The 57671-nt window shown below is 72.8% G+C and carries 41 protein-coding genes, 2 pseudogenes and 1 riboswitch; of the genes and pseudogenes, 8 read left to right on the top strand and 35 right to left on the bottom strand.

The window, feature by feature from the left end; genetic code table 11:
• Nucleotides 1-231: pseudogene (locus ACZ6Z8_RS32670) on the top strand (ATP-binding protein); the annotation flags it as partial.
• 64 nt (nucleotides 232-295) lie between these two features.
• Here the strand turns inward: ACZ6Z8_RS32670 and cimA are convergent.
• From cimA to ACZ6Z8_RS32685, 3 genes are all read right to left on the bottom strand, one after another.
• The gene (gene cimA / locus ACZ6Z8_RS32675) at nucleotides 296-1900 is read right to left on the bottom strand and encodes a citramalate synthase (protein WP_465613657.1); all 1605 of its coding nucleotides are present in this window, start codon (nucleotides 1898-1900) and stop codon (nucleotides 296-298) included.
• Between the two features lie 383 nt (nucleotides 1901-2283).
• Entirely contained in the window at nucleotides 2284-3396 is a 1113-nt protein-coding gene (locus tag ACZ6Z8_RS32680) for a branched-chain amino acid aminotransferase (protein ID WP_402819125.1), read from the bottom strand.
• 246 nt (nucleotides 3397-3642) lie between these two features.
• The gene (locus ACZ6Z8_RS32685; RefSeq protein ID WP_465613658.1) at nucleotides 3643-4680 is read right to left on the bottom strand and encodes a 3-isopropylmalate dehydrogenase; all 1038 of its coding nucleotides are present in this window, start codon (nucleotides 4678-4680) and stop codon (nucleotides 3643-3645) included.
• Between the two features lie 345 nt (nucleotides 4681-5025).
• On the opposite strand from ACZ6Z8_RS32685, the gene ACZ6Z8_RS32690 reads away from it, so the two are divergent.
• Nucleotides 5026-7500: a YfhO family protein gene (locus ACZ6Z8_RS32690; RefSeq protein WP_465613659.1), complete on the top strand. Its 2475-nt coding sequence runs from the start codon at nucleotides 5026-5028 to the stop codon at nucleotides 7498-7500.
• Nucleotides 7501-7535: 35 nt separating this feature from the next.
• On the opposite strand, the gene ACZ6Z8_RS32695 is transcribed toward ACZ6Z8_RS32690, so the two are convergent.
• From ACZ6Z8_RS32695 to ACZ6Z8_RS32795, 21 genes and pseudogenes are all read right to left on the bottom strand, one after another.
• Nucleotides 7536-10877, bottom strand: a complete 3342-nt coding sequence (locus ACZ6Z8_RS32695; protein ID WP_465613660.1) for a S8 family peptidase — start codon at nucleotides 10875-10877, stop codon at nucleotides 7536-7538.
• A 246-nt stretch (nucleotides 10878-11123) separates the two neighbouring features.
• Nucleotides 11124-11285, bottom strand: coding sequence for a hypothetical protein (locus tag ACZ6Z8_RS32700; RefSeq protein ID WP_167344945.1), 162 nt, complete (start codon nucleotides 11283-11285; stop codon nucleotides 11124-11126).
• Nucleotides 11286-11625: 340 nt separating this feature from the next.
• Complete coding sequence (gene serA / locus ACZ6Z8_RS32705; protein WP_465613719.1) at nucleotides 11626-13206, bottom strand: phosphoglycerate dehydrogenase; 1581 nt, start codon at nucleotides 13204-13206, stop codon at nucleotides 11626-11628.
• 242 nt (nucleotides 13207-13448) lie between these two features.
• Nucleotides 13449-14447: a ketol-acid reductoisomerase gene (ilvC, locus tag ACZ6Z8_RS32710; RefSeq protein ID WP_402819107.1), complete on the bottom strand. Its 999-nt coding sequence runs from the start codon at nucleotides 14445-14447 to the stop codon at nucleotides 13449-13451.
• 104 nt (nucleotides 14448-14551) lie between these two features.
• Nucleotides 14552-15076, bottom strand: a complete 525-nt coding sequence (gene ilvN, locus ACZ6Z8_RS32715) for an acetolactate synthase small subunit (protein ID WP_030286969.1) — start codon at nucleotides 15074-15076, stop codon at nucleotides 14552-14554.
• Nucleotides 15077-15107: 31 nt separating this feature from the next.
• Nucleotides 15108-16955 carry an acetolactate synthase large subunit gene (locus tag ACZ6Z8_RS32720; RefSeq protein ID WP_465613661.1) on the bottom strand — a complete coding sequence of 616 codons (1848 nt, stop codon included), beginning with the start codon at nucleotides 16953-16955 and terminating at the stop codon, nucleotides 15108-15110.
• Between the two features lie 330 nt (nucleotides 16956-17285).
• On the bottom strand, nucleotides 17286-20243 hold the full coding sequence (locus ACZ6Z8_RS32725; RefSeq protein ID WP_465613720.1) for a putative bifunctional diguanylate cyclase/phosphodiesterase: 2958 nt from the start codon (nucleotides 20241-20243) through the stop codon (nucleotides 17286-17288).
• A 458-nt stretch (nucleotides 20244-20701) separates the two neighbouring features.
• Nucleotides 20702-23749 carry a helix-turn-helix transcriptional regulator gene (locus ACZ6Z8_RS32730; protein WP_465613662.1) on the bottom strand — a complete coding sequence of 1016 codons (3048 nt, stop codon included), beginning with the start codon at nucleotides 23747-23749 and terminating at the stop codon, nucleotides 20702-20704.
• A gap of 134 nt (nucleotides 23750-23883) precedes the next feature.
• Nucleotides 23884-24042, bottom strand: coding sequence for a hypothetical protein (locus ACZ6Z8_RS32735; RefSeq protein ID WP_465613663.1), 159 nt, complete (start codon nucleotides 24040-24042; stop codon nucleotides 23884-23886).
• A gap of 263 nt (nucleotides 24043-24305) precedes the next feature.
• The gene (gene gatB, locus ACZ6Z8_RS32740; RefSeq protein WP_465613664.1) at nucleotides 24306-25814 is read right to left on the bottom strand and encodes an Asp-tRNA(Asn)/Glu-tRNA(Gln) amidotransferase subunit GatB; all 1509 of its coding nucleotides are present in this window, start codon (nucleotides 25812-25814) and stop codon (nucleotides 24306-24308) included.
• An 86-nt stretch (nucleotides 25815-25900) separates the two neighbouring features.
• Nucleotides 25901-26161, bottom strand: a complete 261-nt coding sequence (locus ACZ6Z8_RS32745; RefSeq protein ID WP_465613665.1) for a hypothetical protein — start codon at nucleotides 26159-26161, stop codon at nucleotides 25901-25903.
• Nucleotides 26158-27657 (bottom strand): Asp-tRNA(Asn)/Glu-tRNA(Gln) amidotransferase subunit GatA, encoded by a 1500-nt coding sequence (gene gatA / locus ACZ6Z8_RS32750; RefSeq protein ID WP_402819167.1) that lies wholly within the window; start codon nucleotides 27655-27657, stop codon nucleotides 26158-26160. Before gatA ends, ACZ6Z8_RS32745 begins: the two co-directional genes overlap by 4 nt.
• A 14-nt stretch (nucleotides 27658-27671) precedes the next feature.
• Nucleotides 27672-27968: an Asp-tRNA(Asn)/Glu-tRNA(Gln) amidotransferase subunit GatC gene (gene gatC / locus ACZ6Z8_RS32755; RefSeq protein WP_030057414.1), complete on the bottom strand. Its 297-nt coding sequence runs from the start codon at nucleotides 27966-27968 to the stop codon at nucleotides 27672-27674.
• A 163-nt stretch (nucleotides 27969-28131) separates the two neighbouring features.
• Nucleotides 28132-29883, bottom strand: a pseudogene (locus ACZ6Z8_RS32760) (putative bifunctional diguanylate cyclase/phosphodiesterase); the annotation flags it as partial.
• Between the two features lie 385 nt (nucleotides 29884-30268).
• The gene (ligA, locus tag ACZ6Z8_RS32765) at nucleotides 30269-32557 is read right to left on the bottom strand and encodes an NAD-dependent DNA ligase LigA (RefSeq protein WP_465613666.1); all 2289 of its coding nucleotides are present in this window, start codon (nucleotides 32555-32557) and stop codon (nucleotides 30269-30271) included.
• A gap of 19 nt (nucleotides 32558-32576) precedes the next feature.
• Nucleotides 32577-33587 carry a methionine synthase gene (locus ACZ6Z8_RS32770; protein ID WP_465613667.1) on the bottom strand — a complete coding sequence of 337 codons (1011 nt, stop codon included), beginning with the start codon at nucleotides 33585-33587 and terminating at the stop codon, nucleotides 32577-32579.
• 48 nt (nucleotides 33588-33635) lie between these two features.
• Nucleotides 33636-34325 carry an SDR family oxidoreductase gene (locus tag ACZ6Z8_RS32775; protein WP_465613668.1) on the bottom strand — a complete coding sequence of 230 codons (690 nt, stop codon included), beginning with the start codon at nucleotides 34323-34325 and terminating at the stop codon, nucleotides 33636-33638.
• 13 nt (nucleotides 34326-34338) lie between these two features.
• A complete protein-coding gene (locus ACZ6Z8_RS32780) occupies nucleotides 34339-34863 on the bottom strand; it encodes an LOG family protein (protein ID WP_465613669.1) in 525 nt (174 codons plus the stop codon).
• A 102-nt stretch (nucleotides 34864-34965) separates the two neighbouring features.
• A complete protein-coding gene (locus ACZ6Z8_RS32785; protein WP_465613670.1) occupies nucleotides 34966-36147 on the bottom strand; it encodes an alpha/beta hydrolase family protein in 1182 nt (393 codons plus the stop codon).
• A 136-nt stretch (nucleotides 36148-36283) separates the two neighbouring features.
• Entirely contained in the window at nucleotides 36284-37420 is a 1137-nt protein-coding gene (mnmA, locus tag ACZ6Z8_RS32790) for a tRNA 2-thiouridine(34) synthase MnmA (RefSeq protein ID WP_465613671.1), read from the bottom strand.
• A gap of 63 nt (nucleotides 37421-37483) precedes the next feature.
• On the bottom strand, nucleotides 37484-38665 hold the full coding sequence (locus tag ACZ6Z8_RS32795) for a cysteine desulfurase family protein (protein ID WP_465613672.1): 1182 nt from the start codon (nucleotides 38663-38665) through the stop codon (nucleotides 37484-37486).
• A gap of 158 nt (nucleotides 38666-38823) precedes the next feature.
• On the opposite strand from ACZ6Z8_RS32795, the gene ACZ6Z8_RS32800 reads away from it, so the two are divergent.
• Nucleotides 38824-39600 (top strand): IclR family transcriptional regulator, encoded by a 777-nt coding sequence (locus tag ACZ6Z8_RS32800; RefSeq protein ID WP_465613673.1) that lies wholly within the window; start codon nucleotides 38824-38826, stop codon nucleotides 39598-39600.
• Here the strand turns inward: ACZ6Z8_RS32800 and ACZ6Z8_RS32805 are convergent.
• The 8 genes from ACZ6Z8_RS32805 to ACZ6Z8_RS32840 form a co-directional block, all read right to left on the bottom strand.
• The gene (locus tag ACZ6Z8_RS32805) at nucleotides 39506-40165 is read right to left on the bottom strand and encodes a trimeric intracellular cation channel family protein (RefSeq protein ID WP_465613674.1); all 660 of its coding nucleotides are present in this window, start codon (nucleotides 40163-40165) and stop codon (nucleotides 39506-39508) included. The two genes, ACZ6Z8_RS32800 and ACZ6Z8_RS32805, sit on opposite strands and share 95 nt — an antisense overlap.
• A gap of 45 nt (nucleotides 40166-40210) precedes the next feature.
• Nucleotides 40211-41281, bottom strand: a complete 1071-nt coding sequence (locus ACZ6Z8_RS32810; RefSeq protein ID WP_465613675.1) for an ABC transporter ATP-binding protein — start codon at nucleotides 41279-41281, stop codon at nucleotides 40211-40213.
• Nucleotides 41282-41315: 34 nt separating this feature from the next.
• Complete coding sequence (locus tag ACZ6Z8_RS32815; protein ID WP_465613676.1) at nucleotides 41316-42386, bottom strand: ABC transporter ATP-binding protein; 1071 nt, start codon at nucleotides 42384-42386, stop codon at nucleotides 41316-41318.
• Complete coding sequence (locus ACZ6Z8_RS32820) at nucleotides 42383-43393, bottom strand: ABC transporter permease (protein ID WP_402819056.1); 1011 nt, start codon at nucleotides 43391-43393, stop codon at nucleotides 42383-42385. Before ACZ6Z8_RS32820 ends, ACZ6Z8_RS32815 begins: the two co-directional genes overlap by 4 nt.
• A 99-nt stretch (nucleotides 43394-43492) precedes the next feature.
• Nucleotides 43493-45265, bottom strand: a complete 1773-nt coding sequence (locus ACZ6Z8_RS32825) for an ABC transporter substrate-binding protein (protein WP_465613677.1) — start codon at nucleotides 45263-45265, stop codon at nucleotides 43493-43495.
• Nucleotides 45266-45316: 51 nt separating this feature from the next.
• Nucleotides 45317-46306 carry an ABC transporter permease gene (locus ACZ6Z8_RS32830; RefSeq protein ID WP_465613678.1) on the bottom strand — a complete coding sequence of 330 codons (990 nt, stop codon included), beginning with the start codon at nucleotides 46304-46306 and terminating at the stop codon, nucleotides 45317-45319.
• 457 nt (nucleotides 46307-46763) lie between these two features.
• Nucleotides 46764-47744: an enhanced serine sensitivity protein SseB C-terminal domain-containing protein gene (locus tag ACZ6Z8_RS32835; protein ID WP_465613679.1), complete on the bottom strand. Its 981-nt coding sequence runs from the start codon at nucleotides 47742-47744 to the stop codon at nucleotides 46764-46766.
• Nucleotides 47745-47859: 115 nt separating this feature from the next.
• Nucleotides 47860-48657 carry an enhanced serine sensitivity protein SseB C-terminal domain-containing protein gene (locus ACZ6Z8_RS32840; RefSeq protein WP_465613680.1) on the bottom strand — a complete coding sequence of 266 codons (798 nt, stop codon included), beginning with the start codon at nucleotides 48655-48657 and terminating at the stop codon, nucleotides 47860-47862.
• A gap of 255 nt (nucleotides 48658-48912) precedes the next feature.
• Nucleotides 48913-49017: riboswitch (glycine riboswitch) on the top strand.
• Nucleotides 49018-49264: 247 nt separating this feature from the next.
• On the opposite strand from ACZ6Z8_RS32840, the gene gcvT reads away from it, so the two are divergent.
• The 4 genes from gcvT (at nucleotide 49265) to ACZ6Z8_RS32860 (ending at nucleotide 53747) form a co-directional block, all read left to right on the top strand.
• On the top strand, nucleotides 49265-50386 hold the full coding sequence (gcvT, locus tag ACZ6Z8_RS32845; RefSeq protein WP_465613681.1) for a glycine cleavage system aminomethyltransferase GcvT: 1122 nt from the start codon (nucleotides 49265-49267) through the stop codon (nucleotides 50384-50386).
• A gap of 100 nt (nucleotides 50387-50486) precedes the next feature.
• Nucleotides 50487-50864, top strand: coding sequence for a glycine cleavage system protein GcvH (gene gcvH / locus ACZ6Z8_RS32850; protein ID WP_465613682.1), 378 nt, complete (start codon nucleotides 50487-50489; stop codon nucleotides 50862-50864).
• Nucleotides 50865-50947: 83 nt separating this feature from the next.
• The gene (gene glyA, locus ACZ6Z8_RS32855; protein ID WP_465613683.1) at nucleotides 50948-52228 is read left to right on the top strand and encodes a serine hydroxymethyltransferase; all 1281 of its coding nucleotides are present in this window, start codon (nucleotides 50948-50950) and stop codon (nucleotides 52226-52228) included.
• A gap of 151 nt (nucleotides 52229-52379) precedes the next feature.
• Nucleotides 52380-53747: an L-serine ammonia-lyase gene (locus tag ACZ6Z8_RS32860; RefSeq protein ID WP_465613684.1), complete on the top strand. Its 1368-nt coding sequence runs from the start codon at nucleotides 52380-52382 to the stop codon at nucleotides 53745-53747.
• A gap of 221 nt (nucleotides 53748-53968) precedes the next feature.
• On the opposite strand, the gene ACZ6Z8_RS32865 is transcribed toward ACZ6Z8_RS32860, so the two are convergent.
• The 3 genes from ACZ6Z8_RS32865 to ACZ6Z8_RS32875 form a co-directional block, all read right to left on the bottom strand.
• On the bottom strand, nucleotides 53969-54418 hold the full coding sequence (locus ACZ6Z8_RS32865; protein WP_465613685.1) for a nuclear transport factor 2 family protein: 450 nt from the start codon (nucleotides 54416-54418) through the stop codon (nucleotides 53969-53971).
• 90 nt (nucleotides 54419-54508) lie between these two features.
• Complete coding sequence (locus tag ACZ6Z8_RS32870) at nucleotides 54509-54925, bottom strand: hypothetical protein (protein ID WP_465613686.1); 417 nt, start codon at nucleotides 54923-54925, stop codon at nucleotides 54509-54511.
• A complete protein-coding gene (locus ACZ6Z8_RS32875) occupies nucleotides 54919-55182 on the bottom strand; it encodes a hypothetical protein (protein ID WP_465613687.1) in 264 nt (87 codons plus the stop codon). The genes ACZ6Z8_RS32870 and ACZ6Z8_RS32875 overlap by 7 nt, the downstream gene beginning before the upstream one ends.
• 579 nt (nucleotides 55183-55761) lie before the next feature.
• Between ACZ6Z8_RS32875 and ACZ6Z8_RS32880 the strand changes: the two genes are divergently transcribed.
• Nucleotides 55762-56826, top strand: coding sequence for an SUKH-4 family immunity protein (locus ACZ6Z8_RS32880; RefSeq protein WP_465613688.1), 1065 nt, complete (start codon nucleotides 55762-55764; stop codon nucleotides 56824-56826).
• Nucleotides 56827-57671 lie beyond the last annotated feature (845 nt).

Here is a 57671-nt window from a genome sequence, read left to right on the forward strand (position 1 = left end):
CTCGCCGACTGCTTCCCCGCCCTCGACTACTTCGAGAACAGCGGCCTGCCCTTCGTCGTCGCCCTCAACGGCTTCGACGGCCACCAGCCGCACACCCCCGACGAGGTCCGCGAAGCCCTCCAGCTCGGCGCCGACACCCCGATCATCACCCTCGACGCCCGCCGTCGGGACAGCGCCAAGAGCGCCCTGATCACCCTGGTCGAGCACGCCCTGCTGGCCCGACTGCGATGACCGACGTGCCTGTGGCCCACGGGACTTCGCCGAGTCCCGCGGGCCGCAGGGGGTTTCGGGACGGCTACTCGGTCGGCTCCAGGCCGGAGCGGATCAGGCCGTAGGTGTACGCGTCCTCAAGTGCCAGCCAGGAGGCCGCGATCACGTTGTCGGCCACGCCGACCGTGGACCAGGTGGCGGTGCCGTCGGTGGACTCGATCAGCACCCGGGTCTTGGAACCGGTGCCGTGCTGCCCCTCCAGGATGCGGACCTTGTAGTCCACCAACTCGAAGGTGGCCAGCGGCGGGTAGATGCCCTCCAGGGCCGTCCGCAGCGCCTGGTCCAGCGCGTTGACGGGGCCGTTGCCCTCGCCGATGGCGATCCGGCGCTCGCCCTTGGCCCACAGCTTGACGGTCGCCTCGTTGCCGGAAACCCCGTGCGGGCCCTGCTCGCTGATGGTGCGCCAGGACTCCAGCCGGTAGAAGCGCTCCCGGCTGCCGCGCACCTCGTCGCGCAGCAGCAGCTCGAAGGAGGCGTCGGCGGACTCGTAGGTGTAGCCGAGGTTCTCCTGCTCCTTCACCTTGGCCACCACCCGGCCGGCCAGGTCCCGGTCGGTGGACAGGTCGTAGCCGAGCTCCTTGCCCTTGAGCTCCACCGAGGCGCGGCCCGCCATGTCGGAGACCAGCATCCGCATGGTGTTGCCGACCAGCTCGGGGTCGGTGTGCTGGTACAGGTCCGGGTCGACCTTGATCGCGGAGGCGTGCAGCCCCGCCTTGTGGGCGAAGGCGGAGAAGCCGACGTACGGCTGGTGGGTGGACGGGGCCAGGTTGACCAGCTCGGCGATCGCGTGCGAGATCCGGGTCATCTCGGCCAGCCGGCCCGCGGGCAGCACCCGGCGGTCGTACTTCAGCTCCAGCGCGCCGACCACCGGGAACAGGTTGGCGTTGCCGACCCGCTCGCCGTACCCGTTCGCGGTGCACTGCACGTGGGTGGCGCCGGCGTCCACCGCGGCCAGGGTGTTGGCCACCGCGCAGCCGGTGTCGTCCTGGGCGTGGATGCCGACCCGGGCCCCGGTCGCCGCGATCACGTCCGCGACGGCGTCCCGGACGCCGGCCGGCAGCATCCCGCCGTTGGTGTCGCACAGCACCACCACGTCCGCCCCGGCCCGGTGCGCGGTGCGGACCACCGCGAGGGCGTACTCGCGGTTCGCCCGGTACCCGTCGAAGAAGTGCTCGCAGTCCAGGAACACCCGGCGGCCCTGGGCGCGCAGGAACTCGACGCTGTCCCGGACCATCTCCAGGTTCTCGTCCAGGGTGGTGCGCAGCGCCAGCTCGACGTGCCGGTCGTGCGACTTGGCGACCAGGGTGACCACGGGGGCGCCGGAGGCGACCAGCGCGGCCAGCTGCGGGTCCTCGGCCGCCTTGCCGCCGGGCCGGCGGGTGGCGCCGAAGGCGACCAGCTGGGCGCTGCGCAGCTCCAGCTCGGCGGCGGCGCGGGCGAAGAACTCGGTGTCCCGGGGGTTGGCGCCGGGCCAGCCGCCCTCGATGAAGCCGACCCCGAAATCGTCCAGGTGCCGGGCGATGGCCAGCTTGTCCGCCACCGTCAGGTTGATGCCCTCCCGCTGCGCGCCGTCGCGCAGGGTGGTGTCGAACACGTGGAAGCTGTCGTCGGTACGGCTGACCTCGGTCATGACCCCTGGTTCTCCGTTCGGGGAGGTTGGTACTGCTCTGCCGGATTCGTCCCGGCTCCACTGTCCAGGATCCCGCGCGCGGCCCCGGTGTCCCCGGGCCCCTCGTGGGGGCCGTCGGCCGGTCCGGGCTGTGCTCAGTGGGGCGGTGCCCAAAAAGCGAAAAGACCCCTCGCGGGTGCGAGAGGTCTGCGCGCGGGTCTGGACGCTCGTGGTCGCTCCGCATCGGGTCCTGCGGAAGCGGTCACTGCGGACCGGCGCGCCTGCTGCTAATAATCAGCGAAAGCGAGGACACGCTCGCAGTCTGGCACAGCCTCCGGAATCCGGCCCGCCCGTCTCGCGATGCGAAACAGGGCAGGCCGGAGGGGGTTCCGGTGTCCGGATGATCAGACGATCTTGTGCAGCCAGTGGTGGGTGTCCGGCTGCTGACCGCCCTGGATGGCCAGCAGGGCGCGGCGCAGCTCCATGGTGATCGGGCCGGGCTCGCCGTCACCGACGGTCCAGTCGGCGGCCGCGGACTTCACCGAGCCGACCGGGGTGATGACGGCGGCGGTGCCGCAGGCGAAAACCTCGGTGAGGGTGCCGTCGGCGTTCGCCTGCTGCCACTCGTCGGTGGAGATCTTCCGCTCCTCGACCGCGTAGCCCAGGTCGGCGGCGAGCTGGAGCAGCGAGTCGCGGGTGATGCCGGGCAGCAGCGCGCCGGACAGCTCCGGGGTGACGATCCTGGCGTCCTTGCCCTCACCGAAGACGAAGTACAGGTTCATGCCGCCCATCTCCTCGACCCACCGGTGCTCGGCGGCGTCGAGCCAGACCACCTGGTCGCAGCCCTTCTCGGCGGCCTGGGCCTGGGCCACCAGCGAGGCCGCGTAGTTGCCCGCGCACTTGGCCGCGCCGGTGCCGCCGGGCGCGGCCCGGACGTACTCCTTGGACAGCCAGACCGAGACCGGCTTGATGCCGCCCTGGAAGTAGGCGCCGGCCGGGGAGGCGATGATCATGAAGAGGTAGGAGTTCGCCGGGCGGACACCCAGGCCGACCTCCGTGGCGAACATGAACGGACGCAGGTAGAGGCTCTGCTCCGGCTCGCTCGGAACCCAGCCCTGCTCCTGCCGGACCAGCAGCTCGACGGCCTCGACGAAGGTCTCCACCGGCAGCTCCGGCATCGCCAGGCGGCGGGCGGAGGCCTGGAAGCGCAGGGCGTTGGCCTCCGGGCGGAAGGTCGCGATCGAGCCGTCGGCCTGGCGGTAGGCCTTCAGGCCCTCGAAGATCGCCTGGCCGTAGTGCAGGGTCATGTTCGCCGGGTCCATCTCCACCGGCGCGTACGGGACCAGCTGGGCGTCGTGCCAACCACGGCCCTCCGTCCAGCGGATGGTGACCATGTGGTCGGTGAAGACGCGGCCGAAGCCGGGGTTGGTCAGCCGGGCCTCGCGCTCCGCAGCGGGCAGCGGGTGGGCGGAGGGCTTGAGGTCGAACGTGATGGGCGCCTGGGTGGGCGTGCTCATGGCTGTTTCCTTCACCGTGGGGTTCGTTCGGGCCGCCACCGCCGAAGGAACGTTACGGCGATCCAACGCCGGAACGCGCGCACAACGGCACGGCCCACTGTCGATACTCGCATCCAGAGGGCCGTGCCGAACAGCTGCCCGCTCCTTGGGGAGCTGCAAGCTGCGGTTATGCGGTCCGGCCCACCTGGGCCGGATCCTTGTCGGGTCCGGCCCCCTCAGCCGGACACCGCTTTCGGTTCCGGCCCGCTAGCCGGATACTCGGCCGGCGAGCGCGTCGCCGACCTGGGAGGTGGAGCGGGTGCCGGCGCGCTCGGCGAGGTCCGCCGCGACGGCGGCCTCGACCTTGGCGGCCTCGGCGGTGAAGCCGAGGTGCTCCAGCAGCATGGCGACCGACAGCACGGTGGCGGTCGGGTCGGCCTTGCCCTGGCCGGCGATGTCCGGGGCCGAGCCGTGCACCGGCTCGAACATGGACGGGAACTCGCCGCTCGGGTTGATGTTGCCGCTCGCGGCCAGGCCGATGCCGCCGGTGACGGCCGCGGCCAGGTCGGTCAGGATGTCGCCGAACAGGTTGTCGGTGACGATGACGTCGAAGCGCTCGGGCTGGGTGACGAAGAAGATCGTGGCCGCGTCGACGTGCAGGTAGTCGGTGGTGACCTCCGGGAACTCCGCGCCGACCTCGGCGAAGATCCGCGACCACAGGTGCCCGGCGTGCACCAGCACGTTGTTCTTGTGCACCAGGGTGAGCTTCTTGCGCGGCCGCGCCTGGGCCCGGCGGTAGGCGTCGCGCACCACGCGCTCGATGCCGTACGCGGTGTTCAGGCTGACCTCGGTGGCCACCTCGTGCGGCGTCCCGGTGCGCAGCGAGCCGCCGTTGCCGACGTACGGGCCCTCGGTGCCCTCGCGGACGACCACGAAGTCGATCTCCGGCTGACCGGCCAGGGGCGACGACACCCCGGGGAAGAGCCGTCCCGGCCGCAGGTTGATGTGGTGGTCGAAGGCGAACCGCAGCTTCAGCAGCAGCCCCCGCTCCAGCACCCCGGACGGCACGCTCGGGTCCCCGATGGCACCCAGCAGGATCGCGTCGAAGGCCTTGAGCTCCGCCAGCACGCTGTCCGGCAGCGTCTCCCCGGTCCGGTGGTAGCGCCGGGCGCCGAGGTCGTACTCGGTGGTCTCCAGCTTCACGTCGGCGGGAAGCGCGGCCCCCAGGACCTTCAGGCCCTCGGCCACCACCTCCTGACCGATGCCGTCACCCGGGACAACTGCGAGACGAATGGTGCGAGACATGCTCGGACCCTACTCCGCCGTCCCAGGTGCTGACACCTCACGTCCAGCATCTGGACTCAGGTCAGGTCGATCTCCACCGGGAACGGCTGATCGACCTTCAACTGCTTGTGGTAGATCCCGGTTGGAAAAAATACCGCCTCGACGCAGGCTCAAGCTCGAACGTGTAGACCACAGGGCGCGATGCTCATGGTTCCTCCCATACGGGCATCCTGACGGCCCTCCCAGGCACTCGGCAAAGCCTCCTCGGACGCCACTCCTTCGAGGGAGCGCGGATGGTCAGTGTTGTGCCGGGGGCGCGCTTAGGGTGGCGTGATCTGGGGTTTCCGGCAGGAACGGGGCGCGTGGGTGAGGGCCGAGCGGCGGCGGGAGGTGCTGGTCTGCGGGAGTGCGGCCGGGCTGGCGACGGGCGGGTTCGCGCTCGCCGCGGGGCTGCGCGGGCGGTGGCCGGCCGGGGCGGGCGCGGTCGCCGTGCCGTACCACGCGCACCTGTGGGACCTGCTGCACGGCCAGGCCGCCGGGGACCTGCTGTTCAACTGGAACAGCGGCTACGGCGTCCCGTTCCTGGCGGACTTCTTCGCCTACCTGATGAATCCGTTCTCCTGGCCGACCGCCCTGCTCCCCCGCGACCAGGGGCAGCTCGCCGTCTTCCTGGTCACCCTGGCCACCATCGGCCTCGGCACCGCCCTGATGGCCCACCTGCTCGGCCGGGTGCACCCCGGCCCCCGGTGGCTGCGGGTGCTCGCCGCCCTCGGGTACGGGCTCTGCGCCTGGGTGCTGGACGTGGGCGGGGCCGCGCCGATGTGGCTCTGGGGCCTGGTCTCGCTGCCGCTGCTCGGCCTGGTCGGGGACTGGTGCCTGCACGAGCGCCGCTGGGTGGCCGGTTCGCTGTGCGTCACCCTGGTCTGGGCGGGCAACCTCTACACCGCCGCGCTGGCCACCCTGATGGCCGGACTCCTGTTCGCCGTACGGCTGTTCGCCACCCCGCGCGCCTTCCGGCACCGGGTCCGGGCGACCGGGCGGGCGATCACCCTGACCGTCACCGGGGTGCTGCTCGCCTCCCCGGTGCTGTTCGTCGCCGTCCGGGCGGCGCGCGGCGCCCAGCCGGAGTCCCCGGTGCAGCCGCTCGGCCCGTCCGGGCTCGGCGGGCACCTCGCCGAGCTGCTGCCCACCACGACGGGCGGGCGGCCGCTGCCGGACATCGCGATCGGGGTGCTCGGGCTGCTGCTGGTGTGCGGGCTGCCGTTCAACCGCCGGGTGCGGGTCCGCGAGCGGGCGGTCTGGTGCGCGGCGCTGGTGCTGATCGTGCTCGGCTTCGTCTGGACCCCGACCGTGCTGGTCTGGCACGGCCTGGCGATCCCGGCCGGCGGGCCGTACCCGGTCGCCTTCGTGCTCAGCGGGCTGCTGGTGCTGGCCGGCTGGGTGTCGCTCGCCCACCGGCCGGACCCGCTCACCCTGCTGGGCGGCGCCGCCCTGGTCGCGCTGGTCGTCGCGCTGGCGGCCGCCCGGCGCCCGGTGCACACCTCGACCTGGGTGCTGCTGGGCGTCGGCGGCGCCGTCGTGCTCGCCGCGCTGTGGGTGCTGGAGCACCGGCACGCCGACCGCCGGGCGAACGCCCTGGCCACCTGGGTGCTCGGCGGCGCGGTGCTCGGCGGCGCCGTCTGGTCCGGGTACGCGTCGCTCGGCGCGGCCCCCGACGACTCCGTCCCCCCGGCCGCCGTCCGGGCCGGGCACGCGGCCGTCCGGGCGGGTGCCGACTGGCCGGACGGGCGCAGCGACCCCGGCCCGCACGCCTTCACCCCCAACGACCCGCTGCTGCTGAACGGCCAGGGCGGCGGCTACTTCAGCGGCTATCTGCCGACCGTCGTCGCCCAGCTGCTGCACGACCTCGGCGCGGGCTGGACCGCCGGCGGGCGGCAGACCGGGAGCGTCACCGACCCGGTCGGGCAGGCGCTGTTCGGGGTCCGCGCCCACCTGGACGACGGCCCCCCGCCGCACGGCTTCACCCCCGGGCGGGCGCCGGCCCCGCCGCTGGTCACCGTGCTGCCGCCGGGCGCCCACCCGGAGACCTCCTCGGTCTGGGCCCGCCAGGAGTCGCTGCTCGGCAGCCAGGTGTACGACGCCCCGCTGCCCGTCCCGGCCGGCGGCCCGGCGCCCACCCTGCACGGCACCAGCGGCTGGTCGGTGCCGGCCGGCGGGGACGGCACGGTGTTCACCGCCGCCTGCACCCCGGGCTCGACCGCCTACTTCCACGGGGTCTGGTACGACGGCACGGTCAGCGGCCTGGGCACCAGCTACCGCAGCGAGGGCGAGCAGCCCACCACGGCGGTGGCCGTCCACCGGCTGGGGACCGTCCCGGCGGACGGGGTGGTGCGGGTGACCCTGCGGTCGGACGTGATCAGCCAGGTCCCGGCCCGCCCGATCGGCTGCCTGCGGGCCGACGCCCTGGCGGCCGCCGTCGCCCGCCTCACCGCCACCGGCGCCACCCGGGTCGAGGCCGGCGGCCACTCCGTCAGGGCCTTCCTCCCGCCGGGTTCCACCGGCACCGCGCTGCTGTCCGTCCCCGCCACCGAAGGCTGGACCTGCGCCGTCGACGGCGGCGCCCCCGCCGCGCCCACCCCGGTCCTGGGCATGATCGGCGTCCCGCTCGGCGGCGGCGCCTCCCGCGTCTCCTGCGCCTTCCGCCCGCCCGGTCTCACCGAGGGCCTCACCGTCACCTCCGGTACGGGCGCGGCCCTCGTCCTGGTCGCCGTCTTCAGCCGCCTCTCCCGCCGCCCCACCCGCACCCCGCGCCGCCGACGCCGCGCCGCCGCCCGGGCGTAGGGCCGGACGGCGGCGCAGGCGGTGGAAGGGGCGGGCTACGGCAGGGTGAGGACCTGGGCCCTCCGGTCCGCCGGGTTGAGGTGGTACAGCAGCAGGAGCCGGGAGTTGTCTCCCGGGGCGCGGTGCACGTCGAGGACGGTGCCGGGGCCGGCCGGGGTCACCATCGCGGTCGGGCCGGTCAGGCCGGCCCGGACGGTGAGGGCCGGGTGCAGGACGTCCACCGGGACGGTGGGGCGGGTGCCGCGCAGGCCGATGGCGGAGTAGGCGCCGGCCGGGTCCGGCGTGCCGGGGGCGGCGGTACCGGCCCAGACGCCGTAGCGGACGGTGCTGTGGCCGGGTCCGACGCCGGGCAGGGCGCTCAGCCGGACCGGCAGGACCACGACGTCGCTGTCCAGCAGCGCGGTGTCGGTGTCGCCCCAGTGGGCGTTGAGCGGCTGGACGTCGAGTTCGGCGCCGGTGCGGGCGTCGAGGGCGCGGGAGACCAGGACGTCGCTGCCGCGCACCCGGTCGGCCTTGAGGATCACGTCGGTGACGCCGTCCCCGTCGGTGTCCAGGGACACCCGCACGCCGTACAGCCCGACCGGGGTGGCCGCCGGGGCCCACGTCCGCGCGCCGACGTACAGCAGGTCGGAGTCGACGGCGGCGCCCGCGGCCCGCAGGTCGGCGACCCGGTCGCCGGGGTGCTCGACGCAGAGGTCCTGCGGCGGGTCGTGCTGCTCCGTCGTGCCCTCGGGCCGGATGCCCGCGCCGGGGCCGACGGCCTTGCCGCTGCCGGGCGGGCAGTCGGGCCAGCGGGGGCCTTCGCCGCCGAGGGCGAGGGCGCTGACCAGTCCGGGCGCCTCGCCGGGGGCGGCGCTGCCGCCGAGGGTGACGAGGGTGCCGTCCCGGGCGGTGCGGGCGGAGGCGGTGACGCCGAGATCGCCGGTCGGGCGCGGGGCGGCGAACACCGGGACCCTCAGCTGCGGCAGGGCCCGGTCGTCGAGCGGGCTGAACAGCACCCGTCCGGAGAGCTCGCCGCGGTAGCTGCGCGCCCGGCCGCCCTGCAGGGTGTCGATGGTCGGGTCGGGCGTGCGCCCCAACTCCCCCGGCACGGACAGCGTCACCCGCACCCGGGCGGTGCCGCCGGCCGGCACGTCGACCCGGGCCGGTGCCACCTGGAAGGCGGCGCCCGGCAGTTGGGTGGCCGCCGCGTAGCCGGTGCGGTAACTCACCGGCGCGGAGGAGTGGTTGCGCAGCTCGATCTCGCGGTCGAGGGCCGTCGGCCCGCCGACCTCGACCGGCCCGTAGGAGACCCCGACGCTGCCCGCCCGGGCGCCCTCCCCCGCCGCGTAGGCGACCACCGGGGTGCGGACGGCCCGGTCGGCCTGGGCCCGTCCGGCGCCGGTGCGCTCGGGTCCGTAGACCGGGCCGCCGTGGTCGTCGCCGAGGTAGGTGTCCGTGCTGGTGTTCATCAGCGCGGCCTTGACCTGCTCGACCGGCCAGTCCGGGTGGGCGGCGCGGACCAGCGCGGCCAGTCCGGTGACGTGCGGGGCCGCCATCGAGGTGCCGTTCTCGCGCTGGCCGCCGCCGCCGCTGCCGACCAGGGCGGACCAGATGGTCTCCCCGGGGGCGGCGAGATCGGGCTTGACCACTCCGGGCAGCCCGATGCCCCGGGAGGTGAAGTCGGTGAGGGTGTCGGCCCGGGCCGGCTGGTTCTGCGCGACGGAACCGTGCAGCGGGTTGCCGGGCGCGGCGAGCCGGACCTGTGCGCCGCCCTCGGCGGCGGCCTTCCGCAGCCGTTCGCCGTCCGCGCGGCCGAGCAGGACGGCGGGGATCCGGTCGTCGCCGGAAATCTCGGCGAGGTGGTCGGTGTCGGCGGCGTAGAGCGCGCCGATCGCCCCGGCGTCGGCGGCGTGGTCGGCACGCGGGCCGGAGTTGCAGGCCCGGTCGGCGTCCCGGGTCGCCCAGGTGAGCACCGCGATCCTTCCCTTCAGCCGCTGCTTGTCGGCCTCGCTGAAGTCCGCGCAGCCGTCCGTCTGGTCGACGGGCGCGGCGAGTGCGCCGCTCACCTCGGTGGTGGACCAGCCCCGGTAGCGCTCGCTCCAGTGGCCGGGCACGACCCCGGCCAGCGCGGCGGGGGCGACCACGGTGATGCCGTCCACGTCGGCGTGCCCGTGCACGGAGGCGGCGACGGTGATCGCCCGGACGGCGGTGCCGGGGCTGCCGCCGACGCCGTACACGTCGCCCTCGTTGCCCGCGGCCGCGACCACCACGGTGCCCAGTTCGGCGAGCCGGTCGACGGCGACCGCGTCGGCGTCCTCCGGGCTGCCGAAGCGGCTGCCGAGGGACAGGTTGACCACGTCGAGCCGGTCGCCGAGGTCGCCGTCGCCGTTGGGGTCGGCGGCCAGGTCGAGCGCCTGGGCGAGCCGGTCGGTGGAGCCGTCGCAGCCGAAGACCCGGATCGCGTACAGCTGCGCGCCGGGGGCGGCGCCGGGGCCGATCCGGAACGAGGCCGGGTCGAGCCCGGGCCGGTAGGGGCCGGTGTACGGGTGGCCGTCGGCGGTGACGCCGTACCCGGCGGCCGTCCCGGCGACGTGGGTGCCGTGCCCGTTGCGCACGCAGTCGAGCGGGTTGTCGCTGGGGTGCGGGACGGGCTGGTGGTTCGGGGCGGTCGGGTCGGGGTTGTAGTCGTCGCCGACCAGGTCCTTGCCGCCGACCACCTTGGCGTTGGGGAACAGCGCGGCCGGCGCGGGCTTGCCGCGCTCGACCGAGCGGAAGGCCTCCTCGGTGCCCGGGCCGCCGAAGTCGGCGTGGGTGTAGTCGATGCCGCTGTCGATGATGCCGATCCGCATGCCCTGGCCGGTGTTTCCGGCCACCGCCGCGTCTCCGGTCCAGACCTGCGGGGCGCCGGTCAGCGGGACGGAGTAGGCGTTGTCGCGCTGCTTGTTCACGATCGGGTGGACGGCCCGGACGCCGGGCAGCGCCCGTAGCGCGGGCAGCCGCTCGGCGGGGGCGTCGACCGCCAGTCCGGTGAGCAGGGCGTGGGTGCGGTAGAGCTCGCGGGCGGCGGGGGCCGACCGGTGGACGGCCTCGGCGAGCCGGTCCAGCGCGTCCGCGGCCCGGGTGCGCTGGGCGGCTCCGGCCTCGGCGGCGTCCCGGCGGACGGCCTCCGGCGAGCGCTGCGCCCGCCGGGCGCTGTCGGCGGCGCGCCGCCAGGCCGGGCCGGCCGCCTCGGTGGTGAGTTCGAGCAGGACGGCGGCCGTACGGCCCTGGCCGGGCACTCCGGCGCTGGACGGGCCGCCCGCGGCCGGGGTGGCGGCGAGCGCCGTGCCCCCGGCCAGCAGGGTCAGGGTGAGGCCGATCCGGACGAGCGGTCGGCGGACGGGTGGCAGGCGCACGAGGGACCCTCTCCCCCGGCAGGGGGGAATGATCCGCACACCGAGGAGGTCGCTGGCGCCCGCCCACACGGACGTCGATCACCCTTCCGGGGGCCCCAAATTAGGATGATCGCGCCACCCGGGGCGAGCAACTTCCCTCGGACGGACCTCAGTTGCACTCCACGGGGTGACACGGCGCCAACCCGATCGGCCCAGTAGCCCGATGAACGCCACCCGCGGCGCCCCGCGCGGTGGAGCGGTCCGCGCTCAGTGGTGACCGGTGGCCCCGCCGTTGTCCCGGCGGTCCAGCGAGCGCTGCAGCGCGGCGGCGGCGAAGGGGTTCCGCTCGGCGGCCCGGCGGCGGCGCGGGGCGCGGACGGGGGTGGCGGCGGGGGCGGGGGTGGCGTGGCGGTCGGCGGTGGTGGGCATACCGGGCTCCTTGGAAGCGGCGCGCGTCAAGCGCGGTATGAGAAAGGGAAACCAGGGATGTCGCGCGCAGCGCGCCCCGAGAAGGGTGGTGGCGGGCGACGGGAGGGAACGCGCGGGAGCAGGGATCGCCTGCCCGTGGGCGCACGCACACACGGGCCGCGCGCCCTGGCTACAGGGGCGGCACACCGTATGGCCCTTCCACGGTACGACCCCGCCCCGGCCGTGTCTGCACGAATACTTGGATTTCCTAGTATCTGAGACGGCCGTCACCCGGGGGAACGCAGCAGGGCCCGGACCGCCGTCGAACGGCGGTCCGGGCCCTGCTGCGAGGGCGGGTTTCTCAGCCCAGGTCGACCGAGCGCGCGAAGCGGGCGCCGATCTCGGCGGCGATCGCCGTCAGGACGTCCTGCGGGATCTCGCTGTCCACGGTGATGGAGGCGAGGGCGCTGCCGCCGTCCCGGGCGACCTGCATGCCCGCGATGTTGATGCCCGCGTCGCCGAGGTGGCGGCCGAGCACGCCGACCACGCCGGGGCGGTCCTCGTACTTGAAGAAGGCCATGTGGTCGGTGAGCGCCACGTCGACGTCGAAGGTGTCCACCCCGACGATCTTCTGGGTCTGCTTCGGGCCGGCCAGCGTGCCGGAGATGGCGATCTCCTCGCCGTTCCCCAGCGTGCCGCGCACGGTGATCACGTTGCGGTGCTCGGGGCTCTCGCTGGAGGTGGTCAGCCGGACCTCGACGCCGCGCTCCTGGGCGAACAGCGGGGCGTTGACGTAGGACACCGTCTCGGCCACGACGTCCTCGAACACGCCCTTCAGCGCGGACAGTTCGAGCACCTTCACATCGTGCTGGGTGATCTCGCCACGGACCTCGACGTCCAGGCGGACGGCCACCTCGCCGGCCAGCGCGGTGAAGATCCGGCCGAGCTTCTCGGCCAGCGGCAGGCCCGGGCGGACGTCCTCGGCGATCACGCCGCCCTGGACGTTGACGGCGTCCGGCACCAGCTCGCCGGCCAGCGCCAGGCGCACCGACCTGGCGACCGCGATGCCGGCCTTCTCCTGCGCCTCGTCGGTGGAGGCGCCCAGGTGCGGGGTGGCGACCACGTTGTCGAAGGCGAACAGCGGGGAGTCGGTGCAGGGCTCCTTGGCGTACACGTCCAGGCCCGCGCCGGCCACCCGGCCCTCGCGCAGGGCGCTGGCGAGCGCCTCCTCGTCCACGATGCCGCCGCGGGCGGCGTTGACGATGCGCACGCTCGGCTTGACCTTGTGCAGCGCCTCGTCGCCGATCAGGCCGATCGTCTCGGGGGTCTTGGGGAGGTGGACGGTGATGAAGTCCGAGACCTCCAGCAGCTCCTCCAGCGAGACCAGCTTGACGCCCATCTGCGCGGCGCGGGCGGCCTGGATGTAGGGGTCGTACGCGACGATCTTCATCCCGAACGCGGACATCCGCTGGGCGACCAGGACGCCGATCCGGCCGAGGCCGACCACGCCGAGGGTCTTCTCGCTCAGCTCGACGCCGGTGTACTTGTTGCGCTTCCACTCGCCCTGCTTGAGCGCCGCGTTGGCCGGGGCGATGTTGCGGGCGACGGAGATCAGCAGACCGCAGGCCAGCTCGGCGGCGGTGACGATGTTGGAGGTCGGCGCGTTGACGACCATCACACCGGCCTTGGTGGCGGCGGCGACGTCCACGTTGTCCAGGCCGACGCCGGCCCGGGCGACCACCTTGAGCTTGCGGGCGGCGGCCAGCGCCTCCGCGTCGACCTTGGTGGCGGAGCGGATCAGGATCGCGTCCACGTCGGCGATCGCGGTGAGCAGCTCGGTGCGGTCGGCGCCGTTGCAGTGGCGGATCTCGAAGTCGGGGCCGAGGGCGTCGACGGTGGCGGGCGAAAGCTCTTCGGCGATCAGTACTACGCCAGTTTTCACAGTTGTGGCAGCGCTCACGACAGTGGGTCCTTAACTGTCCGGTTCCCCCGGGCACGTAGGTGGCGTGGCGGGCGGGGGAAGGTGGCATGGCCGCGTAGGTAGACGCACGACGCTGTGGGCCTGACGCGCACTCGGGAGTGTATCGGCGGGCAGGGTACGGGGCTGCTCCCGTCCGGCGAAATCACCCGGACGAGAGCAGCCTACTTGTACAAGGGAGTTGCTGGATTCCGGAGCGGGAAGGCTCAGGCCTTCTCGTTGACCCAGCTCATCAGCGAGCGCAGCTTCTTGCCGGTGGTCTCCAGCAGGTGGTCCTCGTCGGCCTTCTTGTACTCGTTGTACTTGGGCAGGCCCGCCTTGTACTCGGCGATCCAGGTCTTGGCGAAGGTGCCGTCCTGGATCTCGGCGAGGACCTTCTTCATCTCGGCCTTGGTGTCGGCGGTGATGATGCGCGGACCGGTGACGTAGTCGCCCCACTCGGCGGTCTCGGAGACCGACCAGCGCATCTTCTCCAGGCCGCCCTCGTACATCAGGTCGACGATCAGCTTCAGCTCGTGCAGGCACTCGAAGTAGGCGATCTCCGGCTGGTAGCCGGCCTCGACCAGGGTCTCGAACCCGGCCTTCACCAGGGCGGCGGTGCCACCGCAGAGGACGGCCTGCTCACCGAACAGGTCGGTCTCGGTCTCCTCGGTGAAGGTGGTCTTGATGACGCCGGCCTTGGTGGCGCCCAGGCCCTTGGCGTACGACAGGGCCAGGTCGAAGGCCTTGCCGGAGGCGTTCTGCTCGACCGCGACGATCGCGGGGACGCCGCGGCCCTCCTCGTACTGGCGGCGGACCAGGTGGCCCGGGCCCTTCGGGGCGACCATGCAGACGTCGACGTCCGCCGGGGGCTTGATGAAGCCGTAGCGGATGTTCAGGCCGTGGCCGAAGAACAGGGCGTCGCCGGCCTTCAGGTGCGGGGCGATGTCGGCCTCGTAGACGTCGGCCTGGATCGGGTCCGGGACCAGGATCATGATGACGTCGGCCTCGGCCGCGGCCTCGGCCGGGGTGACCACGCGCAGGCCGGCCTCCTCGGCCTTGGCGCGGGACTTGGACTCGGGCTTCAGGCCGACCCGGACGTCGGCGCCGGAGTCGCGCAGGGACAGCGCGTGGGCGTGGCCCTGGCTGCCGTAGCCGATGACCGCGACCTTGCGGCCCTGGATGATGGACAGGTCGGCGTCGTCTTCGTAGAACAGCTCGGCCACGGGGGCACATCTCCTTGCGTGTTGGTGCCGGGTGCGCGGTATCCACCGTATGTGCACCCGGCGTGGGTGCGGATCTTTGCTACTGACGAACTGAGAAGCGCGGGTCAGGCGCTGCGGTCGAGGGCGCGCAGCGAGCGGTCCGTGATGGAACGCGCGCCGCGGCCGATGGCGACCAGGCCGGACTGGACCAACTCCTTGATGCCGTAAGGCTCCAGCATCCGGAGCATGGCCTCCAGCTTGTCCGAACTGCCGGTGGCCTCGATGGTCACCGCTTCGGGCGACACGTCGACGGTCTTGGCACGGAACAGCTGGACGATCTCGACGATCTGCGACCGGGTCTCGTTGTCGGCGCGGACCTTCACCAGGACCAGTTCCCGCTGGATCGCAGCGGACTGGTCGAGTTCGACGATCTTTATCACGTTCACGAGCTTGTTGAGCTGCTTGGTGACCTGTTCCAGCGGGAGGTCCTCGACGTTGACCACGATCGTCATCCGGGACACGTCCGGGTGCTCGGTCGGGCCGACGGCGAGGGAGTCGATGTTGAAGCCCCGACGGGAGAACAGCGCGGCGATGCGGGCGAGCACGCCGGGCTTGTTCTCGACCAGGACGGAGAGGGTGTGCTTGGACATGTGGTTCCTCAGTCGTTCTGGATCGGGGTGGTCAGTCGAGGTCGTCGCCGAAGTCGGGGCGGACGCCCTTGGCGAACTGGATCTCGTCGTTGCTGGTGCCGGCCGCGACCATCGGCCACACCATCGCGTCCTGGTGGACGATGAAGTCGATGACCACCGGGCGGTCGTTGATCGCCATCGCCTGCTGGATGACCGCGTCCAGGTCCTCGGGGCGCTCGCAGCGCAGGCCGACGCAGCCCATCGCCTCGGACAGCTTGACGAAGTCGGGGATCCGGGTGCCCTGGGCCGGCGGCGCGATGCCGTCATGGCCGGGGCCGGAGTGCAGCACGGTGTTGGAGTAGCGCTGGTTGTAGAACAGCGTCTGCCACTGCCGGACCATGCCCAGCGAGCCGTTGTTGATGACCGCGACCTTGATCGGGATGTCGTTCAGGGCGCAGGTGACCAGTTCCTGGTTGGTCATCTGGAAGCAGCCGTCGCCGTCGATGGCCCAGACCGCCGCCTCCGGGCGGCCCGCCTTGGCGCCCATCGCCGCCGGGACGGCGTAGCCCATGGTCCCGGCGCCGCCGGAGTTGAGCCAGGTGCCGGGCTTCTCGAAGCGGATGTACTGCGAGCTCCACATCTGGTGCTGGCCGACGCCCGCGGCGTAGATCGCGTCCGGTCCGACCAGTTGGCCGATCCGCTCGATGACCTGCTGCGGGGAGAGCTGGCCGTTCGGGGCCGGCTCGAAGCCCAGCGGGTAGGTCTTCTTCCACTCGTCGAGCTTCTCCCACCACTCGGCGTAGTCGCCCTTGTGGCCGGCGTCGAACTCGGCCTGGACGGCGACGATCAGGTCGGCGAGCACCTCGCGGGCGTCGCCGACGATCGGGACGTCCGCCGGGCGGTTCTTGCCGATCTCGGCCGGGTCGATGTCCGCGTGCACGATCTTGGCGTACGGGGCGAAGCTGTCCAGCTTGCCGGTGACCCGGTCGTCGAAGCGGGCGCCGAGGGTGAACAGCAGGTCCGACTTCTGCAGCGCGGTGACGGCCGGGACGGAGCCGTGCATCCCGGGCATGCCCAGGTGCTGCGGGTGGCTGTCCGGGAAGGCGCCGAGCGCCATCAGGGTGGTGACGACCGGGGCGCCGGTCAGCTCGGCCAGGATCCGCAGCTCGGCGGTGGCCTGCGCCTTGATCACGCCGCCGCCGACGTAGAGCACCGGCCGCTTGCTGCTGACCAGCATCTTCGCGGCCTCGCGGATCTGCTTGGCGTGCGGCTTGGTGACCGGCCGGTAGCCGGGCAGCGCCGTCTCGACCGGCCAGCGGAAGGTGGTGGTGGCCTGCAGGGCGTCCTTGGCGATGTCGACCAGGACCGGGCCGGGACGGCCGGTGGCGGCGATGTGGAAGGCCTCGGCGATCACCCGGGGGATCTCGGCCGGGTCGGTGACCAGGTAGTTGTGCTTGGTGATCGGCATCGTGATGCCGCAGATGTCCGCCTCCTGGAAGGCGTCGGTGCCGATCGCCTTGGAGGAGACCTGGCCGGTGATCGCGACCATCGGCACGGAGTCCATGTAGGCGTCCGCGATCGGGGTGACCAGGTTGGTCGCGCCGGGGCCGGAGGTGGCCATGCAGACCCCGACCCTGCCGGTGGCCTGGGCGTAGCCGGTGGCGGCGTGGCCGGCGCCCTGCTCGTGGCGGACCAGGATGTGGCGCACCTTGACCGAGTCCATCAGCGGGTCGTACGCGGGAAGGATGGCCCCGCCCGGGATGCCGAAGACGGTGTCCGCGCCCACGGCTTCGAGCGAGCGGATGAGCGACTGGGCGCCGGTCATGGTCTCGGCGACGTGCTGGGGAGCGTGGGCGGCCGGGTTGTCCCCGCGGCGGGGGGATGCGGCGTGCTCGGTCATCTGCCTGTCTCTTCTCGGGTTTTGCCGGTCCGGTGCTGCGGGCCCCGGTGGTGCGAGGGTGGGGGTCCCGGTCCGGGCCGATCGCCGGCTCTGCCTCAATCGTCCCGCTCGATCCGACGAGTCGGACCCTCCGGGGCGGTCGGGGCCAGGGGTCTTGCGGTGGGAACAGCGTCAGTGCAACAAAAAACCCCTCGTGCCCAAGGGCATGCGAGGGGTGGCGCGTCGGTCTGTCACGAGCGGGGCGTGCGAGCCCACTCAGCCGACGCGCCCGCCAAGTACGAGAATTCGGGTGCGCATGGCAACGACCTTCCTCCCGTCCGGGGTGGCGTGTCAAGCAGGTGGGATGACCGTCTCGCCATGCGGACCGGCTGCCGGACCGGCGGCGGCCGGGTGTTCGGGCAGGTCGGAGGCCCCGTGGTGAGGTACGGCACGTCCTCCCGCGGCGTCCGCTCGGCCACTCGTACGGGTGTCCGCGGCGAGGTGGGCGCGGCGGGCGGACAGCGAGCCGAGCGGCTTGGGCAGCGGGTAGCCGCGGCGGGCCAGCGCCCGGCGCAGCCGGGTCTCGTCCAGCGGCGGGGCGAAGGCCGAGCCCTGGGCCAGCCGGCAGCCCAGCTCCTGGAGCGCGGCCACCTGCCGGGGCAGGTCCACCCCCTCGGCGGCGGTGGCCATCCCGAGGTCCCGGCCGAGCCGCAGGGCGTGTCCGGCCAGGGTGCGGCTGAGCGCGGACTCGCCGAGGTCCTGGACCAGCGTGCGGTCCAGCTTGAGCCCGTCGAGCGGCAACCGGGCGAGCGCGCCCAGCGAGCCGCCGCCGGCGCCGTATCCGGCCAGCCAGGTGGAGACGCCGAGTCCGCGCAGGGCGGTCAGCCGGCGGCCGAGTTCGTCGGCGAGCCGGTCCGGGCCCATCCGGGCCACCTCGATCACCAGCTCGCCGGCCGGCAGCCCGGTGTCGCGCAGCGCCGCGGCCACCGTCTCGTACAGGCCGGGTGAGCAGAGCCGCTCGGCGGAGAGCCGGACGGCCACCGGGACGGCCGGCGGCACACCGCCGCGGCCCCGGCCGGACACCGCGCGCCGGTCGGCGGCGGCCGTGACCGCCTCCTGCACCAGCCAGCGGGAGAACCGGGTGGCCGCGTCGCCGTGTTCGGCCGAGCGGAGGAACTCGGCCGGGGTGAGCAGCAGGCCGCCCGCCGAGCGCCAGCGGGCCTGGGCCTCGACGGCGGTCACCGCGCCGCTCACGAGGTCCACCACGGGCTGGTGGAGCAGGGTGAAGCCGCCCTCCCGGACGGCCACCCGCAGCCGCTCCTCCAGCTCGGTGCGGCGCTCCAGGTCGGCGCGCATCGCGGGGGCGTAGAGCACCACCCGGCCCTTGCCCTCGGACTTGGCCCGGTACATCGCGAGGTCGGCGTTGCGCATCAGCTCGTCGGCGGCGGCTCTCGGGTCGGCGGCCGGGCCGCGTTCGGGGGTCCCGAAGGCGATGCCGATGCTGGCGGCGACGCCGAGTTCGACGCCGCCGATCCAGTACGGCTCGGAGAGCGCGATCCGCAGCCGCTCGGCCAGCTCCTGGACCTGCAGCCTGCCCAGCGGGCCGCAGACCAGCGCGGCGAACTCGTCGCCGCCGAACCGGGCGACGGTGTCCCCGCAGCGGACGGCGCCCTGCAGCCGGCGGGCGGCCTGCACCAGCAGTTCGTCGCCGACCTGGTGGCCCGCGGTGTCGTTGACCGCCTTGAAGCCGTCCAGGTCGAGGAAGAGCACGGCGATGCCGGCGCCCGTCCCGTCCTGCTGGCCGCGGCTGCCGAGGGCGGCGCGCAGCCGCTGGGCGAACAGCGCGCGGTTGGGCAGGTCGGTGAGCGGGTCGTGGAAGGCGTTGTGCTGCAACTGGGCCTGGAGCATGACGCGTTCGGTGACGTCCCGGCTGTTGAGCAGCAGGCCGTCGCGGTGCCGGCTGACCGTCGACTCGACGTGCAGCCACTCGCCGACGCCGGAGCTGATCCGGCACTCCACCCGGGCCGAGGCCTCGACGGTGCCCGGGGTGCGGTGGGCGGCCAGCCGGACCCGGGCGAGGTAGCGGCGGACCTCGGAGAGCACCCGGCCGACGTCCTCGGGGTGGACTAGGTCCAGCAGGTTGCCGCCGACCAGTTCCTCCGGGTCCCGCCCGTAGACGCCGAGCGCCGCCGGGGAGACGTACGAGAGCACGCCGTTGGCCCCGGCGATCATGATGACGTCGCTGGACCCCTGCACCAGGGAGCGGAAGTGCGCCTCCTTGTGGGCGAGTTCCTGGGCCAGCGACAGGTTGTCGAGCAGCATCACGCCTTGCCTGAGGATCAGTGCCAGCCCGACGGTGCAGGCGGCCGCGGCCACCACGCGGTCCAACTGGCGCCCGCCGAGGGCGTTGTAGAGGATTCCGGCGGTGCACACCGCGGCGGCCGCGTACGGGGTCAGCGCGCTGAAGGTGGTGGCCACCCGGCGGCGCGGCAGCCCGCCGGCCGAGGGGTGCTCGCGCAGCGGGCGGCGCCAGCGCGGGGACCACGGCGCCCAGGCGAGCAGCAGGCTGCCGGAGAACCAGCCCGCGTCCAGCAGTTCGCCGGAGTGGTAGGTGTTGTGCAGCTCCGGGGAGGTGAACAGGGCGTCGCAGGTCACGGTCACGGCGAGCGCGAGCATCGCGGTGTGCACGGCGGCCCGGTTGCCGTCCCGGCCGCCGAAGCGCAGCCCCACCACCAGGCTGACCAGCAGGATGTCCAGCACCGGGTAGGCCAGGTTGAGGGCCAGCCGCAGCGGGGAGCCGCCCTCACCGGCCGCGATCCGGCCGAGCGCCAGGCTCCAGCTGAGGGTGAACAGCGAGCCGGCGATCAGCCAGCCGTCGAGCAGCAGGCACAGCCAGCCGGCCGCCGAGCGGGGGTGCTGGGCGAGCACCAGCACGCCGGTGATGGCGAGCGGGGCGAACAGCAGGAAGGCGTAGTCGGCGAGCGAGTCCCGCGGCGGCTGGGTCCGCACGACCAGTTCGTACCAGCCCCAGGCGCCGTTGCCGAGGGCGACCATGGACGAGGAGAGGCCGAACAGCAGCCAGGCCGGGCGGGCGTGGCCGCCGACCGTGCAGCCGTACACCAGGCAGGACAGGGCGGCCGCGAGGGCGGCCGCGGCCAGCCCGAAGTCGCCCATGAAGATGGAGAGTTGACGCGATCCCCAGCCGGCGGCGGCGCCCAGCGCATAGGCCAGGCAGAGCCCGCCGAGGGCGAGCCCGGGCAGCGCGCGGCTCTCCCTGAGCCGGCGCAGCGGGCCGCGCCCGGCGGGCATCGGCGGCTCGGCGGCGGACGTGTCGGCAGCAGGAGGCGCGCCCGGTCGTCCGGATCCGGGCAGCACCGTATCGGTGGAGCTCACTCGGCCTCTCCCCCTCCGGCCCGGGGCCTGGCGCCCCGGCCACGGACCACCGGCCGCGCGCCTCTCGGCCGTACGCGGTGGCCTGGCGCCCCGTCAGGACGGTGGCCCAGGGGGTGGACGGCCGTCCGGCCGCCGCACCGCACCGATGCTCCCGTTCGGGACCCTACACCAAATCCGTCACTCAATGACACGCACACTCAACTTAGAGTAATGGCGACAGAGCGGGGAAATGCACCCGATTCCGACCGGGAGGCCCGGTTGGCGGCGGCGCGCGGGCAGGGGCTCACGCGGCGCGCACGGGAGCACGCGACGGCGCCCGCCCCCGCGGCCGCCCTGGTCGCCGACCGTACGGGTACGGTCGGCGACCTGCGGGTTCACCGTCCCGAGGGGACCAGGTCGTCGGGGAACAGCCGCAATCGGTGGGTCAGCGCGGCCGCCTCGCCCCGGCCGCCGACTTCGAGCTTGCCGAGGATGTTGGACACGTGCACGCTTGCGGTCTTCGGAGAGATGTACAACTCCTCGGCGATCTGCCGGTTGGTCCACCCCCGCGCGAGCAACCGGAGCACGTCCCGCTCACGGGGGGTGAGCCCGAAGGAGTCCCCGACGGCCGGCGCCGGGGCGGCCGCGGCGGCCGGGCGCGCGGCCGGGGTCAGGGTGAGCCCGGCCCGCTCCGCCAGAGCGGCGATCCGCGCCCCGAGCGGCCGGTCGCCCCGGGCGTCCGCCAGTTCGGCCGCCTCGCGCAGCAGTTCGGTCGCGGTGTCCCGTCGGCCGGCCCGCACCTGCGCCTCGGCGCCGCGCAGCAGCGCGAGGGCCAGCGGGTACGGCAGGCCGGTCGGCCGCAGCTCGGTGACCGCCCGCGCCCACTGCTCCGGCGTGTCCGCGGCCGCCGCGCGGGCCAGTTCGGCCTCCAGCAGCCTGCTCCAGCCGTGGTGCAGCGGCGACCGGGGCCGCAGATCGGCGGCCGCGGCGGCGATCGCGGCCAGCACCTCGGCCCGGCCCGCCTCGGCCTCCGGCAGCCCCAGGCTGTCCGCCTCCACCCCGGCGGCCTCCACCAGCAGCGGGTAGACGTCAAAGTCGTAGCCGAGCCGCCCCTCCTCGGCGAGCGCGGCGAGCAGTTCGGCCCGGGCGTCCAGCGGCCGCCCGCCGTACGCGGCGAGCCGGACGGCCAGCAGGCTGATCGGGACGCTGTGCTGTGGCTGGCCGACCCGGTTCGCCGCCCGGGCCTGCGCCAGCAGCGTCGCCGCGCCGGCGAAGTCCCCCCGCAGCAGGGCGAGGTCACCGCGCATCCGGTCCAGGAACTCGGCGTGGGAGCCGGGCAGGCCGATCAGCTCGCTGGCGGCGAGCACTTCCTCGGCCTCCCGGACCCGCCCGAGGTCGGCCAGCGCCTCGACCAGGTTGCCGGTCAGGATGTTGCCGATGTTGCGCTGCAGCCCGTTGCCGTCCGCGTACTCCAGGCCCTCCCGGGCCAGCCGGACGGCCTCCTCGGCCCGGCCCAGTCCGCGCTGCATGCTGGCCAGGTTGTTGATGCCGCGCAGCAGGAGGTCCGGCACGCCCAGCTGCCGGGCGCGCTCGACGGCCGCGGTCAGCTCGGCCAGCCCGCCCTCGGCGTCGCCCAGGAGGTCGTGGCGCAGGCTGCCGAGGGTCATCCGGGCGTGCACCTCGACCGAGTGCGCGCCGACCTGTTCGGCGATCCGGATCGCCCGCTCGGCCAGTTCCAGGTGTTCGAGGCGGGGCGACCTGACCACCGCGACCCCGGCGGCCAGGGCGAACACCTCGGCCTGCACGGCGGACGGCGGCAGGCCGTCCACCAGCCGGTGGGCGCGGGCGATCTCCTCGTCGTCGCCGGAGCGGCGCAGATTGCCCAGCATCCGGGCCCGGTTGATCCGGAACCAGGCCGAGCGCACCGGGTGCTCTGCCTCGTCGACCAGCCGCAGACCGCGCTTGGCCAGGCTCAGGCCGCGCTCCCGGTCGCCGCAGCGCCGGGCCGCGACCACCGCCTCGGCCAGCACGTCGACCAGCTGGATCCGGTCGCACTCGGCGCCGGCCGGGCTGTGGTCGCAGGAGCCGGGCGGGTAGGTCTCGGCCCAGTCGTACGGGCGCAGGGTGTGCGCCAGGACGTCCTCGGAGACCTGGTCCCACAGCTCCAGGGCGCGCTCCAGCATGCCGAGTTGCTCGGCGAAGGCGTTGCGGCGCCGGGCGGCGCGGGCGGCGTCCAGGGCCGTCGGCAGGGCACGCGCCGGGTCGTGCGCGTGGTACCAGTAGTTGGCCAGCCGGGCGGGCAGCGCGTCGGCGGGGACGAGTTGCGGCCGGGCCTCCACGGCGAGCGCGAACTTGCGGTTGATCCGGTGCCGTTCGCCGGGCAGCAGGTCGTCCGAGACCGCCTCGCGGACCAGCGCGTGCCGGAAGCGGTAGCCCTCGCCCTCGCTGTCCGGGCGCAGGATGTTGGCGCCGACGGCCGCCCGCAGCGCCTCGATCAGCGCCTCCTCGTCATCCTCCAGGACGGCGGCCAGCAGGGCGTGTTCGACGTGCGAGCCGCCCTCGGCGGCGATCCGCACCACCCGCTGGGCCTCCTCGTCCAGCCCCTCGACCCGGACCAGCAGGATGTCCCGCAGCGAGTCGGTCAGCCCGGCGCCGCAGCCGTCCTCGAAGGCGGTGGCCAGCTCCTCGACGAAGAACGGGTTGCCCTCCGAGCGGCGGAGGATGCGGTCCACCAGCTGGCGGTCGGGGGCGGCGGTGCCGAGGATGCCGGCCAGCTGGGCCGCGACCTCGCGGCGGCCGAACCGCTCCAGCTCCAGCCGTTGGACGGTGCGCAGCCGTTCGAGCTCGGCCAGGAAGGGGCGCAGCGGGTGGCGGCGGTGCAGGTCGTCGGTGCGGTAGGTGGCGACCAGCAGCACCCGGGAGCGGTGCAGGGTGCGCACCAGGAAGGCGAGCAGTTCCCGGGTGGAGCGGTCGGACCAGTGCAGGTCCTCGACGGCGAGGACGAGGGTACGGTCCGCGCCGAACCGTTCGAACAGTCTCGCGGTGTGCTCGAACAGTCGGGCCCGGCCGTACTCGTCGTTGGGTTCGCCGTCCGCCTCGCCGAACTCGGAGAGCAGCCGGGCGAGATGGCCCTCACTGCCGGCCGCAGCGGCCTCGAACTCGGCGCCCAGCGAGCGGTGCAGCCGGCGCAGCGCGGCGGCCAGCGGAGCGTACGGGAGTCCCTCGGCGCCGACCTCCAGACAGCTGCCGAGCGTGGTGACCGCTCCGCCGTCGCAGGCCCGCTGGAGGAACTCCTCCAGCAGCCGGGTCTTGCCGATGCCGGCCTCGCCGCCGATCAGCACGGCCTGCGGGCTGCCGGTGCCCGCGCGGCGCAGCGCGTCGGTCAGTTCGGTGATCTCGCTGCCGCGGCCGACGAAGACGGGACTGACCGATATCTGCTGCATGGAGGCGAGCATGCCATAGCCGGAGCCGCCGGTGAGAGGGGTTATCTCCCCCGGCGAACGCCCGGAGGGGGAGGCGCTCTCCCGCGGCGCCTCCCCCTCCGGAACTCCTTCGGCACCGTCGAGGTGCCGCACCGTCAGCATTCCGGCTGACGCACGGGGCGCCGCTGGAAGCGGGCGGCCACCGGGCGGCGGCGGAGGCGGCCGGCCTCCTTGGCCTCGCGGACCAGACGCTCGTGCTCGGCGCGCAGTTCGAGCTCGTGGGCCTGCTGCTGGATGAGCTGGTACTCGATCACTTCGGGTTCCCCTTCGGGTTTCACCTTCGTTTCCCTGACGAGTAAGAGCTTCCTCCCCCAGAGGGGGGTGCCACATCGGGAGCGTGCCCCATCTTCCGAAGGTCTGATGCCTTAGATGGGGCGCCAGAAAAGGCTTAAGGCCCCGTCTCACCTAGATACATAGGTGAGACGGGGCCTTAGGCCTTACTTAGAGGGCCTTAGACGCCTTAGATGCCTTAGGAAGGCGGGCTTGACCGCCCAGGACCCCGACAGCTCTCGACCGCTCAGGCGGAGACGCCCAGCTTCTCAAGGATCAGATCCTTGACCCGGGCGGCGTCCGCCTGGCCACGGGTGGCCTTCATGACCGCGCCGACCAGCGCGCCCACGGCCGCGACCTTGCCGTCGCGGATCTTGGCGGCCACGGCCTCGTTCTCGGCGATCGCCTGGTCGACGGCCGCGCCCAGGGCGGAGTCGTCCGAGACCACGGCCAGGCCGCGCTTCTCGACGACCTCGTCCGGCTCGCCCTCGCCGGCCAGCACGGCCTCGATGACCTGACGGGCCAGCTTGTCGTTCAGCTTGCCCTCGGCGACCAGCGCGGTGACCCGGGCGACCTGCGCCGGGGTGATCGGCTGCTCGGCCAGCTCGGTGCCGGTCTCGTTGGCGCGGCGGGCCAGCTCGCCCATCCACCACTTGCGGGCCTGGTCGGCCGGGGCACCGGCCGCGATGGTCTCCTGGATCGGCTCGACCGCACCGGCGTTGAGCACGGACTGCATGTCCTTGTCGGACAGGCCCCACTCGGCCTGCAGCCGGGCGCGACGCACCCGCGGCAGCTCCGGCAGCGCGGCGCGCAGCTCCTCGACCCACTCGCGGGAGGGGGCCACCGGCACCAGGTCCGGCTCCGGGAAGTAGCGGTAGTCCTCGGCGTTGTCCTTGATCCGGCCCGAGGTGGTGGTGCCGTCGTCCTCGTGGAAGTGGCGGGTCTCCTGGACGATGGTGCCGCCGTCGGTCAGCACGGTGGCGTGGCGCTGGATCTCGAACCGGGCGGCCCGCTCCACGCTGCGCAGCGAGTTGACGTTCTTGGTCTCGGAACGGGTGCCGAAGGTCTCGGTGCCGTTCGGGCGCAGCGACAGGTTGACGTCGCAGCGCATCTGGCCCTTGTCCATCCGGGCCTCGGAGACGCCCAGGGACTTGATCAGCTCGCGCAGCTCGGCGACGTACGCCTTGGCGACCTCGGGGGCGCGCTCGCCGGCGCCGACGATCGGCTTGGTGACGATCTCGATCAGCGGGATGCCGGCCCGGTTGTAGTCGAGCAGCGAGTGGGTGGCCCCGTGGATGCGGCCGGTGGCGCCGCCGACGTGGCTGGACTTGCCGGTGTCCTCCTCCATGTGGGCGCGCTCGATCTCCACGCGGAAGGTCGAGCCGTCCTCCAGCTGCACGTCGAGGTAGCCGTTGAAGGCGATCGGCTCGTCGTACTGCGAGGTCTGGAAGTTCTTGGGCATGTCCGGGTAGAAGTAGTTCTTCCGCGCGAACCGGCACCACTCGGCGATCTCGCAGTTCAGCGCCAGGCCGATCTTGACCGCGGACTCCACGCCCACCGCGTTGACCACCGGCAGCGAGCCGGGCAGGCCCAGGCAGGTCGGGCAGGTCTGGCTGTTCGGCTCGGCGCCCAGCTCGGTCGAGCAACCGCAGAACATCTTGGTCTTGGTACCGAGCTCGACGTGGACCTCAAGGCCCATCACCGGGTCGTACGACGCGAGAGCGTCCTCGTAGGAGACCAGGTTCATGACGCTCACAGCGTCCCTTCTCAATTCTGAAGACTCGGGAGGTACGGGCCCGGCCGCCGCGTGGCGCGGGGCCGGGCCGGGGCACTCGGCTCGGCTCAGCCCAGCAGCACGTCGTCGGAGCCCAGCTGACGGAGCTCCCGCACCAGCAGGGCGGTGCCGGTGATCAGCGCGGCGGCGCCGACCAGGGCGTTGACCAGCTTGAGGGTGTCGTTCTCCTCGCGGGCCTTGCGGACGTCCTTGACGACGGAGACCGCACCGAACGCGCTGGTGCCGATGGACAGCCAGAGGCCGGCCTTCGAATGCTTCCACCCCTTGAGCGAAGCAGTCTGGGCCTTGGCCTTCTCGATCTTGCTCACAGTGCCGGTACCTCCTCCAGCAGGGTGTGCCCCCACTTGTCGTTGAGTGCGGCCTCGACGGCGCCGCCCACTCGGTACAGGCGGTCGTCCGCCATCGCGGGAGCGATGATCTGCAGGCCGACCGGGAGATTGTCCTCCGGGGCCAGGCCGACCGGCAGCGACATGGCCGCGTTGCCCGCCAGGTTCGACGGAATCGTGCACAGGTCGGCCAGGTACATCGCCATCGGGTCGTCGGCGCGTTCGCCGATCGGGAAGGCGGTGGTCGGCGTGGTCGGCGAGACCAGGACGTCCACACCGGCGAAGGCGGCGTCAAAGTCGCGCGAGATCAGCGTGCGCACCTTCTGGGCCGAGCCGTAGTAGGCGTCGTAGTAGCCCGAGGAGAGGGCGTAGGTGCCCAGGATGATGCGGCGCTTGACCTCGTCGCCGAAGCCGGCCTCGCGGGTCAGCGCGGTGACCTCCTCGGCCGAGCGCGAGCCGTCGTCGCCGACCCGCAGGCCGTAGCGCATGGCGTCGAAGCGGGCCAGGTTGGAGGAGCACTCCGACGGGGCGATCAGGTAGTACGCCGGCAGCGCCAGGGTGAAGGACGGGCAGGACACCTCGACGACCTCGGCGCCCAGCTCGCGCAGCACCTCCACCGACTCGTTGAAGCGCTGCATCACGCCGGCCTGGTAGCCCTCGCCGGCGAACTCCTTGACGACGCCGATCCGCATGCCGCGGATGTCGCGCATCTTCGCGGCCTCGACCACGGCCGGGACGGGCGCGTCGATCGAGGTGGAGTCCAGCGGGTCGTGCCCGGCGATGGCCTCGTGCAGCAGCGCCGCGTCCAGCACCGTCCGGGCGCACGGGCCGCCCTGGTCCAGGCTGCTGGAGAAGGCGACCAGGCCGTAGCGGGACACCGAGCCGTAGGTCGGCTTGACGCCGACGGTGCCGGTGACGGCGCCGGGCTGGCGGATCGAGCCGCCGGTGTCGGTGCCGATCGCCAGCGGGGCCTCGAAGGCGGCCAGCGCGGCGGCCGAACCGCCGCCGGAGCCGCCGGGGATGCGGGTGAGGTCCCACGGGTTGCCGGTCGGGCCGTAGGCGGAGTTCTCGGTGGAGGAGCCCATCGCGAACTCGTCCATGTTGGTCTTGCCGAGGATGACGACACCGGCGTCCTTGAGACGGCTGGTCAGGGTGGCGTCGTAGGGCGGGATCCAGCCCTCCAGCATCTTCGACCCGCAGGTGGTCGGGATGCCCTTGGTGGTGAAGACGTCCTTGAGCGCGAGCGGGACGCCGGCCAGCGGGCCCAGCTCCTCGCCCTTGGCGCGCTTCTCGTCGACGGCCCGGGCGGCGGCCAGCGCACCCTCGGTGTCGACGTGCAGGAAGGCGTTGACCTTCTTGTCGACGGCCTCGATGCGGTCCAGGTGCGCCTGGGCGACCTCGACGGCGGACACCTCGCCCTTGGCGATGGCGCCGGCGGTGTCGGCGGCCGTCCACTTAATGATCGACGTGGGGATCATCTCGGTCATCTCGGTCAGTCCTCCCCGAGGATCTGCGGCACACGGAAACGCTGCTCCTCGGCGGCGGGGGCGCCGGACAGCGCCTGCTCCGGGGTGAGCGACGGCCGCACCTCGTCCGCGCGCATGACGTTGGTCAGCGGCAGCGGGTGGGAGGTCGGCGGGACGTCCTGTCCGGCGACCTCGGAAACGCGGGCGACCGCGCCGATGATCACGTCGAGCTGCTCGGCGAAGTGGTCCAGCTCTTCGGGCTTCAGCTCAAGACGCGACAGCCGGGCGAGGTGGGCGACCTCCTCGCGCGTGATGCCAGGCATGCAGCGATCCTCAGGGTGAGTTCTGGTGAGACCCGGCGACGCCTGCGGCGGTGCCGGGCCCGGGCAGGAGCGGCCGGGTTCGGCGCTCCGTCCTCATGGTCTTTGGACCCCATCCTATGGGGCCCGACCCGGCCACCGGCCAACGAGTAACCGCGCAGCCGCGTCACTGGGGCCTGGTACGGGCCCAACCCTGGGTGCCGGGCGCCGTGACGCCCAGCGGCGCGGCCGGGATCGCCTGGCTGCGCTGCACGGCCTGGACGGCCTGCGGCAGCACCGGCGGAAGGGTCGGCGGCAGCACCGGCGGCCGCGCGGCGGGCTGGACCGCCGGCTTGATCGCGGAGGGCTGGGCGACCGGCTTGATGATCGAGGGGAGCTGCGGCGGGGCGCCCAGGCGCTCCACGGGCGGGGCGCCGGTGGTGCGGTGCACCCGCAGCCAGGCGGTGGCCTGCTCGGCGGGCAGCGCGGCCGACACCAGCCAGCCCTGGACGGCGTCCACGCCCATGCGGTGCAGCCGCTCCCAGGTCTCGTCGTCCTCGACGCCCTCGGCGACCACGGTCAGGCCGAGCGAGTGGGCCAGCTCCACCGAGCAGCGGACCACCGCCGCGTCGTGGTCGTCGGCGACCATCCGGGAGACGAAGGAGCGGTCGATCTTCAGCTCGCCGACCGGCAGGCTGCGCAGCCGCACCAGCGAGGAGTGGCCGGTGCCGAAGTCGTCCAGGGACATCCCCACGCCGTAGCCGCGCAGCTCGGCCAGGGTGTCGGCGGCGCGCCGGGAGTCGTCCAGCAGCAGCCGCTCGGTGATCTCCAGCTGGAGCGCGTGGGCCGGCACCTGGTGGCGGACCAGGTGCCCGGCGACGCGCTGGGCGAAGCCGGGGTTGAGCACGTCGCGCGGTGAGACGTTGACCGCGACCTGCACCTGCAGGCCCTGGTCGCGCCAGTAGGCGAGCTGGCCCACCGCCGCCTCCAGCACGTAGTCGGTGAGCCGCGGCATCAGGCCGCTGGACTCGGCGAGCCCGACGAACTCGTCCGGCGAGACCTTCCCCTGCCCGGGCCGCTCCCAGCGCAGCAGCGCCTCCAGGCCGACCACCCGGCCGTCGAAGGCCACCTTCGGCTGGTAGTGCAGCTGCACCTCGCCGGTCTCCAGGGCCCGGCGCAGGTCCCCGAGCAGGCCGATCCGGTACGGGGTGTCGGCGTCCTGGGTCTCGTCGTACTGGGCCACCCCGCTGCACTCTCGCTGGGCGTGGCCCATCGCCACGTCGGCGCGGCGCAGCAGCGACTCGGCATCCTGGGCGCCCTGCGGGTACACGCAGACGCCGGCGCTGGCCTCCAGCACCAGCAGCAGCCCGTCCAGGCGGATCGGCGCGGCGAGTTCGGCGATCAGCGCCTTGGCCACCCGCTCCAGGCTGTCGGGGCAGTTGATGCCGGGCATCAGGACGGCGAACTCGTCGCCGCCCATCCGGGCCACCATCGGGCGGCCGCGACGGTAGTGCCGGGGCAGGCCGACGAAGACGTCGTCGATGGACTCCCGGGTGGCGCTGCCGGCCGGGCCGCCGGAGCGCAGCGCCCGGTGGAGTCGGCGGGCGATGTGAACCAGCAGCCGGTCACCCGCCGTGTGACCAAGTGTGTCGTTGAGCGATCGGAACCGATCGAGGTCAAGCAGGATGAGACCGACGCTGTACCCCTCCTCGCGCTCGACGATCGCCTCCTGGGCGGCCAGCAGTAAGGCCTGACGGTTGGGCAGGTCCGTCAGCGGGTCGGTCAGCTGGTCGCGGGCGCGGTCGCGGGCGATCCGCCAGGCCGCCACCAGGACGGCCAGCGGCACCGCGAACAGCGGCAGCAGTTCGGGTTCGTACCGGTAGACCAGGACGGCCAGCGGGATGAGCGGCGCGGCTCCGGCCAGCAGCACGCCGAGCAGCAGGACCGCACCCGCCACCCCCTGCGGCGGGCGTGTGGGCGCGCCGCCGGTCGTACGATCCATAAGCCCTGTCCTCCGTCGGGCCCGCCCCGTCAGGCCGCCTTACGGTGAGGCACCGTGCTGGTACCGACAGCTGCCGGGCATGGAGCGACCCCGAGGAGCACCGGCTCAGCCGGTGCCCCCACCCCTGCTGACACTCTGTTGCGCTCCAGGGTATGCCGGGGTCCACCCGGTGGGCAGACTTTCGGACAACCGGAAACGCGCCACCGCGCCCGGGTGTCACACAGTGACACAATGCCCGCTTTCACTGAACGGCACCCGGTGACGTTGCATCAGGACGATAACAACACGGATCCGGCCACCGGCCGCTCGGGTCCGTTCCGGATCAGCCCTCGGCGGGGGTGTCGGCCGGCCCGGCGGCCTCCTCGGGCTCCGGAAGTCCCAGGTGGGCGCGGGCCGCCGACGGTCCGTCGGCCAGCAGCACGGCGAAGCCCGCATCGTCCAGGACCGGCAGTCCGAGCTGAACGGCCTTGTCGTACTTGGACCCCGGGTTGTCACCGACGACCACAAAATCGGTCTTCTTCGAAACCGAACCGGTCACCTTCGCTCCGCGCGAGGTCAGCGCCTCCTTGGCGCCGTCCCGGGTGTGGCCGGACAGCGTCCCCGTCACGACCACGGTCAGGCCCTCCAGCGGGCGCTCCGCCGCCTCCTCGTCCGCGAACTCCTCGGTGAAGCGGACGCCCGCGGCGCGCCACTTCTCCAGGATGTCCCGGTGCCACTCCTCCTCGAACCACTCCTTGATCGAGCGGGCGATGGTCGGCCCGACCCCCTCGACCGCGGCCAGCTCCTCCTCGGTGGCCGAGAAGACCCGGTCCAGGTCACGGAACTCCCGGGCCAGCTCCTGGGCCGCGACCGGGCCGACGTGCCGGATCGACAGGCCGTTGAGGAAGCGCCACAGCGGACGCTCCTTCGCCCCCTCCAGGTTGTCCAGCAGCGTCCGGAGCGACTTCTTCGGCTCGCCCTTGGTGGTCGCGAAGAAGAACACCTCCTTCTCCTTGCCGGTCCGGTCGTCCAGCTTGGGCATGCCGGTCTTCTGGTCGCGCACCAGCACCTTGATCGGCAGCAGCTGCTCCTCCGTCAGCCCGAAGACGTCGCCCTCGTTGCGCACCGGCGCCTCGGCCGGCTCCAGCGGCTGGGTCAGCGCCGTGGCCGCGACGTACCCGAGCCCCTCGACGTCCAGGCAGGAGCGCCCGCCGAGGAAGGCGATCCGCTCCCGGATCTGGGCCGGGCAGTGCTGGGCGTTGGGGCAGCGCAGGTCGATGTCCCCCTCGGACATCGGACGCAGCTCGGTGCCGCACTCCGGGCAGTGCGAGGGCATCACGAAGGCCTGCTCGGTGCCGTCCCGCAGGTCGTAGACCGGACCGAGGATCTCCGGGATGACGTCGCCGGCCTTGCGCAGCACCACGGTGTCGCCCAGGAGCACGTCCTTGGCCTTGACGATCTCCTGGTTGTGCAGCGTCGCGTACTGCACCATCGAGCCGGCCACCTTCACCGGCTCGGCCAGCACCGCGTACGGGGTGGCCCGGCCGGTGCGGCCGATGCCGACCTTGATCTCGGCGAGCTTGCCGGTCACCTCCTCCGGCGGGTACTTCCAGGCGATCGCCCAGCGCGGGGACTTGGAGGTGGTGCCGAGCCGGCCCTGCAGGGCGATCTCGTCCACCTTGACCACGACGCCGTCGATCTCGTGCTCGACCGAGTGCCGCTGCTCGCCGAAGTGCTTGATGAAGGCCCGGACCTCGGCCAGGCTCCCGACCACCTTGTTGTGCCGGGCGGTGGGCAGGCCCCAGTCGTGCAGCAGCCGGTAGGCGTGCGACTGGTTGTCGATGTCGAAGCCGACCCGGGCGCCGATGCCGTGCACCACCATGTGCAGCGGGCGGGAGGCGGTGACGTGCGGGTCCTTCTGGCGCAGCGAACCGGCGGCCGCGTTGCGGGGGTTCATGAACAGCCGGATCATCGCCCGGGGCCGCTTGCCCTCCTTGGCGCGCTCCTCGTTCTCCTGCCGGCGGCGCTCGTTCTCCTCCGAGAAGGAGGCGTTGAGCGCGAGGAACTCCTCGGTCGGGAAGTAGACCTCGCCGCGGATCTCCACCAGCTCGGGCACGTGGTCGCCCTTGAGCCGGTGCGGGATCTCCTTGATGGTGCGGATGTTGGCGGTGATGTCCTCGCCGACCCGGCCGTCGCCGCGGGTCGCCGCCTGCACCAACTGGCCCTTCTCGTAGGTGAGGTTGACGGCCAGGCCGTCCACCTTGAGCTCGCACAGGTAGTGGTAGTCGATGCCGTGCAGCTCGGTGGCGACCCGGTCCGCCCAGGCGCCCAACTCCTCGTCGTCCATGGCGTTGTCGAGGCTGAGCAGGCGCTCGCGGTGCTCGACCGCGGCGAACAGCGCGGTGGGGGCGCCGCCGACCCGCTGGGTCGGCGACTCCGGCGTCACCAGGGCAGGGTGCTCGGCCTCGATCGCCTCCAGCTCACGCATCAGCGCGTCGAACTCGGCGTCGCTGACGACCGGCGCGTCCTGCTCGTAGTACCGGGCGCGGTGGTCGGTGATCTCCTGCGCCAGCTCGGCGTGCCGTCGGCGCACCTCCGCCGGAACGTCCTCCCAGCCCTCGACAGCCGTCACCGCAAGCCCTCCTACGTTCTCATTCCGGGTTGTCCACCAGGCTCCGCGCCGCCCGCGCCGCGAGCGACAGCGCCCTGCGCGCGTACGCCGGGGAGGCCCCGGCCAGCCCGCAGGCCGGCGTCACCAGCACACGGCGGCCCAGCAGCTCCGGAGCGAACCCGAGCCTGCGCCACAAGGTCCTGACTCCCTGGACACTACCGGCCGGGTCGGACACCGCCTGGTCAGTGGCGGGGACGACACCAGCGAGGATCACCGTGCCGCCCTCCACCGCCTCGCCGAGGTCGTCGTCCTGGCGCTCGGTGAGGAGGGAGAAGTCCAGCGAGATCCCGGCGACCCCGGCCCGGCGCAGCAGCGGGACCGGAACGTCCGGGGCGCAGGAGTGCACGACGACGGGCGCGTCCAGGCCTCGGATCAGCTCCCGCAGCACCTCCTCGGCGACCTGCCGGTCCACGGCGCGCAGCCGCTGGAAGCCGCTGGCGGTCCTCACCTGCCCGGCCAGCACGGCGGGCAGGGAGGGCTCGTCCAGCTGGAGGACCACCTCGGCGCCCGGCACCCGCTTGCGGACCCCCGCCAGGTGGCGGCGCAGGCCCTCGGTGAGCGAGCCGGCGATGTCCCGGCAGGCGCCCGGGTCGGCGAGCGCCTTCTCGCCGTGCTTGAGCTCGATGTTCGCCGCCAGCGTCCACGGCCCGACGGCCTGGACCTTCAGCGCGCCCTGGTGGCCCTGGGTGAACTCCTCCAGGGCGTCCAGGTCCTCGCCGAGCCAGGAGTGGGCGCGGCGGGTGTCCCGGCCGGGGCGGTCGGCGAACCGCCAGCCGCTGGGCTCGGTCTGCGCGAACAGCTCGACCAGCAGCCCGGCGCTGCGGCCGATCATGTCGGCGCCCGGGCCGCGCGCGGGCAGCTCGGGCAGGAACGGCAGGTGCTCCAGCGCGCCGGTGGAGGTCCTGGCGGCCTCCCGGGCGTCGGTGCCGGGCAGCGAGCCGACGCCGGTGGCGGCGCCGTGCAGGTCGGGGAAGGGGTGTCCGGTGCTCACCCGTCCGAGCCTAGTGCGCGGCGCCGCCTCCGTTCCTCGGAGCCCCGTTCAGTGCCCCGGGCGGACGGTGAGGTCGGTGATCTCGGCGTCCCGGGAGGCGTCCAGGGCGGCGAGGACGGCCTTCGCGACGGACTCCGGCTCGATCCAGCGGCCGGCGTCGTACTCCTTGCCCTCCTGCTGGTGCACCTTGGCCTGCATCGCGGTGGCGGTGCGGCCGGGGTAGACCGAGGTGACCCGGACGCCGTTGGCGTGCTCCTCGTGGCGCAGCGAGTCGGCCAGCGCCTTCAGGCCGTGCTTGCTGGCCGCGTACGCCGACCACTCCGCGTGGGCGGTGAGGCCCGCGCCGGAGTTGACGAACACCACGTGGCCCTTGGACTGCCGCAGCGAGGGCAGCAGCAGGCGGGTCAGCTCGGCGGGGGCGAGCAGGTTGACGTTCAGCGTCTCCTGCCAGGCCTTCACCGGCAGTTCGCCGACCGGGCCGAGTTCGACCACGCCCGCGACGTGCAGCAGCGAGTCGAGGGCGACGGGCAGCGCCTGGTGCCCGAACGCCCAGGACAGCTTGCCGGGGTCGCCGAGGTCCCCGACCAGGGTGCGGGCGCCCGGGAAGCGGTCGCGCAGCTCGGCGGCCCGGCGGGCGTCACGGGCGAGCAGCCAGAGCTCGTCCCCGCGCTCGGCGAGCTTCGCGGTCAGGACTGCGCCGATGCCGGATCCGGCGCCGGTGATCAGATGTACGGCCATGGTTCCGATCCTCTCAGGCCTTGAGCTGCACGAACACCTCGGCGGGCGTCTCGGCGAAGGTGACCAGCTCGGTGAGCGGGCGCGGCAGGAAGCCCTCGGCGTCCATCCGCTCCAGCTGGGTGCGCAGACCCGTGTAGAAGCCCTCGGTGTCCAGGACCACGACCGGCTTGTCGAACATCCCGTGCTTCTTGAGCTCCACCACCTCGGTGACCTCGTCCAGGGTCCCCATCCCGCCGACCAGGACGACGATGGCGTCCGCGCGGGCCGCGAGCTCCGCCTTCCGCTCGGCGAGATCGCGGGTCATCACCAGCTCGTCCGCGCCGACGTACCCCTTGTGCTTCAGCATCTCGACCAGCACTCCGACGAGCTTGCCCCCGGCGGCCTTCACCTCGTCGGCGAGCAGCCCCATCAGTCCGGCGTTCGAGCCACCCCAGACCAGGGTGTGCCCGCCCTCCCCGAGGAGCCGGGCGAACTCGGCGGCGGGGGCGGAGTAGCGGTCGTCGAGCGAGTACGCGGAGCAGAAGACGCAGATATTCATAGTGCCGTCTGGTCTATCACGACCCACCGCCCCCGCGTTCCCCGCCCGCGGCGCCGGGCCGGCGGCGTGGGCGGGATCACCGACATCCGCGAGGACGATCGATCACGGGTGCTGGAAGGACACCTCCGGGTTCGCCGCCGACGGGCCGTCGAGCAGGGGTTGGTGAATGCCCTTCAGGGTCCGGTCGAAGAAGGCTCCGACGTACTGCCGGGTCAGCTGCATCCCGCGCGCAGGCGAGGTGGTCGTCCCCGGGGGGAGCGGAAGGCCGGCCGCGGCGGCCAGGACCGGGACGTCGGTGAAGCTGGCGTGGTTGGCGCCCGCGACGGCCAGCCAGGGCTTGTACCCCTCCCAACCCGCCCAGGTCTGCCCCCAGGACTCGTCCCCGCCGCCGGCGGCGTGGTTGCTCTGCTTCCCGAACAGGAGGAACGAGCGCCCGTTGAGCTTGTCGGTCGGGATCGGCGGCCAGAACGTGCCGTCCATGTTCACCCCGGCCAGGATCCGCTGGTCCTCGGCCATCGCCGTCAGCGCCGACGCGCCGCCGATCGAGTGCCCGGCCATGCCGATGCGGTCGTGGTCGATCAGGTGGGTCAGGCGCCAGGCCGGGTGGTGCCCGGCCAGTTGGTCCAGGACGAAGGAGACGTCCTTCGCCCGGCTGTCCTGGAGCGAGTCCGGAGCGCCGGTGTCGCACAGCGCGCAGCCCGGGGTGCTGCCGTCGGCGAGCGTCTCACCGGAGTCCTCGTAGGTGTGACCGACCAGGGCCACGACGTAGCCGTGGCTGGCCAGGTCGGTCGCCAGACCGGTCAGCGTGGCGCGGGGGTTCTCGAAGCCCGGGGAGAGGACCACCAGCGGGAACTTCCCGCCGGCGGCCTTCGCGCCGGTGTAGGCGTGGGTGTCGATGTTCACGACGTCCTGCGGCTGGAGGCCGGTTCCGGCCGGGACCCGCGTCGCCACGAAGCCCTGCGCCTCGCCGAGGGTCATGTACGGAGCGGGCTGCCCGGTACCCGGCCGGGCCGGGTAGAACATCGACACCGCCAGCTGCCGCGGCCCGGCCGACGGCACCCAGGGGTCGGTACGGCTGTGGTCGGTCAGGCGCAGCACCTCCTCACCGGCCGCGTACTGTCCGGTCGGGCGGGGCAGTTCGGCGTGGAAGGCGGCGGGAGCAACCGCCTTGGACGCGAAGGAAGTTGCGGACGGCGACGGCGCGGCCGTCGCGGCCCCGGCCAGCGGAAGCGGCAGAGCGAGCACAAGGGCGGCGACGGCCGCGATGCGGCGGGATCGGTTCATGCCCCTGACGTTAGGTGCGCGGCCCGCACCCTCGAATCAGCCCGATGGATGCCTTCTCCGGCCGTGGTCATCCCGGCGGTTCAGCGGCGTCATCCGTGCGGATGACGCCGCCATGGCCCGTTCAGGCAGGCCCCGCTCAGGCGCGGACGGCCGGCCGCTCGGTGGTGGCGATGGTGGCGGAGCCGATGACGCGGGTGCCGTCGTAGAGGACGACGGCCTGGCCGGGGGCGATGCCGCGGGCCGGGGTGTCGAGGCGGACGTGGAGGGTGTCGTCGACCATCGAGGCGGAGACGGGCACCTCCTCGCCGTGGGCGCGGAGCTGGGCGGTGTAGCGCCCCTCGGTGAGGGGCTCGGTGCCGCACCAGCGGGGGCGGATGGCGGTCAGGGCGGTGACGTCGAGGCCCTCGACGGGGCCGACGGTGACGGTGTTGTTCACCGGGGAGATGTCGAGGACGTAGCGCGGCTTGCCGTCGGCGGCCGGGCGGCCGATCCGCAGGCCCTTGCGCTGGCCGATGGTGAAGCCGTAGGCGCCGTCGTGCTCGCCGAGCTTGGTGCCGTCGACGTCGAGGATGTCGCCGGTGGCGGTGCCGAGATGGCGGGCCAGGAAGCCCTGGGTGTCGCCGTCGGCGATGAAGCAGATGTCGTGGCTGTCGGGCTTCTTGGCGACGGCCAGGCCGCGGCGCTCGGCCTCCGCCCGGATCTCCTCCTTGGTGGTGTCACCGAGCGGGAAGAGGGAGTGGGCGAGCTGCTCGGCGTCGAGCACGCCGAGGACGTAGGACTGGTCCTTGGCGCCGTCCACCGCGCGGTGCAGCTCGCGCTCGCCGGAGGGCAGGTCGACGATCCGGGCGTAGTGGCCGGTGCAGACGGCGTCGAAGCCGAGGGCGATCGCCTTGTCCAGCAGCGCGGCGAACTTGATCTTCTCGTTGCAGCGCAGGCAGGGGTTGGGGGTCCGCCCGGCCGCGTACTCGGCGACGAAGTCGTCGATGACGTCCTCGCGGAAGCGCTCGGCGAGGTCCCAGACGTAGAAGGGGATGCCGATCACGTCGGCGGCCCGCCAGGCGTCCCGGGAGTCCTCGATGGTGCAGCAGCCGCGCGCGCCGGTGCGGAAGGACTGCGGGTTGGCGGAGAGCGCCAGGTGGACGCCGGTCACCTCGTGCCCGGCTTCGACGGCGCGGGCGGCGGCGACGGCGGAGTCGACTCCGCCGGACATCGCCGCGAGCACGCGCAGACGGCCGGTGGACGGAGTGGTCGGGGCACCCGGGAAGTCAGTCATGGTGAGTACAAGCGTACGGGGCCGCCGGACATGCCCGAGGCGGACCCTGACCCCGTACGGCGCCTACCGGCGTACCGTCGCCAGCCCCGCGTTGCGGGCCCGCTGCACCGCCGGGCCGATCGCGGCCGCCAGCGCCGTGCCGTCCTCGCGCACCGAGGTGTGCCCGAGCGAGAACCGCAGCGAGGCACGCGCCAGCAGCGGGTCGACGCCCATCGCGAGCAGCACGTGGCTGGGCTGCGGCACCCCGGCCGAGCAGGCCGAGCCGGTGGAGCACTCGATGCCCTGGGCGTCCAGCAGCATCAGCAGGGCGTCGCCCTCGCAGCCGGGGAAGGAGAAGTGGGCGTTGGCGGGCAGCCTGCCCTCCGCGGTCGGGTCGCCGTTGAGCACCGCGTCCGGGACGGCCGCCAGCACCCCGGCCACCAGCTCGTCGCGCAGCGCGCCCAGCGTCACCGCGTGCTCGGCCCGCCGCTCCACGGCGAGCGCCGCGGCGGCCGCGAAGCCGGCGGCGGCGGGGGCGTCCAGGGTGCCGGAACGCACGTCGCGCTCCTGGCCGCCGCCGTGCAGCAGCGGGACGGGCGTGGCGCCGCGGGAGAGCAGCAGCGCGCCGATGCCGAACGGGCCGCCGATCTTGTGGCCGGTCACGGTGAGCGCGGTGAGTCCCGACTCGGCGAAGGAGACCGGGACCTGGCCGAGCGCCTGCACCGCGTCAGCGTGCATCGGGATGCCGTACTCGGCTGCCACGGCGGCGAGTTCGCGCACCGGCTGGACGGTGCCGACCTCGTTGTTGGCCCACATCACGGTGACCAGGGCCACCGATGCCGGGTCGCGCTCGATGGCCGCCCGCAGTTCGGCGGGGTGCACCCGGCCGTACCCGTCCACCGGCAGGTACTCGACCGTCGCGCCCTCGTGCTCGGAGAGCCAGTGCACCGCGTCCAGCACCGCGTGGTGCTCGACCGGGCTGGACAGCACCCGGGTGCGGGCCGGATCGGCGTCCCGGCGGGACCAGTACAGGCCCTTGACCGCCAGGTTGTCCGACTCGGTGCCGCCGCCGGTGAACACGATCTCGCTCGGGCGGGCGCCCAACGACTCGGCCAGCGACTCGCGGGACTCCTCGACCACCCGGCGGGCCCGGCGGCCGGCCGCGTGCAGGGCCGAGGCGTTGCCGACCACCCCCAGGTGCGCCGTCATCGCGGCGATCGCCTCGGGCAGCATCGGCGTGGTCGCCGCATGGTCCAGGTATGGCATAACCATCCGATTGTAGAGGCCGTGCCCCGGGGCCCCGCCCGGTGCGCACCGATCCGGCCACCGGTGCGCACACCGGCGTCCGGCACTGGTTTGTACCACTGCACCGCCCAGCGGTTAGCCTGACGAACACTTCTCGAACGAGTTCCAGGGGGGCGTCCATGTCGCAGTCGGTCGACCGCGCACTGACGCTGCTCGGCTCGCTCGGCGACGGGCCGCTCTCGCTGGAGCAGGCCGCGGGCACCCTCGGGGTGCACAAGTCCACCGCGCTGCGGCTGCTGCGCACCCTGGAGGAGCACGGGTTCGTCCTCCGGCAGCCCGACCTGCGCTACCGGGTCGGCGGCCGGGTGCTCTCGCTGGCCCACCGCGCGCTGGAGGACTTCGACGTCCGGCAGGTCGCCGCGCCCTACCTGGCCGCGCTCAACGCCCGCTGCGGCTACACCGTCCAGCTGGCCGTGCTGCACGACGGCGAGGTGCTCTACCTGGACGAGGTGGGCCCGCCGCCGACCGCCCTGCCGCCCCGGATCGGGCGCCGCGCGCCGGTGACCGGGACGGCCGTCGGGCGGGTGCTGCTCGCCGGGCTGCCGGAGGACGGCACCCCCGAGGAGGAGCTGCCGGCCGAGCTGGCGGCGGTGCGCCGCCGGGGCTGGGCGGTTGAGTCGGCCGAGCACCGGGAGCCGGTGACCTGTGTGGCCGCGCCGGTCGCGGGCAGCGGCGGCCGGACGGTCGCGGCCTGCGCGCTGAGCGCCCCGGCCGGCCAGGTGCGGCCGGCCGAACTGGCCCGGATGCTGCCGGAGCTGCTCTGCACGGCCGAGGCGATCTCGCTCGCGTGCGGCGGCTCGCCTACTCCTCGCTGGTGCGAGAACCGTTGCGGTGCCAGGCCCGCGGGGCGCGCCAGCCGTACTTCAGGGCGAGCATCCGCAGCCCGAAGGCGGTGAGCGCGGCGGCGGTGCCGGTGGCGCCGGTGAGCCGGTGGGCGGCGATCAGCGCGGCCACCAGGGCGGCGCCGACCAGGGCCGGGACGGCGTAGATCTCGCGGTCCCAGCGCAGCAGCGAGGGGATCTCCCCGGCCAGCACGTCTCGGATCACGCCGCCGCCCGCCGCGGTCACCATGCCGAGCGCGACCGCGGCGACCGCGCCCAGCCCGTAGTCGTGCGCCTTGGCGGTGCCGGTGACGCAGAACAGCCCGAGGCCGAGGGCGTCCAGGGTCTGCACCGCGCGGTTGATCCGCTCGACCTCGGGGTGCAGGAAGAACACCACCAGCGCGGCCGCGAGCGGGGTCACGAAGTACCCGAAGTTGCTGAAGGCGGCCACCGGTGTCGCCCCGATGACCAGGTCGCGGATCACCCCGCCGCCCAGGGCGGTGGCCTCCGCGAGCACACAGATCCCGAAGATGTCCATGTTCTTGCGGACAGCGAGCAGCCCTCCGGAGAGGGCGAAGACGAAGATGCCGGCCAGGTCGAGCGATTGCTGCACGTCGGAGGGGAAGATCTGCGAGGTCACCACACAACTATGACCTGCCGCGGAACCTTCCCCTCCGCTACGGCCTCAGGCCTCCGGGTTCTCGGGGCCGTGCTCGGGGAAGTGACAAGCCACCTGGTGGCCGGTCTTCAGGGCCGTCAGCGGCGGCTCCTGGCTCGCGCACACGTCCTGGGCCTTCCAGCAGCGGGTGCGGAAGCGGCAGCCGCTCGGCGGGTTGATCGGCGAGGGCACGTCGCCCTTGAGCAGGATCCGCTCGCGGCCGCCGCTCTGGCGCCGGCGCGGGTCCGGCACCGGGACGGCCGACATCAGGGCGTTGGTGTACGGGTGCATCGGGCTGCGGTAGAGCGAGTCGCGGTCGGCGATCTCGACGATCTTGCCGAGGTACATCACCGCCACCCGGTCGGAGACGTGCCGGACCACCGAGAGGTCGTGCGCGATGATCAGGTAGGTCAGGCCGAGCTCCTGCTGGAGGTCGTCCAGCAGGTTGACCACCTGCGCCTGGATCGACACGTCGAGCGCCGAGACCGGCTCGTCCGCGACGATCATCTTCGGCTTCAGCGCGAGCGCCCGGGCGATGCCGATGCGCTGGCGCTGGCCGCCGGAGAACTCGTGCGGGTAGCGGTTGTAGTGCTCGGGGCTGAGCCCGCAGAGCTCCAGCAGGTCCTGGACGGCCTTCTTGACGCCGCCCTCCGGCTGGACGCCCTGGAGCCTGAACGGCGCGCTGACGATGGTGCCGACGGTGTGCCGCGGGTTCAGCGAGGAGTACGGGTCCTGGAAGATCATCTGGATGTCGCGGCGCAGCGGCCGCATCGCGCCGACGCCCAGGTGGCTGATGTCGGTGCCCTCGAACTCAATCTTCCCGCCGGTGGGTTCGTCGAGCCGGGTGATCAGCCGCCCCATGGTGGACTTGCCGCAGCCGGACTCGCCGACGACGCCCAGCGTCTCACCGGCGTTGACGGTGAAGTCGATGCCGTCGACGGCCCGCACCGCGCCGGTCTGGCGCCGCATCAGCCCGCCGCGGATCGGGAAGTGCCGGGTGAGGCCGGCCACCTTCAGCAGCGGCTCGCGCTCGGGCGCGGGCGCCGGGGAAGCCCCGTCTCCGTTCGAGAGCTGCGTGGCCCCCTGAGTGTCCGTCATCGGTTCTCTCCAGAATGGTGGTACGGGGCCGGGCTCACAGCCGGGGCGCGATCTCGTCGGCGAAGATGCGGTGCCGCTCGTCGGCCGGCAGGTGGCAGGCCGCGAGGTGCCCGGGAGTGGCCTCGGCCAGCACCGGGGCCTCGCTCGTGGAGCGTCCGCCGGTCAGGGCGGCGTACGGGCAGCGCGGGTGGAAGGCGCAGCCGGACGGCACGTTGATCAGGCTGGGCGGGGTGCCCTTCACCGGGACGAGCCGGTCCTGCAGCTCCCGGTCCAGTCGCGGCATCGACCCCAACAGGCCCCAGGTGTAGGGGTGTTCGGGCGCGTCGAAGAGACTCTCGGCGGGGCCGCGCTCGACGCACTTGCCGCCGTACATGACCAGGATGTCGTCGGCGAGCTCGGCGACCACCCCGAGGTCGTGGGTGATGATGATGACGGCGGAGCCGAACTCCTGCTGGAGGTCGCGGATGAGGTCCAGGATCTGCGCCTGGACGGTGACGTCCAGGGCGGTGGTCGGCTCGTCGGCGATCAGCAGCGAGGGGTCGTTGACCAGGGCCATGGCGATCATCGCGCGCTGGCGCATGCCGCCGGAGAACTGGTGCGGGTAGTCGTCCAGCCGGCGGTCCGGCTGCGGGATGCCGACCCGGTCGAGCATCTCGATCGCCCGCGCCCTGGCCTCCTTCTTGGTGGCCTTGGGGTGGTGCACCCGGTACGCCTCGATGATCTGGGCGCCGACCGTGTAGTACGGGTGCATCGCGGTCAGCGGGTCCTGGAAGATCATCGCCAGTTCGCGGCCGCGCAGTTGGCGCACCCGGTCCGGTCCGGCCGCGATCAGGTCCTCGCCGTCGAGCAGGATCTCGCCGCTGATCCGGGCCCGCTTGGAGCGGTGCAGGCCCATGATGCCGAGCGAGGTGACGGACTTCCCGGAGCCGGACTCGCCGACGATGCCCAGGGTGCGGCCCTTGTGCAGGTCGAAGCTGACCCCGTCCACCGAGCGGACCAGGCCGTCGTCGGTGTCGAAGTGGATCCGCAGGTCGCGGACGGACAGGAACGGGTCTCCCAGAGGAGCGGGAGCGGAGTCCGCCGGGGTCTTCTGGAGGTCGGTCACGAGAGCCTCACGCGGGGGTCGACGAGGGCGTACAGGAGGTCGACCACGAGGTTGCAGGCGACGATGAAGAAGGCGGCGAGCAGCGTGACGCCGAGGACCTTGGGCAGGTCGTTGTCGGTGATCGCCTGGACGGCGAACTGGCCGACGCCGTTGAGCGAGAACACCTGCTCGGTGATCAGGGCTCCGCCGAGCAGCAGGCCGAGGTCCATGCCGAAGATGGTGACGATCGGGGTGAGCGCGGAGCGCAGTCCGTGCTTGACGACGACCTTGCGCTCGACCAGGCCCTTGGCCCGGGCGGTGCGGATGTAGTCCTCGCTCATCGTCTCCAGCATGCCGGCGCGGGTGAGGCGGGCGTAGAGCGCGGAGTAGAGGAAGGCCAGCGAGATCCACGGGAGGATCAGGTTGCGGGCCCACATCAGCGGGTCGTCGGTGAAGTTGACGTAGTGCAGGTTGTCCAGGATCGGCCACTCGTAGCTGAACACCGTCAGCAGCAGGGCGCCGGTGAAGAAGACCGGCAGCGAGACGCCCGCCAGGGCGACGCCCATGGAGAGCCGGTCGAAGATCGACCGCGGCTTGAGCGCGGAGATCACGCCGGTGGTGATGCCGGAGATCAGCCAGAGCACCGCCGCGCCGATGGCGAGCGAGATGGTGACCGGGATCCGGCTGGTCATCTCCGGCCAGACCTCCAGGTGGTTCTTGAAGGAGTAGCCGAAGCAGGGCACGTGGCAGGTGGCCGGTTCCGGCCCGAACTTGTACTCGGCGCCGCTGACCAGCGCCTTCAGGAAGTTCCAGTACTGGGTGTACAGCGGCTGGTCGAAACCGAGGTTCTTCTTGACCGCCGCGATCGCCTCGGGCGACGGGTTCTTCCCGATGTACTGCGCGGCCAGCTGGTCGGTGGTCTCGCCGGCGATGCGCGGGAGCAGGAAGAAGATCGCGAAGGTGACCGCGCTGACGACCAGCAGCAGCACCGCGGCCGCGAGGATCCTGCGAACGATGTAGGCAAACACAGTTGGGCGGCTCCGGCGGCCCGCCGCCGTCCGGGATCTTCCGGACGGCGGCGGGCGCCGCTGCCTTCACCTGCCTTCAGGGATGCGGAGCCAGGCTCTTTACTTGGTGGTGCCGATGTTCAGGTAGTCGTACTCACCCGAGAAGGCCGGGGTGGAGGCGACGTTGGTGGCGCTGTCCGGGCGGTACAGGAAGACCTTGAAGTCGGTCAGCGGGACGTACACCGCGGACTCCATGACCTTCTTGTCGATGTCGCCGTAGATCTTCTCGCGGGCGGCCTTGTCCGGGTTGACGGCGGCGTCGTCGATCATCTTGTTGACGGCCGGGTCGTTCAGCTGGGCCAGGTTGCTGTTGCCGGACGGCTTGATCGCGCGGCCGTCGACGATCTGCTGCAGGAAGCCGTAGCCGGTCGGCCAGTCGGCGCCCCACTGCATCATCATCAGACCGATGTTGTGGTCCTGGGTGTACTGCGGCGCGCCGGCCGAGTCGGTCAGGTACTTGCCCTGCGGGAACTGCTGGATCTCGACGTTGATGCCGACGTTCTTCAGCTGCGCCTGGATCTGGGTGGCCGCGGCGACCTCGGTCGCGCGCTCGGTGCGGGCGGTCAGGACGGTGTTGAAGCCGCCGTCCTTGCCGCAGGCCTTCAGGGAGTCCTTGGCCTTGGCCTGGTCGCCCTTGTTGTCCTTGGTCTCGTACAGGTTGAAGTCCTGGTGGCCCGGGATGTCCGGCGGGAGGACGGTGCTGGCCACCTGGCCGCGGATCGGGCCGCCGAGCGCGGTCTGCACCGCGACCTTGTCGATCGCGTACTGGACGGCCTTGCGGCAGTCGATGTTGTCGAACGGCGCGACCTTGGTGTTGATCGCCATGTAGACCAGGCGGCCGCCGTAGGCGTTGTCGGTCTTGGCCTTGAGCTTCGGGTCGCGCAGGATCTGCGCCTGGGTCTGCGGGTCGACGCCGCCGCCGACCAGGTCGACCTGGGCGTTGCCGGCCAGCAGGTCCTTGTCGATGGTGGCCTGGTCGATGTTCATCTTGAGCACGATCTTGTCCGCCAGCTGCTTGCGGATCGGGTCGCTGCTCTTGTCCCAGTTGGTGTTCGGCACCAGGACGGCCTGCTTGCCGTCCTCGTAGGTCTCGAACTTGTAGCTGCCCGAGGACACGATGTGCTTCACGTAGTCGGCACCGGTGTCCTTGGCCTGCGGGACCGGCGCGGTCTGCGGGGCGCTGACCAGGTAGTCGAAGTCGGCGAAGGGGTGCTGCAGGTGGAAGACGACCGTGGTGTCGTCCGGGGTCTCGATCGACTTCAGGTCGCCGGTCTTGTCCTTGTACGGGCCCTGGTACGGCGTCGGGTTGTCGACCAGCAGGTCGTGGAAGTACGTCGGGCCGTTGGAGTTCACCTCGGGCGCGTAGTTCGAGCGCTCCACGGCGTACTTGACGTCCTTGGAGGTGATCGGGGTGCCGTCGTCGTACTTCAGGCCCGCACGCAGCTTGTACGTCCAGGTCAGGCCGTCCGCGCTGGGCTGGCCCATCGACTCGGCGAGGTCCGGGACCAGCTTGTTGCCGTCCGCGCCGGCGGCCGGGTTGAAGGTGGTCAGCGGACGGCCGTACAGGCGCGAGAAGTTGTAGATGTACGCGTAGTACGTGTTGCCCGGGTCGAGGGAGTCCGGGGTGCCCTTCATCTCGTAGGTGACCGTCCCGCCCTTCTTGTCCGAGGCGTTGACGATCTGCTTGGTGGCCGCGTCGGCACCGCCGCCACTCGCGTTGCCGGAGGAGGAAGAGGAGCCGTCGCTGCTCTTCGAGCTGGACGAACAGCCGGTGACGACCAGGACCGCGGCGGCGGCCGCGGCGGTCAGTGCGACGGTACGGGACCTACGCATGGGTGAGATCAACCCCTTGAGGTGTGGAGGAAGGAGGGTTCTGACGCAGGGTCAGTTGCTCTTGGGATCGAGGGCGTCACGCAGCCCGTCGCCGAGCAGGTTGAACGCGAGCACGGTGATGAAGATCGCCAGGCCGGGGACCACCATGTACTGGGGGTCCACCTGGTAGTAGTTCTTCGCGTCGGCGAGCATGCCGCCCCACGAGGACTGCGGGGGCTGGATGCCGACGCCGAGGAAGCTCAGACCGGCCTCGAAGAGGATGTTGGTCGGGATCAGCAGGGTCGAGTAGACCAGGATCGGGCCGACCAGGTTCGGCAGCAGCTCCTTGAACAGGATGAACGGGCCGCGGGCGCCGAGGCTGCGGGCCGCGTGGACGAACTCCCGCTCGCGCAGCGAGAGGGTCTGTCCGCGCACGATCCGGCCCATATAGGGCCAGTTGAAGAAGCCGATCACGAAGATCAGCACCATGATGTGCAGCGGGAGGCCGTGCAGGCCGAACGCGCCGCCCTGGAGCGAGGCGGAGATCGCGATGGCGAACAGCAGCAGCGGGAACGCCAGGAAGACGTCCATCAGCCGGCTGATCACGGTGTCCACCCAGCCGCCGTAGTAGCCGGCCATCACGCCGAGCACGGTGCCGAGGGTGTTGGACAGGACGGTCGCGCCGAAGGCGACCAGCAGGGAGACCCAGGAGCCGTCGACCACGCGGGCGAGCAGGTCGCGGCCCTGCAGCGGGTCGATGCCGAGCGGGTGGTCCGCGCTCATCCCGCCCCAGTCGCCGAGCGGGAGTCCACCGAGGTCGGCGTCCAGCAGGTCGGTGTTCGGCTGGTCGGGGTCGAGCCCGAACACGGACTCCAGGGGCCCGGCCAGGACGGCCAGGAGGATCAGCAGGATCACCACGATGCCGCCGGCGACGGCGGCCTTGTCCCGCTTGAAGCGGGTCCAGGCGATCCGACCGAGGGAGCGGCCCTCGATCGTCTTGGCCGGGCCCGGGGAGGCGAGTGCCTCGGGTTCGTTCCCGGCGGTGGTCATGGGTGCGGTCATGGTCAGTTGGTCCCCTCGCCGACGGTGGCCGGCCCACGGGTGCCGGGCGCCGGTTCGGCGGTACGGCTGCGGACGTGCGGAGGTGCTAGGTGCAGGTGTTCGCGGCAGTACGTCGTGCACGGGTACTGCCTCCACGCGGGATGGGCGTCGCGTGGATCGAGCGGTCGGCGTGCGCGTTCACCTTCGTGGGGTTTCCAGTACGCGCGATGCGTTGCGCAGAACTCTCTGCCATCCGAACAGGCTTGCGCCAGCCCTGACAACCGACAGATGCCCAACTGTGATCTGCCCGCATGCACCTCCCCGATCTTCGGCATATACCTCTTCACATGGCTGTAACTGCCATGTCAAGATGTGCCTGCGCCGAGATCGGAAATTCGTCCCGAAAGCACCGAAGCCGACCTGATCAGGGATCAAGTCGGCTTCGTGCCAGAGGGTTTGACAACAGCGGTTTCGACAATCAGCGGCCGGGGTATCCGGGCCACGGCGGCTGGGCCTGCTGCCCCCAACCCGGCGCGGGCGGCTGGGTGCCGTACGCGTAACCGGGCATCGACTGTCCGGGCATCGGCTGTCCGGGCATCGACTGCCCCGGGACCGGTCGGCCCGGCATCGACTGCCCGGGGTACGGCGGCGGCACCGGCGGGTACGGGCCCGTCGGCGGTCGGCCCGCCTCCCGGTCGAAGAACGGCCGCGCGTTGGCGCGCATCCACAGCGCCACCGGGTCGTACTCGTCCGACATCGCCACGGTGGACACCGCGAGCCCCTCCGGGGCCACCGCGATCGCCCGCTGCATCAGCGCCCTGACCGCCTCCACCGCCGGCGGCGAACTCTCGTACAGGTCGAGGCCGATCGCCAGGTACGGCTCCCCCACCGACGGCTGCACCCAGGCCCGGCGCAGCGCCCGGACCGCGCGCACCTCGCCCGCCTGCCGCTCCAGCAGCGCGAAGAACTGCTGGGCGTTCACCTGCGGCTCGCTCAGCTTCAACGGACCGGCCGGCAGCCGGTCCAGGCCCGCGGCGATCCGCCGCAGGTCCGCCCACGGCACCCCGACCCCGCCGCCCGGCGCGTGCGGGTTGAGCCACAGGCCCCAGCGGGTGCGGTACAGCGAAGCGGCGATCTCCCGCCCGGAGATGACCTCGTGCGCCCGGGCCCAGCCGGAGGCCGTCAGCTGCTCGGGCGAGGTGACGGCCGGCGCGTAGCCGTGACCGCCGATCTCCATGTTCCCGTACTGGGCGTCCGGACTGCCCGGGCTGCCGTGCCACAGCAGCATCCAGACCTGGCCCTCGGCCAGCGCGTGCAGCAGCCGCTCGTACGCGTCCCAGCGCTCCGGCGCGACCTCGCGCAGAGCCTGCTCCAACGCGCCCGGATCCGCGCCCGGGCGCCCGGCCGGTGCCTGGCCCCAGGGCCCCGGCACCCCGCCCGCTCCCGTTCCCGCACTCATGCGCCCACCTCGCCGCGCCTCTTTCCTGAACCCGCCGGCCCGTCAGCCGCCTGCACGCACCCTATGGCGCGGCACCGGCCACCGCCACGGCGACGTGCCTGTGAAGAATCCCCGCTCACACCCGCGAGTAGAAGGGCATGACCCGGGTCAGCAGCCACTCGACCACCGGGTCGTCGGCGAGGTCGAGCAGCACGAGGTGGACGCCGCCCGGCAGCGGCGCGGTTCCCAGCGCCCGCCCGAGCGCCTCGTTCACCGCCCCCGGGTCGGCCGGGGCCACCGGATCCAGCTGGACGCCCACGAACATCACGGTCGGTTCGCCCTCGATGCTGGCCAGCGCCCGGCGCGCGGTCACGACCCCCGTCAGGGCCGACAGTTCGGCCCTGCAAGCGGCCAGGAAATGCTCCGGGTCCTCGCCCGGCACGGGCTCGCGCAGCGCCACCCGGCCGCCGGTCGGCGCCTCCGGCTGCTGCTCCCAGCGCTCCTCCCGGGGGCCGCGGCGCAGCTCCGCCACACCCTGCGGGGGCACCGGGATGCCCACCGCCGCCTCCGGGTTGACCGCGATGCCCACGCCCAGCGGCAGTCCGCGGGCGAACTCCCAGGCCGGTGCGACCGCGAAGGCCATCCCCGGTGCCTGCTGCAGGAACACCTCCTGCGAGGAGAACACCGGCACGTACGGGGAGCCGGCCAGCTCGACGGTCGGCAGGTCCAGCGACTGCCCGTTCGGGTCGCCCCCGGCCGGCAGCGGGATCCACACCTGGCTGCGGGCCAGCACCTCGATCACCCGCGGCGTCGCCCCCGGGTCGCCCAGCGCGGCCGTCAGCACCTGCTCCAGCTCGTTCGCCGGCCACGCGCCGCCCGACGGCGCCGCCTGCGGCCCGTCCCACCCCTGCTGCTGCTCCACCGGGTACTCCATGCGCCGCCGTCCGCCCTCGTGCCGGGTCGGCCGCCCACTGCTGCACCGACGCGGAGAAGTTTAGGGCTCGGCTTCGAACGCGCGTCGTCCCCCCGGAGGGCGCCCGGCGGCGTGCGACGGGGCGCGCCGTGGCACGTGACCGGGCGCTCCGTGCCGTGTGACCGGGTCCCCTCTCCCCTCCTCCGCGCGGACGTGCCATGATGTGCGCGTCCGACGGCATGCGCCGCGGGCCCCCACAACTCCACACCGGCCGCTCGAACCCGCGCGGGAGAGCCCGGAGTGCCCCTCGGGGGGCACAGCCGGCGCCGAAGGAGCAAGTCCTCCCCGGAATCTCTCAGGCCCCCCTACCGCGCGGGTTAGGCACATCTGGAAAGCGGCGCACGGCCCTGTCGCGCGCCCACCCACGGTGCAAGCCGCCGTCCTGTCCCCGATGCTGGAACCAGCTGATGCTGGCACCAGCTGCGGGCAGGCGGGCGGTGAAGCTCTCAGGTTCGACGACAGATGGGGAGACCCACGCCGCCGCATGCCCGCGCGCAGGGTCGGTCCCCGAGCGGGTCCGGTCCCGGCGCGCGCACCCCTGAGTGCCCCGACCGAGGAGTTCCTGGCCATGTCGTCCCTCCGCCTCACCGCGCTCGACGCGCTGCACCGCGCCCTCGGCGCGACCATGACCGACTTCGCCGGCTGGGACATGCCGCTGCGCTACGGCAGCGAGCGCGAGGAGCACCTCGCCGTCCGCACCAAGGCCGGCCTGTTCGACCTCTCGCACATGGGCGAGATCACCGTCACCGGCCCGCAGGCCGGCGAGATGCTGGACCACGCCCTGGTCGGCTTCGTCTCCGCGCTCGGCGTGCTGCGCGCCCGCTACACCATGATCTGCGCCGAGGACGGCGGCATCCTGGACGACCTGATCGTCTACCGCCTGCGCGAGGACGCCTTCCTGGTGGTCGCCAACGCCTCCAACGCCCAGCTGGTGCTGGACGAGCTGATCGCCCGCGCCAAGGGCTTCGACGCCGTCGTCACCGACGACCGCGACACCTACGCGCTGATCGCCGTCCAGGGCCCGGAGGCCACCGCCGTCCTGGCGAAGACCACCGACGCCGACCTGCCCGGCCTGAAGTACTACGCGATCCTCCCGGCCCAGGTGGCCGGCCGCGAGGTGCTGCTGGCCCGGACCGGCTACACCGGCGAGGACGGCTTCGAGATCTTCTGCCACCCGGTCGACGCCGAGCCGGTCTGGCAGGCCCTGACCGCCGCCGGCGAGGGCCACGGCCTGGTCCCGTGCGGCCTGTCCTGCCGCGACACGCTGCGCCTGGAGGCGGGCATGCCGCTGTACGGGCACGAGCTGTCCACCGACCTGACCCCGTTCGACGCGGGCCTGGGCCGGGTCGTCCGCTTCGACAAGACCACCAACGACGGCGCGTTCGTCGGCCGCAAGGCGCTGGAGCAGGCCGCCGCCGCGGCCGAGACCAACCCGCCGAAGGTCCTGGTCGGCCTGGTCTCCGAGGGCAAGCGTGTGCCGCGCGCCGAGTACACCGTGGTCTCCACCGACGGCGCCCCGATCGGCCGGATCACCTCCGGCGCGCCGTCCCCGACGCTGGGGAAGCCGATCGCGATGGCCTACGTCGACGCGGCCCACGCCGAGCCGGGCACCACCGTCGCGGTGGACGTGCGCGGCAAGCACGAGCCCGTCCAGGTCGTGGCGCTGCCGTTCTACAAGCGCGCCCGCTGAGGCCTCGCAGGACCCCTCGATTTCCCATACACGCACGTCGGAGCCGTCCGTGCGGCGGCCCGCTGCGTCGTACCCGCTTCCCATCCTGGAGAATGACGCCATGAGCAACCCCCAGCACCTGCAGTACACCAAGGAGCACGAGTGGCTGACGGCCGCCGTGGACGGTGTCTCCACGGTCGGCATCACCAAGCACGCCGCCGACGCGCTCGGTGACATCGTCTACGTGCAGCTGCCCGAGGTCGGCGACACCGTGACCGCCGGCGAGACCTGCGGCGAGCTGGAGTCGACCAAGTCGGTCAGCGACCTGTACTCCCCGGTGACCGGCGAGGTCGTCGAGGTCAACCAGGACGTCCTGGACGACAACGGCCTGGTCAACAGCGCCCCGTTCGAGGGCGGCTGGCTGTTCAAGGTCCGCGTCGAGGCCACCGACGCGCTGCTCAGCGCCGACGAGTACGACGCGCTCACCCACGCCGGCTGACCAGCCCGGCACCGGGCGGGCCGCGCGCACGCCGGCCCGCCCCCACCGTCCCCTCGCTCTCCTCCTCCCGGGAAGACCACACCATGACGGTTCTCAACCAGTCCCTGCACGCCCTCGACCCGGAGATCGCCGCCGCGGTCGACGCCGAGCTGCACCGCCAGCAGACCACCCTGGAGATGATCGCCTCCGAGAACTTCGCCCCGGTGGCGGTCATGGAGGCCCAGGGCTCGGTGCTCACCAACAAGTACGCCGAGGGCTACCCCGGCCGCCGCTACTACGGCGGTTGCGAGCACGTCGACGTGGTCGAGCAGATCGCGATCGACCGGATCAAGGCCCTGTTCGGCGCCGAGCACGCCAACGTCCAGCCGCACTCCGGCGCGCAGGCCAACGCCGCCGCGATGTTCGCGCTGATCCAGCCGGGCGACACCATCCTGGGCCTGAACCTGGCCCACGGCGGTCACCTGACCCACGGCATGAAGATCAACTTCTCCGGCAAGCTCTACAACGTGGTCGCGTACCACGTCGACGAGAAGACCGGCCAGGTCGACATGGCCGAGGTCGAGCGCCTGGCCAAGGAGCACCAGCCGAAGCTGATCATCGCCGGCTGGTCCGCCTACCCGCGCCAGCTGGACTTCGCCGAGTTCCGCCGGGTCGCCGACGCGGTCGGCGCGCTGCTCATGGTGGACATGGCGCACTTCGCCGGCCTGGTGGCCGCGGGCCTGCACCCGAACCCGGTGCCGTACGCGGACGTGGTCACCACCACCACCCACAAGACCCTGGGCGGCCCGCGCGGCGGCGTCATCCTGTCCAAGGCCGAGTGGGCGAAGAAGATCAACTCCGCGGTCTTCCCCGGCCAGCAGGGCGGCCCGCTGGAGCACGTGATCGCGGGCAAGGCCGTCGCCTTCAAGGTCGCCGCCTCGGAGGAGTTCAAGGAGCGCCAGCAGCGCACCCTGGAGGGCGCCAAGATCCTCGCCGAGCGTCTGCTGCAGGCCGACGTCGCCGAGGCCGGCGCCTCCGTGCTGTCCGGCGGCACCGACGTCCACCTGGTCCTGGTCGACCTGCGCAACAGCCAGCTCGACGGCCAGCAGGCGGAGGACCGGCTGCACGAGGTCGGCATCACCGTCAACCGCAACGCCATCCCGAACGACCCGCGCCCGCCGATGGTCACCTCCGGCCTGCGCATCGGCACCCCGGCCCTGGCCACCCGCGGCTTCCGGGCCGAGGACTTCCGCGAGGTCGCCGACATCATCGCCGAGGCGCTCAAGCCCGCCTTCGACGAGACCGTCGCCGCCGCGCTGAAGGCCCGGGTCACCGCCCTGGCCGAGAAGTACCCGCTCTACCCGAACCTGGCCGGCCAGGAGTGATCCTGTTCGGGATGAGGTGACCGGCCTCACCCCGCCGGTGCACCTGGGACCCCGGGGCACCGCGCACACTGGACAGTGCGCGCGGTGCCCCGTCCCGTGTCATCCCCCCTGCCCGCAAGTCCTTCCACGAGACCAGACAAGGACGTCCCCCGTGGCCATCAGCGTCTTCGACCTCTTCTCCATCGGCATCGGCCCGTCGAGTTCCCACACCGTCGGCCCGATGCGCGCGGCCCGGATGTTCGCCCGCCGCCTGCGCTCCGAAGGCCTGCTGGACCGGGTCACCGGCGTGCGCGCCGAGCTGTACGGCTCGCTGGGCGCCACCGGCCACGGCCACGGCACCCCGAAGGCCGTCCTGCTCGGCCTGGAGAACAACTCGCCCCGCACCGTCGACGTCGACCAGGCGGACAAGGACGTCGAGCGGATCCTCGCCGAGAAGCGGCTCAGCCTGCTCGGCGACCACCCGATCGACTTCGACCCCGACACCCAGCTGATCCTGCATCGGCGCCGCTCGCTGCCGTACCACGCCAACGGCATGACCCTGTGGGCGTACGCGGCGGACGGCTCGACGCTGCTGGAGAAGACCTACTACTCGGTCGGCGGCGGCTTCGTCGTGGACGAGGACGCGATCGGCGCGGACCGGGTCAAGCCCGACGACACCGCGCTGCGCTACCCCTTCCGCACCGGCGAGGAGCTGCTGCGGCTCACCCGGGAGACCGGGCTGTCGATCTCCGGCCTGATGCTGGAGAACGAGAAGGCCTGGCGCAGCGAGGAGGAGATCCGGACCGGTCTGCTGGAGATCTGGTCCGTGATGCAGGAGTGCGTGCGGGCCGGGATGACCCGCGAGGGCATCCTGCCGGGCGGGCTGAAGGTCCGCCGCCGGGCCGCCGCGGGCGCCCGGGCGCTGCGCGCCGAGGGGATCGGGCCGGCCAACGCGATGGAGTGGGTGACCCTCTACGCGATGGCGGTCAACGAGGAGAACGCCTCCGGGCGCCGGGTGGTCACCGCGCCCACCAACGGCGCGGCGGGCATCATTCCGGCCGTCCTGCACTACTACCTGAACTTCATCCCGGGCGCCGACGAGGACGGCATCGTCCGCTTCCTGCTCGCGGCCGGCGCCATCGGCATGCTCTTCAAGGAGAACGCCTCCATCTCCGGCGCCGAGGTCGGCTGCCAGGGCGAGGTCGGCTCCGCCTGCTCGATGGCCGCGGGCGGCCTCGCCGAGGTCCTCGGCGGCACCCCCGAGCAGGTCGAGAACGCCGCCGAGATCGGCATCGAGCACAACCTCGGCCTCACCTGCGACCCGGTCGGCGGCCTGGTCCAGATCCCCTGCATCGAGCGCAACGGCATGGCGTCGGTCAAGGCCGTCACGGCGGCCCGGATGGCGCTGCGCGGCGACGGGCGGCACCACGTCTCGCTGGACAAGGCGATCAAGACGATGAAGGAGACCGGGGCCGACATGAAGGTCAAGTACAAGGAGACCTCGCGCGGCGGCCTCGCCGTGAACGTCATCGAGTGCTGATCGAGGTCTGATCGAGCGCTGATCGAGCGCTGATCGAGCGCTGATCGAGCGCTGATCGAGCGCTGATCGCGGTGGCCTGACGGCCCGGCCCCCGGGTGGAGTCCGCTCCGCCCGGGGGCCCTCATGGGCACCGGCCGCCACCCCGCCTGGCACTTCACGACCGGCCTCGCCTGCGTCCTCGACGGCATCGCCGCCCACTTCGGCATCTGAGCCATCCGCCCCTACCCCTCCAACCGGGCGACGACGGCGGACAGCCGGCCCATCGCACGGGCCACCCCCAGGCCGTCCATGTAGTCGCGGACATGCACCAGTTGCCCTCCCCGGGCCCGCATCACCAGCAGTCCGGGGAGGATGAACTCCCTGCCTGTCGAGGCGACTCGGCCGACCACCAGCTGCTCCACGGTGAGCACCTCGGGATCGGCGCCCGGGTGGACCGCGACCTCCCGGATCTCCTCCGGCCGCGCCTCACTCGCACCCCAGGCCGCCCGGTACCCGGCCCGCACCTCCTCCCGCCCCCGGTAGCACTCGGGCATCCCCGGGAACAGGAACGGGAACTCGTGCACCCCGTCCTCGGCGTACAACTCGGCCAGCGCATCCGCGTCCAGGTCGAGCATCGCCCGACGGTAGCGGGCGAGCAGGTCCAGCGGGCTGGGCGTAGCGGATTCCGGCACGGCTTCAGGCCCCTTCGCCAACGGGCGGGAACGCCAGGACCCCTGCACGGCAGTCCACTTGGCCCCGCTGATCACTCGATCAACCGCACCCTACCCACTGAGCGGCGAGTCCCCCACGGAGAGGTGTCCCGCCCAGCGCCGGTGCCCTTCCAGCAGTCGTACCGCCGTCCCACGGGCGGAGTCCTCCGGCGCCCCGACCGCCACCAGCGCCTCCGCCACCCGCTCCACCGCACCGGCCGGCGGCTCCGCTCCGTCCAACGCGGGCAGCAGCAGGAGCAGCCGCTCGGCCGGGTCGTGCACCCCGTCGGCCTCCCGGTCGGGCGCGTCGACGATGCGCAGGATCGCGTCGGCATCTGCGCCGTCCACCCCGAACCGCTCGGGCTCCAACCACCCCTCGCCGGGGCCCGGTTCCGCCAGCCCCACCAGGTGGCACCACCAGAATCCGCCGTCCTCCGACAGCGGCTCGCCCGCCACCAGCGGGCCGTCCCCATACCCCGGGATCAGCACGAGGACAGCTCACGCTGCTCGAAGAACTCGTCCAGCAGCCGGAGCAGTTCCTGGACGGCGTGACGTTCCTGGTCCGGGGACCACTGCTCCTCCGGAAGGCCGTCGGGGAACACTTCGTGGGCGACCAGGCCCGACCAGTGGAGGTTTCCGCCGTTCCGGAACTTCACCACCAGCCACCGATGGAACCCGTCCAGCAGCGCTCCTCCCGTGGCCATGTCGTAGCCGCCGAGGTAGGCGGCCACGGGCCCGTAGGCCACCCGGCCGGTGTACATGGCCCGGGCGCTTGCGGAAGCGCTCCCAGAACAGCTGGTGCGACTGCTCCTGCCGAACCGCGCCCTGCCACAGGTCGACCGGCAGGCCCGGCTTCAGCACCGCCTCCGGTCCAGCACCGAGCGCGGCCAGGAGGAGGCCGAGCCGTTCCCCGTCCTTCACGGGCCCGGTCCTCGTGCTCCAGACGGTCGTACCGACCGGATCGCCGTCATGGCGGCCGACCGCGAAGTCCGTCCCGCCCAGCACGAAGCACGCCACCCGCAGAGCGCCGCGGCCGTCCCAGGACTGCTCCGGCGCGAGGCCGAGCCGCCGGAGCACTTCGTCCAGGTCCAGGGTGAGCCGGGCCAGCGGGCGCAGCGCCTCGGCTGCGGACTGGAACAGCGAAAACTGGGAGATCTTCGGTTCGTCCACGGCGCCCAGTCAACCAGCCGCCGCTGCACAGGACGTCGGCCGGTCCGACTTCCTGTGTATGGGGCTTCGCACCCCCGCGGGAGGCGCTGTCGGGGGCCTCTCGTACGCTCTCGACCGAGCGATCGCGGAGCTGAAGAGCGGGACGGGGAACGGGGATGCCGGACATGATGGACCTGCCGGAGGGGCTGACGCACGAGCCCAGTCGCGAGCACCTGTTGACGGAGGGGCTGCCCGGGGACGGCGCGTTCCTGGAGTTCCGCGCTCCCGTCGCTGCGCCTGGTGGGGACGGGCGCCGGCTCGTCATCGGTGAGGCGGTGTACGGCGACCCGGTCGTCCTCGACGGGGTGACCGGCGAGCTGCGGCTCGGCGACGGGCCCGGGGGCGACCTGCTGGCCACCTCGCTGCCCGCGCTGGTGGCCCTGGTCCGGGAGGTCGAGGCGGTCGCGACCGGCGCCGTGGACCCCGGCGCCCACGGGGGCCGCCGGGGCGCGGCTGTGGTGGACGCCGTCATGGCGGACGCCGAGCGGCGGATGCGGGCGGCCGACGAGCCACTGTTCGCCCGTACCGCCCGGCCCGCACACTGGGGCACGGCGCTGCTGGTCACGTCGCTGGCCTGGGGTGCCCGCCCCGGCGAACCGGGCGGCCCCGCCTACGTCTTCGAGCCGGACCTCGTCACGGACCTCGCCCGGCTGGTCGACGAGGACGGGGGCGCCGTCCGTCACTACCGCGCCGAGGACCTGCCCGCCGAGCTCACCCACCAACCGACCCGCCGACTCCTCGTCGAGGCGGGCCTGCCGCTGGACAGCGAGATGTTCGGCGTCGACCCCGACGACCCGCTCACCGCCATGGACTCCACCCGCCCCGGCCGCCTCGCCCTCGCCCACTGGCCGCACGACCTGGTGATCGCACTCGACGGCGCGACCGGCCGCCTGGAGCTCCCCGGCCTGTACGAGGCCGACGACCCGGCGTCGTACCTGCACCGGGACGTCTCCGCCCTGCTCTACGCCCTGTGGACGTACGAGCGACTGCGCGCCGACCACGACCGCTGGCAGTACGGAGACGACGAGGGCGAGGACTGGCAGGTGTTCGACCCGCAGGTGTTCCTCCGGACCGTCGTCGAGGATCTGGTCGAGCGGGTGGACCCGGAGGCCTGGGCGACCCCTCGCCACTCCTGGCGCCTCCTCGCCGACGACCCCTACACCGGCGGCCTCCTGCCCTGAGCGGGCCGCCCGCCGCATGAGAAGTCGGCCGGGCCGACTTCCCGTGCGGCACCACGCCCACCAGGCCCGCAACCGGCTCCCTGCGGCCACCACGAACACACCACACAACCCCGCACACCAGAAGTCGAACCAGCCGACTTCAGCAGCAGCAGACCGGGCAACGCCAGGACCACCAGACCGACCGCCAGCACTGCGCGCCCGCACCGCACAACCTCACACACCAGAAGTCGAACCAGCCGACTTCCCCTGCAGCAGCAACCGCCTACCGCCGACCGGGCAGCGTCAGGACCGCCAGACCGACCACCAGCACCGCGAGCCCGCACCACGCCCCGAGAACAGCCAGGCGATCGGACCCGCGAGAAGCACCAGCAACACCAAAAGTCGAACCGGCCGACTTCCCGTGCGGCACCACGCCCACCAGGCCCGCAACCGGCCACCCGCGGCCACCACGAACACACCACACAACCCCGCACACCAGAAGTCGAACCAGCCGACTTCAGCAGCAGCAGACCGGGCAACGCCAGGACCACCAGACCGACCGCCAGCACTGCGCGCCCGCACCGCACAACCTCACACACCAGAAGTCGAACCGGCCGACTTCCTGTGCGGCAGCGAACGCCTACCGCCGGCCGGGCAGCGTCAGGACCGCCAGACCGACCACCAGCACCGCGAGCCCGCACCACGCCCACCACCAGGCCCGCAACCGGCCGCCCGCGGCCATCACGCACACGCCACACAACCTCACACACCAGAAGTCGGACCGGCCGACTTCCTGTGCGGCAGCGAACGCCTACCGCCGACCGGGCAGCGTCAGGACCGCCAGGGAGACCGCCAGCACCGCGAGC

Source organism: Kitasatospora sp. NPDC101108, from assembly GCF_055584725.1.

What these genes read in the sequence shown, in the direction of transcription:
- cimA (WP_465613657.1), bottom strand. Translation starts at nt 1,900, where the DNA reads ATGACCGAGGTCAGCCGTACCGACGACAGCTTCCACGTGTTCGACACC.
- ACZ6Z8_RS32680 (WP_402819125.1), bottom strand. Translation starts at nt 3,396, where the DNA reads ATGAGCACGCCCACCCAGGCGCCCATCACGTTCGACCTCAAGCCCTCC.
- ACZ6Z8_RS32685 (WP_465613658.1), bottom strand. Translation starts at nt 4,680, where the DNA reads ATGTCTCGCACCATTCGTCTCGCAGTTGTCCCGGGTGACGGCATCGGT.
- ACZ6Z8_RS32700 (WP_167344945.1), bottom strand. Translation starts at nt 11,285, where the DNA reads ATGCCCACCACCGCCGACCGCCACGCCACCCCCGCCCCCGCCGCCACC.
- ilvN (WP_030286969.1), bottom strand. Translation starts at nt 15,076, where the DNA reads ATGTCCAAGCACACCCTCTCCGTCCTGGTCGAGAACAAGCCCGGCGTG.
- ACZ6Z8_RS32720 (WP_465613661.1), bottom strand. Translation starts at nt 16,955, where the DNA reads ATGACCGAGCACGCCGCATCCCCCCGCCGCGGGGACAACCCGGCCGCC.
- ACZ6Z8_RS32725 (WP_465613720.1), bottom strand. Translation starts at nt 20,243, where the DNA reads ATGCCCGCCGGGCGCGGCCCGCTGCGCCGGCTCAGGGAGAGCCGCGCG.
- ACZ6Z8_RS32730 (WP_465613662.1), bottom strand. Translation starts at nt 23,749, where the DNA reads ATGCAGCAGATATCGGTCAGTCCCGTCTTCGTCGGCCGCGGCAGCGAG.
- gatA (WP_402819167.1), bottom strand. Translation starts at nt 27,657, where the DNA reads ATGATCCCCACGTCGATCATTAAGTGGACGGCCGCCGACACCGCCGGC.
- gatC (WP_030057414.1), bottom strand. Translation starts at nt 27,968, where the DNA reads ATGCCTGGCATCACGCGCGAGGAGGTCGCCCACCTCGCCCGGCTGTCG.
- ACZ6Z8_RS32775 (WP_465613668.1), bottom strand. Translation starts at nt 34,325, where the DNA reads ATGGCCGTACATCTGATCACCGGCGCCGGATCCGGCATCGGCGCAGTC.
- ACZ6Z8_RS32780 (WP_465613669.1), bottom strand. Translation starts at nt 34,863, where the DNA reads ATGAATATCTGCGTCTTCTGCTCCGCGTACTCGCTCGACGACCGCTAC.
- ACZ6Z8_RS32785 (WP_465613670.1), bottom strand. Translation starts at nt 36,147, where the DNA reads ATGAACCGATCCCGCCGCATCGCGGCCGTCGCCGCCCTTGTGCTCGCT.
- mnmA (WP_465613671.1), bottom strand. Translation starts at nt 37,420, where the DNA reads ATGACTGACTTCCCGGGTGCCCCGACCACTCCGTCCACCGGCCGTCTG.
- ACZ6Z8_RS32795 (WP_465613672.1), bottom strand. Translation starts at nt 38,665, where the DNA reads ATGCCATACCTGGACCATGCGGCGACCACGCCGATGCTGCCCGAGGCG.
- ACZ6Z8_RS32800 (WP_465613673.1), top strand. Translation starts at nt 38,824, where the DNA reads ATGTCGCAGTCGGTCGACCGCGCACTGACGCTGCTCGGCTCGCTCGGC.
- ACZ6Z8_RS32810 (WP_465613675.1), bottom strand. Translation starts at nt 41,281, where the DNA reads ATGACGGACACTCAGGGGGCCACGCAGCTCTCGAACGGAGACGGGGCT.
- ACZ6Z8_RS32825 (WP_465613677.1), bottom strand. Translation starts at nt 45,265, where the DNA reads ATGCGTAGGTCCCGTACCGTCGCACTGACCGCCGCGGCCGCCGCCGCG.
- ACZ6Z8_RS32830 (WP_465613678.1), bottom strand. Translation starts at nt 46,306, where the DNA reads ATGACCGCACCCATGACCACCGCCGGGAACGAACCCGAGGCACTCGCC.
- ACZ6Z8_RS32835 (WP_465613679.1), bottom strand. Translation starts at nt 47,744, where the DNA reads ATGAGTGCGGGAACGGGAGCGGGCGGGGTGCCGGGGCCCTGGGGCCAG.
- ACZ6Z8_RS32840 (WP_465613680.1), bottom strand. Translation starts at nt 48,657, where the DNA reads ATGGAGTACCCGGTGGAGCAGCAGCAGGGGTGGGACGGGCCGCAGGCG.
- gcvT (WP_465613681.1), top strand. Translation starts at nt 49,265, where the DNA reads ATGTCGTCCCTCCGCCTCACCGCGCTCGACGCGCTGCACCGCGCCCTC.
- gcvH (WP_465613682.1), top strand. Translation starts at nt 50,487, where the DNA reads ATGAGCAACCCCCAGCACCTGCAGTACACCAAGGAGCACGAGTGGCTG.
- glyA (WP_465613683.1), top strand. Translation starts at nt 50,948, where the DNA reads ATGACGGTTCTCAACCAGTCCCTGCACGCCCTCGACCCGGAGATCGCC.
- ACZ6Z8_RS32880 (WP_465613688.1), top strand. Translation starts at nt 55,762, where the DNA reads ATGCCGGACATGATGGACCTGCCGGAGGGGCTGACGCACGAGCCCAGT.